37 protein-coding genes and 3 pseudogenes are annotated in these 43,216 nt (G+C 62.8%); 13 read left to right on the top strand and 27 right to left on the bottom strand.

The genetic code is table 11. The features are described from left to right. The coding region (locus AC1Q61_RS30490; RefSeq protein ID WP_492651381.1) for an HNH endonuclease signature motif containing protein at window positions 1-330 on the top strand (330 nt) is incomplete at its 5' end. 65 nt (window positions 331-395) lie between these two features. Here the strand turns inward: AC1Q61_RS30490 and AC1Q61_RS30485 are convergent. After that, a complete protein-coding gene (locus AC1Q61_RS30485) occupies window positions 396-1,103 on the bottom strand; it encodes a pyridoxamine 5'-phosphate oxidase family protein (protein WP_007735513.1) in 708 nt (235 codons plus the stop codon). Between the two features lie 97 nt (window positions 1,104-1,200). Here AC1Q61_RS30485 and pdxR point away from each other — a divergent pair, with 97 nt between their 5' ends. Both pdxR and AC1Q61_RS30475 read left to right on the top strand, forming a co-directional pair. Beyond that, complete coding sequence (pdxR, locus tag AC1Q61_RS30480) at window positions 1,201-2,586, top strand: MocR-like pyridoxine biosynthesis transcription factor PdxR (protein WP_125052430.1); 1,386 nt, start codon at window positions 1,201-1,203, stop codon at window positions 2,584-2,586. Between the two features lie 59 nt (window positions 2,587-2,645). Then, the gene (locus AC1Q61_RS30475; protein WP_042922017.1) at window positions 2,646-4,763 is read left to right on the top strand and encodes an oxidoreductase; all 2,118 of its coding nucleotides are present in this window, start codon (window positions 2,646-2,648) and stop codon (window positions 4,761-4,763) included. Window positions 4,764-4,770: 7 nt separating this feature from the next. Here AC1Q61_RS30475 and AC1Q61_RS30470 read toward each other — a convergent pair whose 3' ends face one another. From AC1Q61_RS30470 to AC1Q61_RS30445, 6 genes are all read right to left on the bottom strand, one after another. Then, window positions 4,771-5,829 (bottom strand): isopenicillin N synthase family dioxygenase, encoded by a 1,059-nt coding sequence (locus AC1Q61_RS30470; protein WP_019746062.1) that lies wholly within the window; start codon window positions 5,827-5,829, stop codon window positions 4,771-4,773. Between the two features lie 144 nt (window positions 5,830-5,973). After that, window positions 5,974-7,077, bottom strand: a complete 1,104-nt coding sequence (locus tag AC1Q61_RS30465; protein ID WP_003945979.1) for an inositol-3-phosphate synthase — start codon at window positions 7,075-7,077, stop codon at window positions 5,974-5,976. Continuing rightward, a complete protein-coding gene (locus AC1Q61_RS30460) occupies window positions 7,070-7,633 on the bottom strand; it encodes a PadR family transcriptional regulator (protein WP_003946014.1) in 564 nt (187 codons plus the stop codon). Before AC1Q61_RS30460 ends, AC1Q61_RS30465 begins: the two co-directional genes overlap by 8 nt. Before the next feature lie 116 nt (window positions 7,634-7,749). Then, on the bottom strand, window positions 7,750-8,520 hold the full coding sequence (locus AC1Q61_RS30455; RefSeq protein ID WP_042922020.1) for a DUF1707 SHOCT-like domain-containing protein: 771 nt from the start codon (window positions 8,518-8,520) through the stop codon (window positions 7,750-7,752). A gap of 9 nt (window positions 8,521-8,529) precedes the next feature. Continuing rightward, window positions 8,530-9,351 carry a DUF1707 SHOCT-like domain-containing protein gene (locus AC1Q61_RS30450; protein ID WP_042922022.1) on the bottom strand — a complete coding sequence of 274 codons (822 nt, stop codon included), beginning with the start codon at window positions 9,349-9,351 and terminating at the stop codon, window positions 8,530-8,532. Window positions 9,352-9,360: 9 nt separating this feature from the next. Next, the gene (locus AC1Q61_RS30445; protein ID WP_007735521.1) at window positions 9,361-10,200 is read right to left on the bottom strand and encodes a DUF1707 SHOCT-like domain-containing protein; all 840 of its coding nucleotides are present in this window, start codon (window positions 10,198-10,200) and stop codon (window positions 9,361-9,363) included. A 128-nt stretch (window positions 10,201-10,328) separates the two neighbouring features. Here AC1Q61_RS30445 and AC1Q61_RS30440 point away from each other — a divergent pair, with 128 nt between their 5' ends. The 3 genes from AC1Q61_RS30440 (at window position 10,329) to AC1Q61_RS30430 (ending at window position 15,075) form a co-directional block, all read left to right on the top strand. Further along, complete coding sequence (locus AC1Q61_RS30440) at window positions 10,329-10,748, top strand: DUF5318 family protein (RefSeq protein WP_042448217.1); 420 nt, start codon at window positions 10,329-10,331, stop codon at window positions 10,746-10,748. A 562-nt stretch (window positions 10,749-11,310) separates the two neighbouring features. After that, window positions 11,311-13,458: a transglycosylase domain-containing protein gene (locus AC1Q61_RS30435; protein WP_007735524.1), complete on the top strand. Its 2,148-nt coding sequence runs from the start codon at window positions 11,311-11,313 to the stop codon at window positions 13,456-13,458. A 39-nt stretch (window positions 13,459-13,497) separates the two neighbouring features. Further along, entirely contained in the window at window positions 13,498-15,075 is a 1,578-nt protein-coding gene (locus AC1Q61_RS30430) for a glycosyltransferase family 87 protein (protein WP_492651382.1), read from the top strand. Window positions 15,076-15,077: 2 nt separating this feature from the next. Here the strand turns inward: AC1Q61_RS30430 and AC1Q61_RS30425 are convergent, their stop codons facing one another. Then, window positions 15,078-15,377: a helix-turn-helix transcriptional regulator gene (locus AC1Q61_RS30425; RefSeq protein WP_003941253.1), complete on the bottom strand. Its 300-nt coding sequence runs from the start codon at window positions 15,375-15,377 to the stop codon at window positions 15,078-15,080. A 186-nt stretch (window positions 15,378-15,563) separates the two neighbouring features. Here AC1Q61_RS30425 and AC1Q61_RS30420 point away from each other — a divergent pair, with 186 nt between their 5' ends. Further along, window positions 15,564-19,406, top strand: a complete 3,843-nt coding sequence (locus AC1Q61_RS30420) for an nSTAND1 domain-containing NTPase (protein ID WP_492651383.1) — start codon at window positions 15,564-15,566, stop codon at window positions 19,404-19,406. 6 nt (window positions 19,407-19,412) lie between these two features. On the opposite strand, the gene AC1Q61_RS30415 is transcribed toward AC1Q61_RS30420, so the two are convergent. From AC1Q61_RS30415 to AC1Q61_RS30405, 3 genes are read right to left on the bottom strand one after another with little or no spacing between them, the layout of a single operon-like run. Beyond that, window positions 19,413-20,192: a DUF4190 domain-containing protein gene (locus tag AC1Q61_RS30415; RefSeq protein ID WP_003941240.1), complete on the bottom strand. Its 780-nt coding sequence runs from the start codon at window positions 20,190-20,192 to the stop codon at window positions 19,413-19,415. 45 nt (window positions 20,193-20,237) lie between these two features. After that, window positions 20,238-20,822: a GNAT family N-acetyltransferase gene (locus AC1Q61_RS30410; protein WP_054188362.1), complete on the bottom strand. Its 585-nt coding sequence runs from the start codon at window positions 20,820-20,822 to the stop codon at window positions 20,238-20,240. Next, window positions 20,822-22,177 carry a glycosyltransferase family 87 protein gene (locus AC1Q61_RS30405; RefSeq protein WP_007735530.1) on the bottom strand — a complete coding sequence of 452 codons (1,356 nt, stop codon included), beginning with the start codon at window positions 22,175-22,177 and terminating at the stop codon, window positions 20,822-20,824. Before AC1Q61_RS30405 ends, AC1Q61_RS30410 begins: the two co-directional genes overlap by 1 nt. Window positions 22,178-22,387: 210 nt before the next feature. Between AC1Q61_RS30405 and rpsF the strand changes: the two genes are divergently transcribed. From rpsF to dnaB, 5 genes are all read left to right on the top strand, one after another. Next, window positions 22,388-22,675 (top strand): 30S ribosomal protein S6, encoded by a 288-nt coding sequence (gene rpsF, locus AC1Q61_RS30400; RefSeq protein ID WP_003941237.1) that lies wholly within the window; start codon window positions 22,388-22,390, stop codon window positions 22,673-22,675. Window positions 22,676-22,739: 64 nt separating this feature from the next. Next, window positions 22,740-23,264 carry a single-stranded DNA-binding protein gene (locus AC1Q61_RS30395; protein WP_003941248.1) on the top strand — a complete coding sequence of 175 codons (525 nt, stop codon included), beginning with the start codon at window positions 22,740-22,742 and terminating at the stop codon, window positions 23,262-23,264. Between the two features lie 39 nt (window positions 23,265-23,303). Then, window positions 23,304-23,546: a 30S ribosomal protein S18 gene (gene rpsR / locus AC1Q61_RS30390; protein WP_003941245.1), complete on the top strand. Its 243-nt coding sequence runs from the start codon at window positions 23,304-23,306 to the stop codon at window positions 23,544-23,546. 18 nt (window positions 23,547-23,564) lie between these two features. Continuing rightward, window positions 23,565-24,020: a 50S ribosomal protein L9 gene (gene rplI, locus AC1Q61_RS30385; RefSeq protein WP_007735531.1), complete on the top strand. Its 456-nt coding sequence runs from the start codon at window positions 23,565-23,567 to the stop codon at window positions 24,018-24,020. Between the two features lie 508 nt (window positions 24,021-24,528). Further along, window positions 24,529-25,935 carry a replicative DNA helicase gene (gene dnaB, locus AC1Q61_RS30380; protein WP_019746049.1) on the top strand — a complete coding sequence of 469 codons (1,407 nt, stop codon included), beginning with the start codon at window positions 24,529-24,531 and terminating at the stop codon, window positions 25,933-25,935. Window positions 25,936-26,033: 98 nt separating this feature from the next. On the opposite strand, the gene AC1Q61_RS30375 is transcribed toward dnaB, so the two are convergent. The 14 genes and pseudogenes from AC1Q61_RS30375 to AC1Q61_RS30310 form a co-directional block, all read right to left on the bottom strand. Then, complete coding sequence (locus tag AC1Q61_RS30375) at window positions 26,034-26,495, bottom strand: hypothetical protein (protein WP_007735542.1); 462 nt, start codon at window positions 26,493-26,495, stop codon at window positions 26,034-26,036. 52 nt (window positions 26,496-26,547) lie between these two features. Then, complete coding sequence (locus tag AC1Q61_RS30370) at window positions 26,548-27,009, bottom strand: Hsp20/alpha crystallin family protein (protein WP_042448063.1); 462 nt, start codon at window positions 27,007-27,009, stop codon at window positions 26,548-26,550. 1,254 nt (window positions 27,010-28,263) lie between these two features. Next, window positions 28,264-28,704, bottom strand: a complete 441-nt coding sequence (locus AC1Q61_RS30365; protein WP_024487875.1) for a DUF1931 family protein — start codon at window positions 28,702-28,704, stop codon at window positions 28,264-28,266. A 13-nt stretch (window positions 28,705-28,717) separates the two neighbouring features. Beyond that, on the bottom strand, window positions 28,718-30,445 hold the full coding sequence (locus tag AC1Q61_RS30360; protein WP_492651384.1) for an FAD-dependent oxidoreductase: 1,728 nt from the start codon (window positions 30,443-30,445) through the stop codon (window positions 28,718-28,720). Continuing rightward, window positions 30,423-30,690 (bottom strand): annotated as a pseudogene (locus tag AC1Q61_RS30355) (UBP-type zinc finger domain-containing protein). Before AC1Q61_RS30355 ends, AC1Q61_RS30360 begins: the two are co-directional and overlap by 23 nt. Beyond that, complete coding sequence (trxA, locus tag AC1Q61_RS30350; RefSeq protein ID WP_007735549.1) at window positions 30,687-31,139, bottom strand: thioredoxin; 453 nt, start codon at window positions 31,137-31,139, stop codon at window positions 30,687-30,689. The pseudogene AC1Q61_RS30355 and the gene trxA overlap by 4 nt, the downstream one beginning before the upstream one ends. Window positions 31,140-31,155: 16 nt before the next feature. After that, on the bottom strand, window positions 31,156-33,789 hold the full coding sequence (gene clpB / locus AC1Q61_RS30345) for an ATP-dependent chaperone ClpB (protein WP_020971359.1): 2,634 nt from the start codon (window positions 33,787-33,789) through the stop codon (window positions 31,156-31,158). Continuing rightward, window positions 33,771-34,100, bottom strand: a complete 330-nt coding sequence (locus AC1Q61_RS30340; protein ID WP_020971358.1) for a chaperone modulator CbpM — start codon at window positions 34,098-34,100, stop codon at window positions 33,771-33,773. The genes clpB and AC1Q61_RS30340 overlap by 19 nt, the downstream gene beginning before the upstream one ends. Continuing rightward, window positions 34,097-35,002 carry a DnaJ C-terminal domain-containing protein gene (locus AC1Q61_RS30335; RefSeq protein ID WP_020971357.1) on the bottom strand — a complete coding sequence of 302 codons (906 nt, stop codon included), beginning with the start codon at window positions 35,000-35,002 and terminating at the stop codon, window positions 34,097-34,099. Before AC1Q61_RS30335 ends, AC1Q61_RS30340 begins: the two co-directional genes overlap by 4 nt. Before the next feature lie 6 nt (window positions 35,003-35,008). Further along, window positions 35,009-35,533 (bottom strand): nucleotide exchange factor GrpE, encoded by a 525-nt coding sequence (locus tag AC1Q61_RS30330; protein ID WP_095971681.1) that lies wholly within the window; start codon window positions 35,531-35,533, stop codon window positions 35,009-35,011. Between the two features lie 8 nt (window positions 35,534-35,541). Then, window positions 35,542-37,416 (bottom strand): molecular chaperone DnaK, encoded by a 1,875-nt coding sequence (gene dnaK, locus AC1Q61_RS30325; protein WP_492651385.1) that lies wholly within the window; start codon window positions 37,414-37,416, stop codon window positions 35,542-35,544. A gap of 1,072 nt (window positions 37,417-38,488) precedes the next feature. Beyond that, complete coding sequence (locus AC1Q61_RS30320; protein ID WP_054188355.1) at window positions 38,489-38,902, bottom strand: GlcG/HbpS family heme-binding protein; 414 nt, start codon at window positions 38,900-38,902, stop codon at window positions 38,489-38,491. Next, window positions 38,899-39,030: pseudogene (locus tag AC1Q61_RS30315) on the bottom strand (DJ-1/PfpI family protein); the annotation flags it as partial. The pseudogene AC1Q61_RS30315 and the gene AC1Q61_RS30320, both read right to left, overlap by 4 nt. Window positions 39,031-39,115: 85 nt before the next feature. After that, a complete protein-coding gene (locus tag AC1Q61_RS30310; protein WP_024487877.1) occupies window positions 39,116-40,255 on the bottom strand; it encodes a glutathione-independent formaldehyde dehydrogenase in 1,140 nt (379 codons plus the stop codon). 350 nt (window positions 40,256-40,605) lie between these two features. Between AC1Q61_RS30310 and AC1Q61_RS30305 the strand changes: the two genes are divergently transcribed. Next, a complete protein-coding gene (locus AC1Q61_RS30305; protein ID WP_020971354.1) occupies window positions 40,606-40,902 on the top strand; it encodes a putative quinol monooxygenase in 297 nt (98 codons plus the stop codon). A gap of 329 nt (window positions 40,903-41,231) precedes the next feature. On the opposite strand, the gene AC1Q61_RS30300 is transcribed toward AC1Q61_RS30305, so the two are convergent. Together AC1Q61_RS30300 and AC1Q61_RS30295 are read right to left on the bottom strand one after the other, a co-directional pair. Further along, on the bottom strand, window positions 41,232-41,648 hold the full coding sequence (locus AC1Q61_RS30300; protein ID WP_070385312.1) for a hypothetical protein: 417 nt from the start codon (window positions 41,646-41,648) through the stop codon (window positions 41,232-41,234). A gap of 1,194 nt (window positions 41,649-42,842) precedes the next feature. Further along, window positions 42,843-43,216, bottom strand: a pseudogene (locus tag AC1Q61_RS30295) (AAA family ATPase); the annotation flags it as partial.

Here is a 43,216-nt window from a genome sequence, read left to right as displayed (position 1 = left end):
GGTGTTCCGCTCGACTGCGGCAAGGAAGCGAGAACGGCGACTGTTCCGCAGCGGCGGGCGTTGGCGGTTCGGGATGGTGGGTGTGCGTTTCCGGGGTGCGGGACACCGTCGGGGTGGTGCGATGCCCATCATATTGTTCACTGGAACGATGGCGGCCCAACGGATCTCGACAATCTGATCTTGTTGTGCGGTCATCATCATCGGACACTGCACCACACCGAATGGCGGGTGGAGATCGAGCCGGATCGGAAGACAGTGTTCTATCCACCGATGTCGATCGACCCGTATCAACAGCCGATCGGCGGGAACAGCCCACCCACAGCAGCCTGAACGGGCGCAACTGAATACGTACACACCGGGGCTTAGCCATGCCCCGGTGTGTACGGCGTGTGCGGTCAGAGCATCGTCGAGATATGGTCCGGCAGCGCGACACCGGAGTCGAGATCCTCGGACGGGATCGGTTCACCGAAGTGCGTAGCTGCGGGAACTACTCCAGCCCAAACGGTTTCGATACCGATGTCGGCGGCATCGTCACCGGGGCCGCCGGTGCGAGCCTTGACGGAAGCCTCGTACAACGGCAGCGCAAGAACGATGGTTGCCACCATTTCCTTGCGCGTGTGATCCCGCAAGTGTTGGGAACGTCCGGGAACCACCTGGTCGACGATCAGATTCAAAGCCTTCACGCGTTCGTCGCCGTCGGTCACGACTCGAGGTGATCCGATGATGACGCCGCTGCGGTAGTTCATCGAGTGGTGGAAGCCCGACCGAGCCAACACGAGCCCGTCGAGGATCGTGATGGTGATGCAGATTTCGCTGTCGGGAGCCAAGCTCCGTGAAGCGACTGAACCGTGAACATAAATAGATCCGCCGCGGTCGGGGCCGTCGAGGTCGAACCCGTAGGCGGTGGGAAACACCATGGGAACTCCGCCGACGGTCACACCCATGTGGCACAGCTTCGCGGACTGCAAGACGTCGACGAGTGCCGCGCGTTCTGCGACGCCGTGGTGGCGGGCGCGCTTGTGCGTCGTACGTGCTGTTGGGGACAGCGGAACAGGTGCAGTGGGGGCAGGAGCAGGGGCAGCAAAGACAACGGAATCTGTCATGCAGACAATGCTGGTGGCAAAGTGGCTTCAAGTCATGGTCCAATCAGTGGAGACTTCGATAGGCCACTTCGATTTGCCACTTCCGGGAGGATTCCGAATGTTTCTGCCTTCGGCGGTAGCCGTCGTCCTCGACCGGACAGATCGGCGGGCGCTCCCGATCCAGATTGCCGACCACCTCAGAGCTGATATCCGCAGTGGTAAGGCGGCAGTGGGTCTGAGGTTACCCAGTTCCCGGAAGCTGGCGGCGGAACTTGAGGTGGCGCGGGGCGTCGTGGAACGGGCGTATGAGCAGTTGATCGCCGAGGGTTGGCTTGTCGCTGTGCACGGCTCAGGCACCTTCGTTGCCGAGGCGCCCTCCCCCATGGTCACTCCCACGACTACACCGAAGAATGCCGCCGACAAGATGTCGCCCAGGGTGCAGCTCCGGCCGGGCGTGCCGTGGACGCCGCCGCGTGCATCGGCAGCGTGGCGGCGGGCGTGGCGTGACGTCGGGTCCAAACCGCCACCTTTCGAGGATCCCGATCCTGCGGGTGACTACGAATTGCGTTCGGCACTATCGGAATTGCTGGCAAGAGCCCGCGGAATGTCGGTTGAACCCGAGAGAATCCTGATCACCTCAGGTGCCACGCATGGTCTCGGCCTCGCCCTGTCGGCTCTGCGTACCCGTGGTGCTGTTCTGGCGATGGAAGATCCCGGATACCGGTATGCGTCCTCGGCCGCTACAGCCTGTGGATGGTCGCTGCTCGACGTGCCCGTCGACGCTCATGGTCTCTGTGTCGACCAACTCGAAACTGCGTCGGAGAGCGTCCGTGGCGTGTATGTGACACCGTCCCATCAGTATCCGACGGGTGGGCTGCTTCCGGTAGGTCGGCGCAACCAGTTGATCGAGTTCGCCCGCGTCCGCGACGTCGTCCTGTTCGAGGACGACTACGACTCCGAATTCCGTTACGACGTAGCGCCTTTGCCTGCGCTTGCCCAGTTGGCTCCTGATCGGGTGGTGTATCTCGGAACAGTTGCAAAGACGCTCGGCGCCGGAATTCGATTGGGCTGGTTGGTAGCTCCCCTCGACCTGGTCGACCGCATAGCAGTACACCGCCAGCGAATCGGCGACTTCCCGTCGGTTCCGCTGCAGCAAGCACTCCTGTCCCTGCTCCGTGACGGCGAATGGGATCGAGCGGTGCGTACCGCCCGGCGCAGGTACCGGGAGCGTGATCGGGCGGTCGAGGAAGCGCTGTCATCGTTCGGTGAACTGCGGGGTCTCGGCGCCGGCATGCACACGACGCTCATGCTCGACGCGGATCTGGCAGCCACCGTCGCTCGCGAGGCACTTGAACACGGCGTCGAAGTGCCCACCCTGGTCGAGTCCACCCGAACGCACGGAGACCCCGGCGGATTGGTCATCGGCTACGGGCGAGTGGAATCCGCGGACCTCGAATATGCGCTCGAGGTGATAGCCGAGTGCCTCGCACGTCACTGCGCGTGAAGTCTCGTTGATCGGGAGTGCGGCAACGGATGGGCGTGGTCCAGTTCTAGCGTCTGCTCGTGACGATCCGAAGCCAGACCTTTCCGCACCTGCTCGCACCAGGCACCATCGGCCCGATGACCGTGCCCAATCGTGTGGTTCTCCCTGCGATGGACATGAACCTGTGTGAAGACGGGGAAATCGAAAAGGGCGACATCGACCACTTCGTGGCTCGTGCGGCTGGTGGAACGGGTCTGATCATCACCGGTTGCTGCGCTGTTGCGTATCCGCTGGGCTGCACCAGCCGCAAGGAACCGGGGCTTTCGGAAGACCGGTTCATCCCCGGTCTGAAGGCGTTGGCCGACGCAGTCCACGACGCGGGCAGCAAGCTCTGTGTGCAGATGACACACCACGGCAAGGTGGCGCGCATCGATACCCTCGACGGCCGACCGCAGTTGGTCCCGTCCACGCCGAAGCCGCCGGGTGACATGAGCGCGATGGCCGATTGCACGCCAGAAGAACTGGGCAAGATGGCTGCCATCAACGAGGGCAAGAGGGCTACGTACCACGAGGCAACCAAGGAAGATCTTGATTGGCTGGTTCGCATGTTCGCCGAGGCTGCCGGACGGGTGAAGGCGGCGGGCGGCGACGCCGTCGAGATTCACTGTGCCCACAACTACGTCCTCGGAGCGTTCCTGAGTCGGTACACGAATCAGCGCAGCGACGAGTACGGAGGTTCCATGGAGAACCGTGCTCGCCTCGCTTGTGAGGTCATTCGGGCGGTCAAGGAGGAGGTCGGTGGTGCGCTCGCCGTCATCGTGCGTCTGGCCGGTCAAGAGTACGGCGAAACCGACGGGCTGACGGTCGACGAGGCTGCTGCGGCCGCGAAGATGTTCGAAGAGGCCGGCGCTGACGCCATTCACGTCACCGGTACCGCGCTGAATGCTTTTGCCAACTTCACCGACGGCCCCCTGCCCGACAAGGTCGGCTACTACACCGACAATGCAACGCGAATCAAGCAGGCGATATCGATCCCCGTGATCACGGTCGGACGTATGCTCCCCGAGGTCGGCGAGAAGATGATCGCGGAAGGTCGCACGGACTTCGCCGCAATGGGCCGCCAGCTCCTGGCCGATCCACAGTTGGTGAACAAACTCAAAGACGGTGCACCCGAGCGGGTTCGGCCTTGCATCAATTGCTACGTCTGCGTGCAGGAGAACTTCTGGGACGAGACGCCGCTGTGCGCTGTCAATCCCGCGCTCGGCAACGAAGCGCTTCTCCCCTTCGTCCGGACCAGCACTCCGAAACGCATTGTTGTGGTCGGAGCGGGCCCCGGTGGTCTCGAGACGGCCCGCGTGGCCGCTGAACGTGGGCACCGAGTCACGGTGTTGGACAAGTCCGATCGCCTCGGTGGCACCCTGTGGTTCTCGAGCCTCACTACCCCGGACAACGGGCGTCTGCTCAGCTGGTTGAAAGTGGAAATCGAGCGTCTCGGTGTCGATGTTCGACTGAAGACCGAAGCCTCGGTTGCCTTGATCCGGGCACTGAACCCCGACGCCGTAGTCGTGGCCACCGGTGCGGTTCGTGAGCGGCCTAGCGTTCCGGGCGGCGACTTGCCGCACGTGCACACCGGTGATTCGTTGCGCGCGTTGATGACCGGAGCTGGAGACGTCTCACAGGTACCGCCGTTCCTGCGGACGATGGCCAAGTTGGGCAAGCTGTCCGGTATCACCAAGAGCCCCGCGGCGATCCGAGCTGTGACCCGCAAGTTCCTGCCCATGGGTAAGGACGTTGTCGTGATCGGTGGTTCGCTTGTCGGACTCGAGCTTGCAGAGTTCCTGGCCGAGCGAGGTCGCACTGTGACGCTGATCGAAGAAGGCCAGCAGTTGGGCATTCCGATGGCGATGCCGCGCCGCTGGACGGCTGTGCGCCACGCCAAGCATGTCGGTGTGGACATTCACCGCAATTCAACGGTGCAGCGCATCACCAAGGAGCACGTCGAATTCCGTTCCGGTGACAAGACACTGACCGCTCCGGCCGACATGGTTGTCGTCGCCTCGGGAGTGTCGGCGCAGGCGCCACTGGCCGATTCTCTGATCGGCGTCGTCTCCGACGTGCACGTGGTCGGTGACGCGGTGAACGTCGACTACATCGAGGGCGCGATGCACACGGCGTGGAAAGTCGCGATGGATCTGTAGTTCAGCGTCAGGTAGCGCTTTGTGCCGCAACGATGTCCGGCCACCAGCGGGCCGCGACATCGGGGTGCGCACGTAGTCGACTCTTGAGGGCGTTCGCCCCGTAGGAATCGTGGATCGGGTTGTTCGCGTCCACGGTGACGCCGGTGGCGCGCGCCGCGAGCTCGGGCGGTAGGTCGAACTCCGGGATCTGTGCTGCGTAGTTCGGGTTGAAGAAGAACGGCACCGAGATACGTTCACCGTCGCCCTCGGGTGAAACTACCCGGTGCACAGTCGCTTTCAAGTAGCCGCCGGTAGCGACCTCGAGCAGTTCGCCGATGTTGACCACCAGCGCCCCGTCGATCGGCGGCGCGTCGATCCAGTCGCCGTCGTGCTCGACCTGCAGACCGCCTTTGCCCGGTTCGACATAGAGCAGAGTCAGCACACCCGCGTCCTTGTGTCCGCCGACGCCCTGGGAGCCGGCACCTTTCGGGCGGCCCGGGTAACGCACCACCTTGATGAGGATCGACGGATCGTGAGCGAACGCGTCGTCGAAGATGTTCGCATCCTGGCCCAGGGCTACCGCCCATTCGCGTAAGAGGCTCAATGCGATCGAGGTGAGTGTGTCGTTCCACTCGGTGATGACGTCGCGAAGTTCGGGAAGGGCGTCTGGCCACTGGTTGGGGCCCTGCAGAATCTCCCAGGCCGGTGAGGTGTCGGTGCGCTCGGCCGCGGGCTGTTCGGCGCCGATGTCGATCTGCTCGCGCCAGTCCTGCTTGCCTTCGGTCAGTTCGCCGCCGAGCCGGGTGTACCCACGGAAGTGCGGGCTGCGGACGTTCTCGATCGCGAGCTTCTCGGCAGTCGGCAGCGCGAAGAACTCGCGGGCGACGGCGAGGAGGCGGCGCTGCAGTTCGTCGGGAATTCCGTGGCCGACCAGGTAGAAGAATCCGACCTCGTGGGTGGCCTCGCGGAGCTGAGTGCGGAACTGCTCGGCGGTGTCGGGGTTCTGCGCAAGCGACAGATCGAGCACTGGCAGCGACGTAATCGACATGGGGTCCTCGATCCGTGTGATGGTTCTGATGTCCATCATTCCACGCTGAGCGGCACCCGGACCCGCACGGCAATTCGGCAGCCGCAGGCGTGATTACCCGCGCGGATGCGGAAACACCCTGCGGATAACAGAATCGGGGCCTTGCGCCATTGGCGCAAGACCCCGAATCAGCGTGAACCTAAATCAGGCCTCGTCGGCTCCGATGATGAAGGCTTCGAGCTCGATGCGAGCCTTGTCGTCGGCCATCTGGACCGGCGGGGACTTCATCAGGTAAGCGGAAGCCGGGTAAACCGGTCCACCGATGCCGCGGTCCTTGGCGATCTTGGCTGCGCGGACGGCGTCGATGATGATGCCGGCAGAGTTGGGCGAATCCCAGACCTCGAGCTTGTACTCCAGGTTCAGGGGAGCGTCACCGAAGGCGCGGCCTTCGAGGCGGACGTATGCCCACTTGCGGTCGTCGAGCCACTCCACGTAGTCCGAGGGACCGATGTGGACGTTGCGGTCGTGAACCTTGCCGGCAAGTGCGCCGGTCAGGTTGGACGTCACGGCCTGGGTCTTGGAAACCTTCTTCGACTCCAGGCGATCACGCTCGAGCATGTTCTTGAAGTCCATGTTTCCGCCGACGTTGAGCTGGTAGGTGCGGTCCAGCACGACGCCGCGGTCTTCGAACAGCTTCGCCATCACGCGGTGGGTGATGGTGGCGCCGACCTGGCTCTTGATGTCGTCACCGACGATCGGGACGCCGGCGTCCTTGAACTTGGCAGCCCACTCCGGGTCGGAAGCGATGAAGACGGGCAGAGCGTTGACGAATGCCACGCCTGCGTCGATCGCGCACTGTGCGTAGAACTTGTCAGCGTCGTCGGAACCGACGGGCAGGTAGGAGACGAGGACGTCGACCTGAGCGTCCTTGAGTGCCTTGACGACGTCGACGGGCTCGGCGTCGGACAGCTCGATGGTCTCGGCGTAGTACTTGCCGATGCCGTCGAGGGTCGGGCCACGCTGAACGGGAACGTCCAGGGGCGGGACGTCGGCGATCTTGATGGTGTTGTTCTCGCTCGCGAGGATCGCCTCGGAGAGGTCGAAGCCGACCTTCTTGGCGTCGACGTCGAACGCAGCGACGAACTGCACGTCGCGGACGTGGTACTTACCGAACTTGACGTGCATGAGGCCGGGGACCGTCTGGGTCTCGTCGGCATCCTTGTAGTAGTGGACGCCCTGAACCAGGGACGAGGCGCAGTTACCCACGCCCACAATGGCTACGCGCACCGCGGTGCTGTTCTCACCCATGGTCGGGTTCTCCTTCTTTCCGGGATGTTCCTGTTGTCGATTGCTCGGCTGCGATCAATTCGTTGAGCCAACGCACTTCGCGTTCACTCGATTCGAGTCCGAGCTGATGGAGCTGACGGGTATAGCGGTCCAGCGATCCGCTGGCCCGACCGACGGCCTCGCGGAGCCCCTCACGGCGCTCCTCGACCTGGCGTCGCCTGCCTTCGAGGATCCGCATCCGCGCTTCTGCGGGGGTGCGGCTGAAGAAGGCGAGGTGAACGCCGAAACCGTCGTCGGTGTAGTTCTGCGGCCCGGTGTCGGCGACCAGTTCGGTGAACCGTTGCCGACCTTCCGGAGTGAGCTGGTAGACGCGACGCGCCCGACGCTTGAGCGTGCCGGTGGCAGTGTCGACGTCTTCTGAGATCAATCCGTCGGCTTGCATGCGCCGCAGTGCCGGGTACAGCGATCCGTACGAGAACGCGCGGAATGCGCCGAGCAGACCAGTGAGCCGCTTACGCAGCTCGTATCCGTGCATCGGTGACTCGAGGAGCAGCCCGAGGATTGCGAGTTCGAGCAACTGACAAACCTCCCGAGTCGTTGAACCTAACCGCTTGATGCGATAACCAACTATATCGCGCCGATATATAAAACCACACTGCGGCCCGATACGTGTACCAAGGTGTCACGGCTAGATCAGGGGGTGAACGGGTAGATCGACATGATTTCCCCGTCGAGGCCAGCGGTCAGGTACCCGCTCTCGTCGAGGTCGTTGCCGACGTGAATCTGGATGGTCGGAACATTTTCGGTGCTGTCGACAGAGACGTACCGAGTGGTCGGATTTTGCACCGACGTCGTTGTTCCGGCGCCGTCGAGCAGGGCGATCACGATGCGAGGATCGAGCTGTCTGACGTCGATCTGTGTCACGTCGGGTTCGCGTGATCCTCCTGAAGTCGTGTCCTCGAGGTCGCCTCGGTAGTAGCTGTCCAGGCTCTTGCGCGGCGCGGCAGGATCGGCGCGCGTTACGCGTGCATAAGTGGGATAGATGGTCATCTCGTCGACCAGTCCGCTGCCGTACTCCGTTTCGATGGCATGGAACATCGCCCCCAGGCCGTCGACGGTGTGTAACTGTGGCTCGGGGCTCGAGAAGATCGTGACGTCGGACGCGGCGTATTTGATTCCGAAACCGACAGCCGAGACCAGTGACAGCGCGATGATCACAAGGGCGATCCAACGCGTGTCGAGCGAAGGTTCTTTCCGAAGAATGGGTAGGGACGCCTCGGTCTGCAGATCGGACGTCAAATCTTCGAGATCGCCGAGAGTGACTGCCACCGCGGCGAGTTCGGTCAATTCGTCGTGCTCGGTCGCCGTGAGTTGTCCGTCGGCGAAGGCGGAGTCCAGCACTGCGCAGGTAGCCTCGCGATCGGCATTGCGAGCGCGGGTGGTCCTGGTCAGATCGTTCGGCATGTCCGGGGCCTATCGAGGAGTGAAGGGAGACAAGCGGATCGGGCGGCCATCCGGGGTCAAATCCATTGAGCCGCTCGCGCCGAGGTTGTTGCTGGCGTAGATGGAGATGCGTGGATCGTCGCTCGACGAACTCATGCTGATGTGTGTGATCTCGGCGTCGGGGACGTTGAGATTTGCGGACACTCCTGCCAGATATCCGGCGAGTTTGTCGATGTCGACGGCAGCGAGGTCGAAGGTGACGGTGCTGGCTGCTCGAGTCGACGTGCTGTCGCGTGGTGTGAAACCGCCTCGAAAGTCGATGTCTTCCTCCAGGTTCGGCGAGACAGCGGCGGCGCGAGTGACGCTTGCATAGCCGTCGTAGAAGTTGGCGGAATCGATTATCGTCGTGCCGTACTTGGCGCTGTATCTGGTGATGAATTCCCCGATCCCGCTTGCGGTGACCGTGTTCAACGTCGAACTCACAATGGGGGCAAGCGGTTCGACGTTTTCGGCTGCCGCCGGTGGAGGCGGTGGGGGTGAAGGGTCGGCGGACAAGGTGAGGTACCCGATCAGGCCGGCGAAGATAGTCGATGCGGCTGCGAGGTACCAGATCTTGTCGATACGGCGAACTTTGGCGACGGCGTTGCGCAGCGTTGCTTTCTGCAGATCGCGGACCAGCAGATCGAGCTGTCCGAGCGTGGTCGCGGTCATGGCCGCAGCCGTCCGGTTCGCGTGCTCGTCGACCGTGATCTGGCCGTCGGACAGAGCCGTATCGAGAACGGCGCAGGTATCGGAACGGTCGACGTCGCGCGCACGGGTGCGCGTAGAGGTAGTAGTCGGGGACCCACTCACCGGCTCACCCTAGCTCCCGTACGGGTAGGAACGAGAGATCTCGCCCCACGGCGTGACCTCGATGCGTCCTTGGTGGCCGAGTCCGTTCTCTGCATAGATCGCGATCTCCGGGACGCCGTAGTTCGCGTCCACGATCAAGTGGGTGATCGCGGCGTCCGAAACATTGACATAGTCGCCGATGTTCACCATGTACGGCGCGAGCTTGTCGATCTGGATGGAACCGAGGTCGAAGGTCGGCTGGCCCGTTCGCCGCGGAATGGACGTCACTTCCCTCTCGAAGCCGTCGCGAAAACTGATGGACTCGGTGAGAGCGGGAGCATCGGGGACCGCCCGGCTCACTGAGGAGTAGTCGCCGTGGAAGCTGGCGTCGTCTACGAACATGTCACCGAACTCTTCTCGATACCTCTCGATGAATGCGCCGATTCCTTCCGGCGTCAACGTGTCGATGTGTGCGATCAGGATCGGTTCGACGGTCGGCTCCGGCACCGGGGTGGTGGTCGGCAACGGCGGAGCGAGGGAAGTAGTGCTGGCATAACTGGCTGTGATGTCTTCCGAGGGCGTCAACGGTGACCGACTCCACGCCACTGCTGCGATCGCGCCGACGACGATCAGAGCAGCAGCACCGACGAACACGGCCTTTCGTGCCGTCGACGTCCGAGGCACCGTTTTGGTCTCGATCTTCGGCACCTGCAGATCGTTGACCAGGCGTGCGAGTGCGAGCAGGGTCTTCGCGGACTTCGCCTTCTCGGTCCGGTCGAAGTAGTCCTCCGCGCTCAACTGCCCTTCGGCGTACGCGGCGTCCAACACATTGCACGTTTCGACGCGATCAAGATCACGAGCGCGCGTCATCGGAGAACGAGAAGACTTCACAGGAAGTGATCGTAATGGCTGGTCGCCATGCCCCCAGCCCCCGAAATGTGTTCATCGTGACCCTCCCGAACCGTCCGTCGCGGCACGGACGCACGTACGCTGGTCAGGTGCGGATACAGCGGCAAGTTGTGGACTACGCGCTCGCGCGTCGGTCTGTGCTGGCCGAAGTGTCTGCGGGTCGGACCGACGTCAAGCAGGTGTGTGACGCCGATCCGTACCTACTCAGAGCCGCGAAGTTCCACGGCCGGGGCAGCGACGTCGTCTGCCCCATTTGCCGCAAGGAACAGTTGACGCTCGTGTCCTGGGTGTTCGGCGACAAGCTCGGTCAGGTTTCGGGATCGGCCCGAACCTCGGACGAGCTCGCTCGGCTTGCGGAAACAGCAGAGGAGTTCACGGTGCACGTTGTAGAGGTGTGCCGTACCTGCAGTTGGAACCACTTGGTGCAGTCCTATGTGCTCGGCGCAGTACCTGCGCCGCCGCGACCGCGGCGAGCACGCCCACCAAGCCGGCGCACCGCCAGCGAGTAACGCCACACCCGAAGAAGGGCCCGATCGAAGTCTGCACGTGATCGGTCCGTGACCACTGGAGATTTGATTCGTGAGTTCCCCCAGCAACAACAACCCGGGCGGCAACAACCCGGGTGGCCGTCCCGTCGGTCCCAACCGTCCCGCCGGACCTCCTCAGGGTCGTCCGCCGCAGGGACGTCCCATGGGCCCACCACCGCAGGGACGCCCTCCGATGGGTCCGCCCCCTCAGGGTCGTCCGCCGCAAGGTCGTCCGATGGGACCCCCGCCCCAGGGGCGTCCGCCGCAAGCCCGACCTGCCGGCCCGCCTCCTCAGGGCCGCCCCGCCGGTCCCCCTCCTCAGGGTCGTCCGCCGCAAGGCCGACCTGCCGGCCCGCCGCCTCGAGATCGCGCCGTAGGCGCTCAGGCGAACGAACCGACCCAGCGCGTCGCGGCAGCAGCAGCGACCACCCGTAGCAACGCGGGCACCCGCCCGCCGGTCGGACCTCCACCGACGAAGCCACCGACAGGTGGCTCCGGTGGCGGTGGCAACGACGGACAACCCCCGAAGGGAAGAAAGAGCACCGTGAAGAAGAAGTCCAAGTGGCGCACAGTTCGCCGCTCGGCCTACGTCTTGGTGGCGCTCGGTCTTGTTCTGCCCGTCCTTGCCTTCATGGCGGCGTACATCGTGCAGGACGTCCCCAAGCCCGGTGACCTCAAGACCAATCAGGTGGCGACGGTCTTTGCCGCCGACGGCACCACGGTGATCAGCACTGTCGTCCCGCCAGATGGCAACCGCGTCGAGGTCTCGCTCGATCAGGTACCGCCGCACGTTCGCAACGCTGTTCTGGCCGCAGAGGACCGCGATTTCTACTCGAACCCGGGCTTCTCGATCTCCGGTTTCGCACGCGCGGCCCGAGACAACGTCCTCGGTCGCGACAGCGCCGGTGGTGGCTCGACCATCACGCAGCAGTACGTCAAGAAGGCGCTTGTCGGCTCGGAGCGTTCGCTGACGCGAAAGATGAAGGAACTCGTCATCTCCTCGAAGATGGCCAACGAGTGGTCCAAGGACGACATCCTCGCCGCGTATCTGAACACCATTTACTTCGGTCGCGGCGCATACGGCATCGGCGCAGCATCCAAGGCTTACTTCGGTAAGCCCGTCGACCAGCTGTCCATCGAAGAAGGCGCCGTCCTGGCGTCGTCGATCCAGCTTCCGTCGCTCCTCGATCCCGAGACCAACCCGACAGGCGCGAAGTCCCGCTGGGATTACGTGCTCGACGGCATGGTGTCTGCAGGCACGCTGGATCAGGCCGCGCGCACGCCGATGCAGTACCCCGCTTACATCCCGCTCGCCCAGGTCGACAACAGCAGCCAGGGCTCGACCGGACCCGAAGGCCTGATCAAGCGTCAGGTGCTCAAGGAGATCGGCGACGCTGGAATCAGCGAGCAGTTGCTCAACACCGAGGGCTTGCAGATCACCACGACCATCGACCCGCAGGCTCAGGCCGCAGCGGTCGAGGCAGCCCGTTCCAACATGGAGGGTGAGCCGGAGAATCTGCGTACCGCAGTTGTCTCGGTCGATCCGAAGACCGGAGCCGTCAAGGCGTACTACGGCGGTGAGGACGGCGCGGGATACGACTTCGCGAATGCCGGACTTCAGACCGGTTCCTCGTTCAAGGTGTTCGGCCTCGCAGCCGCCCTGGATCAGGGAATCCCGCTCTCGCAGATGTATGACAGCTCACCGCTGACCGTCAACGGCATCTCCATCGGCAACGTCGAAGGTGAAAGCTGCGGCACCTGCACCATCGCAGAGGCGCTCAAGCGTTCGCTGAACACCAGCTTCTACCGTCAGATGCTCAGCCTCGACGGCAACGGCCCGCAGGAAATCGCGGACATCGCTCACAAGGCAGGCATCCCGAAGGACATCCCGGGTGTCGGCCCGTCGCTCACCGAGGCCGACGGTTCCGGCCCCAACAACGGCATCGTGCTCGGCCAGTACCAGGCCCGCGTGCTCGACATGGCGTCGTCGTACGCGACACTCGCCGCGTCCGGTACGTATCACGCACCGCACTTCGTGCAGAAGGTCGTCGCGGCCGACGGCACCGTGCTGCTGGACCGCGGCGCGCCCGCCGGTGAAGACCGCATCGACGCTGCCGTGGCGGACAACGTGACGGCTGCGATGCAGCCGATCGCGGCGTACTCGCGCGGTCACAACCTGGCCGGCGGACGTCTGTCGGCGTCGAAGACAGGTACCGCGCAGCTCGGTGACACCGGAGCCAACAAGGACGCGTGGATGGTCGGCTACACGCCGTCGCTTTCGACCGCGGTCTGGGTCGGAACTCCCGACGGTGAAGCGATCACCAATTCCGGTGGCGCGATGATCTACGGCTCAGGTCTGCCTTCGGACATCTGGAAGGACACGATGGACGGCGCCCTCGAGGGCACCGACAACGAGAAGTTCCCGACGCCGGGCAAGATCAACGGTCAAGCCGGTGGTGTTCCGGAGTACACGGCTCCCGCACCGCCCAAGACGTCGGCGCCGCCGACCACCGCACCGACGACGACGGAAACCACTCCGCCGCCCGTGGTGACGACGACGCAGGTCGAGGTTCTGCCGGGCATCACGATCCCGATTCCGGGCATCTCCCGGCCGACGACAACCACGCCACAGGTACCAGGGGCAGGCGAGACCACCGAGGAAGAACCGGCAGGTGTGAGCCCCGGCCAGTAGTTGGAGGGTGGTCGGTTCGAAAGACGGTAACCTCGCGGAGTGGCCGCGAATGCTGATGATGCCGAACCGACCTCCCCCGCTCCGCTGGCCGAAGATCTTCGTTCGGCGGATTGGCGGGACGTTCCCAGTCGCAACGACGCGATCGTGTCTGCGCTGTCGGGAACCGTCGGCGGTCCGGTAGGTCGTCACGCACTGATCGGGCGCACTCGCTTCTTCACACCGATGCGAGTGATCCTTCTGCTCGCCGTGGTGTTCTTGGCTTTCGGCTGGTTCACCAAGGCGGGCTGTATTCAGCAGGCGCCGGTCGGCGAGAGCGGGCAGGTCGGCCTCGACTGGAGTGGCAGCCGTCAGTACGTGGCGATGTGTTACTCCGATACCGTTCCGCTGTACGGAGCCGAGCGCCTCGATCAGGGAGCATTCCCGTACAAGACGTCGTGGGAAGAAGTACGCGGCGACGGTTCGATCCAGATGCGGTACATGGAGTATCCGGTCATCTCGGGGCTCTACCAGTACGGCGCAATGAAAGTCGCGAAGGCGTGGGATTCGATCACCTGGCTGCCGGGCGCTATTCAGGTGGCACTCTATTTCAACGTCGTGGCGTTCGGGTTGGCGTTGGCGTGGCTGGTCACCGTGTGGGCGAGCACCCTGCTGGCCGGACGACGAGTGTGGGACGGCGCTCTCATCGCGTGTTCCCCGTTGGTGATCGTGCACGTGTTCACGAACTTCGATCCTCTGGCGACGGCGTTCGCGGCGGGTGGGTTGTTGGCATGGGCACGCAAGCGGCCCGTGCTCGCGGGAATCCTGCTCGGCCTGGGCGGCGCCGCGAAGCTCTACCCGCAGCTCCTACTGGGACCGCTCTTGGTCCTGTGTCTGCGCGCGGGCAAGACGAGGGACTGGCTGGTGACCGCTCTCAGCGCGGTCGCGGCATGGCTTGCGGTGAACCTGCCCATTGCCGCGCTGTACCCCCATGGTTGGTACGAGTTCTTCCGGCTCAACTCCGAACGCGGGGCCGATCCGGATTCGCTCTACAACGTGATCGCGTCGTTCACGTCGTGGAAGGGCCTCGACGGTCCTCTCGCACAGGGTGAGTCGCCGTCGAATCTCAACGCCGTCTCTCTGCTTTTGTTCGTGGCCGTCTGCATCGGTGTCGGATACGTCGCCCTGACGGCGCAGCGTCGTCCGCGAGTTGCGCAGCTGTGCTTCCTGTTGGTGGCGGGCTTCCTGCTCACGAACAAGGTGTGGAGCCCGCAGTATTCTCTGTGGCTGGTGCCGCTGGCCGTGTTGGCCTTGCCGCACCGCAGACTCCTGCTCGCGTGGATGACCATCGACGCCCTGGTCTGGGTTCCACGAATGATGTATTACCTCGGTGTGTCCAACAAGGGGCTGCCCGAGCAGTGGTTCACCGGAACAGTCGTGATCCGGGACATCGCGGTACTCGTTCTGTGCGCGCTGGTGCTCCGGCAGATCTACCGGCCGTCGGAGGATCTCGTGCGGTACGGGTTCATCGACGATCCGGCGGGCGGTGTTCTCGATCAAGCACCGGACAAACGACCTGCCTGGCTACCCGGTTGGCTGAAGCCGTCCAAGGCGAAGGAACCGGAACCCGTCACGGTCTGAGGTCACCACTCGTCGAGGGTGGTGTACCCGTCCTGGACCGCGCGGGCAAACAATGCTGCCTTCGTGGGAGCCGGCCGCCCGACGTCGCTGTACTTCGTGCGGATCCGAGTGATGTGTGTGTTGACGGTGCAGACGCGTAGGCCGAGCGTCTCGGCGACCTCGGACTTGGAATCCGAACGTAGCCAGGCAAGAAGTACTTCGATCTCGCGGACGCTCAGCTTCGGCTTGTGCTTGCCGTGCTTGGGGTTGCCGACTCGGGACACGTTTGCCTCGATCTTCGGAGAAATGCCGATTGAAGACATGCGAGTAGCGCCTTTCGACGGAGGGGATGGGCGTCGACTGCCGTATTTGCAGAAGGGCTGCTGGCTCGGGGTGCGACTGAGACGAGTATTTCGATCGAGGTGTCTCAGTGGAACGGGTGCAACTCTCTCGATACAGAGTCCATACAACGGACAAATCCCCTACCTGCTCCGATAGAGTGCGTCGCTATGAACTCGAAGGCGGAAGCCGGTACGCACAATCAGGTCGATCCCGCCCGGATCGAGTCGCGTGGGCAGTTTGCTGAGACGCTCACTGCACTGCGGAACGCAGCCGGACTGACGGTCCGCGAAGCCGTCGAGCGTTCGGGTGGTTTGCACGGAACCGTCAGCGGATGGTTTGCCGGCCAACACCTGCCGACGCCGGCGAGTACCCCGATGTTTTTCGCGCTCCTCGAGGCCTGCGGCGTCGATTCCGAGGATGAGCGGGAGCGCTGGATCAGTGCGGTGCAACGAGTGAGACAGCTGACGGCCAGACGACGCGGCGACGCCACCGTTCCGTATCGAGGTCTCGAGTCGTTCCGGCAGGAGGACGCCGAGTGGTTCTTCGGTCGAGACGAACTCACTGCCAATTTGGCGGAACGGGTGGCGTCGGCGATACAGGGTGAACGTCGCCGTCAGTTCATGGTGATCGGTGCTTCCGGCTCGGGTAAGTCGTCGTTGCTGCGGGCCGGGCTCGCCCCCAAGATCGCTGGAGACGATCCACGGTTCGACGGCTGGCGGGTGGAAATCCGGCAGCCGGGTACGGGAGGAATCCCGTCGTCGATTTCCGACGAACCAACAGTCTTGATGCTCGATCAGTTCGAGGAACTGTGGACGCAGTGCGACGGTGATCGTCGCGAGGAAATACTGCAGACTCTCGCGGAACTCGGTGAGAACACCATTGTCGTCATCGGCATGCGTGCCGACTTCTACGGGCTCGCGGCGAAGGAACCGCTTTTGGTGCCACTGCTCGACGACTCGCCGATGGTGGTCGGGCCGCTGACCGAAGAGCAGTTGCGCGAAGTGATCGTCGAGCCGGCGGTCAAGGCCGGGATGACCGTGCAGAGCGAGTTGGTTCAGGTTCTGGTCTCCGAGCTGACACCACGCGGCTCGCGCACGGCCAGCGACCCCGGAGCTTTGCCATTGTTGTCGCACGCACTGCTGGGGACCTGGCAACGGTCGACGCGTAAGACGCTGACCGTCTCGGATTACTACGCCACCGACGGGATCGCCGGAGCCGTCCAGCAAAGCGCGGAGGAAGTGTACGGCGAGCTCACAGAGCGGCAGCAGCAGTTGGCGCGCAGGATCTTCCTCCGGTTGGTCAACGTCGACGAAGTGACGCAGACGCGTCGGCGGGCACCGCGCACCGAACTCTTCCTCGGTGACGACGTCGACGACGTGAATACCGTCATCGACCGGTTCGCCTTACGCCGCCTTCTCACCGTCGACGAGGAGACCGTCGAGGTTTCGCACGAGGTCTTGCTGTCCGCGTGGAGTCGGCTTCGCGATTGGATCGACTCGGACCGCGCCGGTCTGGCGGTGCATCGCAGGTTCACCTACGCGGCGCAGGTGTGGGAAGACAGTGGACGCGACCCCGGCGCGCTGCTCGGACCCGCACGTCTTCATCTGACGGAAGAATGGCTGCGTTCGGGCGAACTCGGGCTCCCACTGGAACCGAGTCGGACCCGTGCCGCCGACCTCAATGCCACCGAGCGGGAGTACCTCGCCGCGAGCATCGAGCATCGTGATCAGCAGGAATTTGCCGATCGCCGACGTACACGCGTGCTACGACGGCTCGTGACTGCGTTGGCAGCCGCGTCGGTGATCGCTCTGGTGTTGGCGGTGGTTGCGACCGTCGCCGGTATCGGAGCCAATCGTCAACGTGTCCAAGCAGATACCGCGCGAGACGAGGCGATGTCGCGTCAGGTGGCCACCGAGTCGATCAGGATGCGCGAGCGGGATCCGTCGCTGGCGTCGCAGCTTGCTCTGGCGGCATTTGCGGTCAACGAAACAACCGAAGCCCGCTCGGCATTGCTGGATGCGTCGGGCGTTCATTCGGCTACTCGCATCATCGGACCGCCCGGCGCGATGAAGGCCCGGATCAACCCAGCTGGAACTGTTGTGGCGGTGGGTGGTTCGGACGGGAAGGTCAGGCTTTATCCGATGGTGGACGGTGTTGCCTCAGCCGTTCCGCAGGCAGAGTTCCTCGGAGTCTCGGAGGGCACGGCCCTCTTTGCCGTCGCCTACAGCCCGGACGGACGGCTCCTTGCGACCGGTGGTGCCGGCGGCGCTGCACTCTGGGATGTGTCGGACCCGAAGAATCCGGTCCGTGGAACACTTCCCGTCGACGGTGAACGCGTAGTGCAGGACATGGAGTTCAGCCCAGACGGAACCAAGCTGGTCGCCGGTACCTCGACGCCCGACGTCCTGCGATGGAACATCGACACCTCCACGAATGCCGTTGCTTTGCCTGCTCTTCCGCATCCAGCTGACGGCATTGTCACCGCGACGTTCAGCCCCGACGGACGTTCCCTCGTGGCGGGCGGGCGTCAAGCGACTCTGCGCGTGTGGGACGTCGCGAAGTGGGGTGAGGAATCGGCGCCGATCTTCGCGACCGAGCCCAACGGCACCACCGTCCACTACCTCGGCGTTGCCTTCAGCCCGGACGGACGTGAGCTCGCGGCGGGAACCACTGGCAGGGAGGTGGTTCGGTGGGACATGAGCGATCCGGCGCGCCCCTCTCCCCTGCAGGCACTGACGGGATTTTCCAGCTACGTCAACGAACTGAACTACGGCAAAGACGGAACACGTCTTGCCGCAGGAAGTTCCGACAACTCCGTGCGCGTGTGGGACCCCCGAACCGGGGCATTGATCGAAACACTTCCGGACAGTGGGGCGGTGACCACCGTCGACTACAGCGATGACGGCCGCAATCTGGTCACCGGGGGACTCAACGGTGTGACTCGCGTGTGGGCTCTTCCGGGTCCGGTCTGGGCGGGAGCTCGGGACACGATCTTCACCAGTCCCTTTGCCGCGGACGGCTCGCGTCTGGTGGCCGGCGTCGGTGCCAGGGGTGGCGCGATGTTGGCGTGGAACACCGAGGATCTCGATCGCCCCGCGGTGATGCCGGAGTTGAAACCGCAAGGGGCCGAAACTTTCAGCGGTGCGTCGGCGGTGTCGGCAGACGGGAACCTGGCTGTGAGCGGCACCGGCGGCGGCGGTGCATATCTTTGGGACCTGAGTGATCCGGCGTCGCCACGTATCTACGGCGAGCCTGCGGTATATGTGAAGGGCATCGTGGCGGTTGTCGCACTGAATCCCGCCGGAGATCTGCTGGCGGTGTCCTCGCAGGACGACAACAGTATTGCGTTGGTCGACGTTTCCGACCCGTCGGCTCCGAAACTGTTGTCGTTGACCGATGTCGGCTCCTACCCGCAGATGATGGCCTTTCAGCCAGGTACCGACATCTTGGCGATCGCGAACGCCAAGAACGAAGTGGATCTGTGGGACGTGTCGAACGCAGCGTCGCCCCGGGTGGCGGCGACGGTGGGTGGATTCGAAAGCTACGCATTAGCAGTGTCTTTCAGCGCCGACGGAACGCTGTTGGCCGCTGGAAGTGCGGATCACGGTGTCGCCGTGTGGGACGTACGCACACCGTCGGCACCCGAGGAACTCGCTCGTCTCGTCGGCCCCGAGGGCGCAATCTATTCGATCTCGTTCAACCGCGCCGGTGATCGGCTCGCTGCCGGTGTCGGCGACGGAACCGTCTGGCTCTGGGACATCGAGACTCCCTCGCAGGCAACACGATTTGCGACGCTGTCCGCCTACCCGGGTCGCGTCAACGACGCTCAGTTCGCCGGCGAGAGTGACATGATCGCGGGTAGCGGGTCGGACAAGACCGTTCGCTTGTGGGGAATCGACCCCGACGGCGTCGTTGATCGATTGTGCCGCACCGCAGGATCTCCCATCACGGAAGCCGAATGGGAGCGGTACCTGCCCGGTGTTCCCTATCAGGATCCGTGTGCCGGCTGACGTGAGTCAGTTCATCCAGAACTCGAGCGCCGGTTCCCGACCCAGCTCGCCTCCGCTGCCGGTGATCACCAGTCCGGCGGAGGTGAGCTTGTACGTCACGTCCTTGTTGGTGACGGTGAATCCGTTGCCGGTGGGCGTCGGATCGTCGAGTTCGATGGTGGCGCCGTCGCTCAGCCGTTGACCCTTGTAGTAGTAACGCCCGACTCCGGTTTCGCAGATGACGATTCGTGATCCGGTCGTGACGGCGATAGCGACGGCAGGATTGGTGGAGTTGCAACTGGGGCCGCCGGAGATGAAGCCCTGACGGTTGGTGCCCGAGACGGTCGGCGCTGGTCCGATCGAGGTTGTGACGCGTGGGGGCGTCGTCGTTTTCGGCGCTGTGGTGGGTGCACTCGGCGCCCGAGTCGTGGTCGTGGAGTACGAGTACGGCGTCGTATAGGTGAGACTCCGCGAACTCGCTTCATTGGCGGCGTTGCCGAAAGCGGCGGCGAGCAGCCCGAAGAACGCGATCCACACGATCACGGCCAGGATGCCGAGTGCGGTGAAGATGTAGCCGATGATCAGTCCGGCAAGGGCGAGTCCGTCGCCTTCTTCGCCGGTCCGTTTGATCTGGCCGCGAGCGATGTGCCCGAAGACGATCCCCAACGGCGCGATGAGGAACGCGAAGACGAGGGCGAGTACCGCGAGTGTGTTCGTCGGGCGCCTGCCGTACGGATCGGGCTGCCCGTACGGAGACGGTTGCCAATTCTGATTGCCCTGGTACCCGTACCCACCCTGATCGCTCATGAGGTGAATCTTGGCATGGACTTGGCCGAAGAGTGCAGGTGATCGCTAGTTTCGGGTACGTGTCTCGAGCTGAGGTGCGATGGTCGGCCAATCGTCGTCGGTCATCGCGAACAGCGCTGTTGTACGCCAACTGCCATCGGCGCGGCGTCGGTGCTTGCGCAGCAGGCCCTCGAACTGAGCGCCGAGCTTTGCGATCGCTGCCCTGGACTGTTCGTTGAACTCGTCCGTGTGCCACTCGACGCGTACGGCTTCGAGCTGGTCGAAGGCGTGACGAAGCAGGAGCAGCTTCGATTCGGGATTGATCCCGGTTCCCTGAACCGATCGCGACAACCACGTGTACCCGATTGCAAGACTGCGGTTTACCGGGTCGATCTGGTACATGGACGTAGTGCCGACCACGGCGTTCGTCGCGATGTTCACCTGCGCGAAGGCGATCCGATTCGGGTCGTCGGTTGCTACAGCGATGTACTTCTGTGCCTGTTCCCGATCGGTGATGGGCGATGCGGTCCAACGAAAGATCGCCGGGTCGTCGGCAGCAGCGAGCAGAGCGTCGGTGTGCGCGACGCCCAGGGGTTCGAGTCGGACACGATCACCGGTCAGCGTCGGTGATTCGAACCATGATGCAGTCATCAGGCGTGCTCCCGTGAGTGAGTCGGAAGGTTGTTGTCGGAGTTGGCAATCTGATCGGTCCCACCGGCAAGCGGATACCGCAACGGGACTCGCAGGAACAAGAAGAAGAACACGGCGAGCAGGATGACGTGGCCCCACACGCTCGCCTGGACGACGGCCTCGTACTTGCTCGGATCGAGATTCATGTCCAGTTGGTAGAAGTACCGGAAGATGCCGATACCCAACGCTGCGTCGGCGATCAGATAGGCGACGATCCAGAACCACCGGATCTTGAACAGTACGAGGAAAGGCAGGATCCACAGTGTGTACTGCGGTGAATTGACCTTGTGCAGCAACACGAATCCGCACAGCATCGCGGCACTGACTGCAATCCACGGAAAGTAGCCGTCGCGGACGTAGCGGCGCCAACCCAGATACATCGCGAGCGCGAACGACAACAGGATCATCACCGGAGACAGGATGCTCACCAGTGCGTCGTAGTCGGCGTTGAGTTCGCGAACTCCGAAACCGTAGAAGGGGCGCAACCCCCAGAACCACACCGAGTTGGTGGTGATGTCCGCGCTTCGCTTCTCCTGGAAGCTGAACGACGCGCGCCAGCCTTCGTAGGAAATGAGGGCGAACGGCAGGTTGACGAGGACGACGGTGACGATCGCCGCGCCCGCCGTCATCAGCGCCCCACGAACGTCGTAGCGCTTGCCTTCGGTGCCGCGTAGAAGCACGTAGGCCATGAGCGGCAGCACGAACATTCCCGGGTACAGCTTCAAACAGAAACCGATCGCCAGGATGACGGCCGCCAGAACCGCGCGAGTTCGCAGCGGGATCCGCTCGAACGTCATCAGGAAGATCGCGCCGACGCTGGTGGCCACCACCGGGAGCTCCCAGTTGTGGAATGCGTACAGAACCAGGGGCGGAGTCGCCGACCACACGAGCGCGTACGCGCCGCTCATCTTGCCGAGCATCCACGCCGTGAGCAGTCCGAAAGGAGCCAGGATCAGGGCCGAGTGCAGAAGGAAATCGGTGTCGGTGTGTGAGCCGATACCGCCCAGCCACATCAGAATTCCGCTGAGCACCGGGTATTCGACGGTTCCGCCGGTCAGGAATCCTTCGGGCGTTATCCCTCCGGTGACGAAGGGGAACAGATGCTGATCGATACCTCGTCCGAGCCAGAGCAACTGAATGTCGGAGTAGCAGACGTCGATGTTCTTGTTGACGTCGAAGTTCAGGCTTCGTCCGTCGGGCGCGAACGGTGCACCGCCGCATCTGGCCTTGTTGAAATAGCCCAGCGCCATCGTCAGCCCGCACAATCCGACGACCAACGCCAGGATCGACGCCGGGGTCTTGCGGTCTGTTCGCATGATTCTCACCCTAGGGGGCGCAGTGGCTCGCGGGGTGATGCGTCTGCACCACGCGTCGCGCATCGACCTGGCGGTCTCCCCGGAGGGCTGGGACGATTTCCCTGGTCAAGGCCCCTCGTGTAACCTACGAGGGTTGCTGACGCAACGACCCTCCTGCCACGGATAGTCCGTGGCCGTTTTCACTTAGTCCACAGGAGGTGATGAGGTCTTATGCGTCATTACGAATTGATGGTCATCCTTGACCCCAGCCTGGACGAGCGCACTGTCGCTCCTTCACTGGATACGTTCCTCAATGTTGTGCGCCAGCACGGCGGCACGATCGACAAGGTCGATGTCTGGGGTAAGCGTCGTCTCGCCTACGAGATCCTGAAGCATGCTGAAGGTATCTACGCGGTGATCGACATCAACGCCACTCCCGCCACCGTCGCTGAGCTCGACCGTCAGCTCGGTCTGAACGAGTCGGTTCTGCGCACGAAGGTTCTGCGCCACAACAAGTAATTACTGTCGGTAGCGAGCTCTACTCTCGCGCCCAACGGTCTTACATCAATGCAGGAGGAACCACATGGCTGGCGACACCATCATCACCGTCATCGGAAACCTGACGGCTGATCCTGAACTTCGTTTCACCCCGGCGGGTGCCGCGGTTGCAAACTTCACGGTTGCTTCCACGCCCCGCACCTTCGACCGTAATTCCAATGAATGGAAAGACGGCGATGCGCTGTTCATGCGTTGCAACATCTGGCGCGAAGCAGCCGAGAACGTCGCGGAGAGCTTGACCCGTGGTTCACGAGTAATCGTGAGCGGCCGGCTCAAGCAGCGTTCGTACGAAACTCGCGAGGGCGAAAAGCGAACTGTCGTCGAGCTCGAAGTCGATGAAATCGGTCCTTCACTGAAGTACGCCACGGCAAAGGTCAACAAGGCCAACCGTGGTGGCGGCGGTGGAGGCGGCAACTTCGGCGGTTCCTCCGGCGGATCGGGTGGCGGACGTCCGAGCGCTGCACCTTCGGGTGGAGACGATCCTTGGGGCAGTGCGCCTCAGGCTTCGGGCTCCTTCGGTGGTGCGGGCAGCGACGAACCGCCCTTCTGATCCGTACCTGATCAGGAACATCCAGAAAAGAGCAAAGACATGCCGAAGCCGCCCTTGCGCGACAAGGTTATGAAGAAGAAGGTCTGCACCTTCTGCAAAGAGAAGAACACGCAGATCAACTACAAGGACACGACGTTGCTTCGTAAGTACGTCAGCGATCGCGGAAAGATCCGTGCTCGCCGTGTCACCGGCAATTGCGTCCAGCACCAGCGCGACGTTGCCATTGCCGTCAAGAACTCACGTGAGGTAGCACTGCTGCCTTACGCCACCGTGGCTCGCTAAGGAAAGGGAGGAAAGAACATGAAGCTCATCCTCACCGCTGACGTGGACAACCTCGGTGCGCCTGGCGACACCGTGGAGGTCAAGGACGGCTACGGCCGTAACTACCTGCTCCCCCGCGGACTGGCAATCGTCGCCACTCGTGGCGCCGAGAAGCAGGTCGAGGGCATCCGTCGTGCACAGGAAGCGCGCGCTGTGCGCGGCCTGGATCACGCCAAGGAGCTCAAGGCAGCTATCGAGGGCCTCGAGTCCGTAACGCTGACGGTCAAGACCGCCGGTGGCTCGGGCAAGCTCTTCGGTTCGGTTACCGTCGCTGACGTCGCTGCTGCGATCAAGGCTGCCGGTGGACCGGTTGTCGACAAGCGCTCCATCGTGTTGCCGAAGGCTCACATCAAGAACACGGGCAAGCACGCCGTGGTCGTGAACCTGCACCCCGATGTGGTTGCCAAGTTCAACCTGAACGTCGTCGGCGCATAGTCGACTGTTCGTCTCGTCGGGCCCCGCACACTTCGGTGTGTGGGGCCCGACGTTTTGTTTCGGGGTGCGGTGTGCCGCCTGGCAGCGTCCCGAATCGGACCTGGGGATAACTCTCACACTGTGATGTTCGACTTGGTGATCAGTGACGAATCGGGCGAGGCAACACGCCCGACACGCCGACGCGCCGACTGTGGAAAAACTATTTTCATCAACAGGCCTGTGAAATTGTGGATAGCCATCTACCTGGTCTTTTGTAGTTACTAAGCAAAGTAGTCCCCAAATGCTCCACAGGCGGTGCACACCGTGGGGCGGGAGTTTCCACAAAGCATCCACAGGTTTATCCACAGTCCGGTTTGTATGCGGACCTACTAGTCCCTAACGTCATCTCGGCGTCTATCTACAGCTCGGCCGAATGCGGCTAGGGGATGTCGGTGGGGGCAGGTACAAATGATGAGGGCGCTGCGGTTTCTGGCAGTGTCGTCGAGTGTTTTACGGGAAGGTCTCGCTTGTGGCTGTTGTAGATGATCGAGGACCTTCCGACTTCTCAGGGCCGGACTACCCGGGCCCTCCCGAGGCCGAGCCCGACCAGGAGTTCGGACGCCAGCCACCTCAGGACATGACTGCCGAGCAGTCGGTGCTCGGCGGCATGCTGCTGAGCAAGGACGCCATCGCTGACGTCCTCGAGGTACTGCGTCCGGGTGACTTCTACCGGCCCGCCCACCAGTCCGTCTACGACGTGATCCTGGACCTCTACAGCCGTGGCGAGCCCGCCGACCCGGTGACGGTCTCCGCCGAGCTCGACCGTCGAGGTGAGCTCCGCCGTATCGGTGGTGCTGCCTACCTGGTGACGCTGACCCAGACAGTGCCCACAGCCGCCAACGCCGCCTTCTATGCCGAGATCGTGGCCGAGAAGTCCGTGCTGCGTCGTCTGGTCGACGCCGGTACTCGCATCGTCCAGTACGGCTACGCCGGCACCGAGGGTCAGGACGTGGCCGAGGTTGTCGACCGCGCGCAGGCCGAGATCTTCGAGGTCACCGAGCGTCGAACCACCGAGGACTTCGTACCCCTCACCGAGCTCCTCCAGCCCACGATGGACGAGATCGACTCCATCGCCAGCCGCGGCGGAATTTCCCTCGGTGTGCCCACCGGATTCAAGGATCTCGACGAGATCACCAACGGTCTTCACGCTGGTCAGATGATTATCGTCGCGGCTAGACCTGGTGTGGGCAAATCGACGCTTGGAATGGATTTTTTGCGTTCCTGCTCCATCACGCACGGCATGGCCAGCGTCATGTTCTCGTTGGAAATGAGCAAAACCGAGATCGTCATGCGTCTGCTGTCCGCAGAGGCAAAGATCAAGCTCGGCGACATGCGCTCCGGAAAGATGACCGACGACGACTGGACCAAGCTCGCGCGTCGCATGAGTGAGATCAGTGAGGCGCCGCTATTCATCGACGACTCCCCCAACCTCACCATGATGGAAATTCGCGCAAAAGCGCGGCGGCTCAAGCAGAAACACGACATTCGCCTGATCGTGATCGACTACCTCCAGCTGATGAGCTCGGGTAAAAAGGTCGAGTCCCGTCAGCAGGAAGTCTCCGAATTCTCCCGTAGCCTAAAGCTTTTGGCGAAGGAGCTCGAAGTTCCGGTTGTCGCGATCTGTCAGCTCAACCGTGGTCCCGAGCAGCGAACCGACAAGCGTCCCCAGGTCGCCGACCTTCGTGAGTCCGGTTCACTCGAGCAGGACGCCGACATGGTGATTCTGCTGTACCGCCCCGACGCGACCGAGCGAGACGATCCCCGTGGCGGTGAAGCCGACCTGATTCTGGGTAAGCACCGTAACGGCCCGACCGCGACAATCACTGTGGCGCACCAGCTTCACCTGTCCAAGTTTGTGGACATGGCCCGGGGATAGTGGCTGCCGCCATCGCCTGAAGGTGGGACGGATTTCAGATCTTGTGAGATCTTGCTACAAGCACCAATTCGATTCCACTAGTGCAAAATTCGGTTTTTCTACAGGTGGGGTAGTGCTGCAGTGAGGAAGACGGCGCCGAAGGCGATTCCGGCGATGCCGGTGAGGATCCCGACCACGCCGGCGGTGTTGTCGCCCAGATCGCGTCCGGGGGTGTCGGGTCGGCGCGCTGCCAGGGCGGTTCCGATGGCGGCGGCACCGAGGAGGATGCCGAGGCCGAACATCCAGAACGTCAGTATCGAGAGTGCACCGAGCATCAACGCCATGTCGCTGTATTCATCGCTGGTGATAGGACGATGGTGATCCCACCAATCGGGTGGAGTGTGCGCGCGGGATTCGGTGTTGTCGGTGTTGTCGGATTGCTCGTGCGGGGGGATGGTGGATGCAGTCATGGCAGCTAAAGGGTTCTCGCGCTGATTCTTTCGTGTGGTGGATGTACCGGTGTGCGCCACGGGTGTGCAGTGGGAGATCGAAGCGATGGTGGGTGAGGCCCGAGAACCCATCGCGTGTCCTCGGGAGTCACCCCACCATCAAGCGGTGTTCGGGCCAGGCGGATCAGGCTTCGATCTGCACCTGTGTTGTCGATCCGGCGTTATCGGTTCGGGAGGGTGGTCCGGAGGAGACCTCGATCCTCCGCGGTTTCGCCTTCTCTGCGATCGGCAACGTCACCGTCAACACGCCGTTGTCGTACGAGGCCTCGATCTGTTCGGCGTCGATGTCGTCGCTGATGGACAGCTGCCGTTTGTATGTTCCAGCGAAACGCTCACTCGCCAGCCAGCTCACACCCTCTTCGGAGAGGGCGGTGCGGTGCGCGGTCAACGTCAGGGTCGAGCCGTCGATGCGGACGTCCACTGATCCTGGGTCGACGCCGGGAAGATCGGCGTGCAGGACGTACTGGTCCTCGACCTTGTAGAGGTCCATCGGCATGAACCGTGGACTGCGTCCGTTGCCGGTTCCCGCGGCGAGTACGGACTTGGTGATCGCGTCGATGTCGGTGAAAGGATCGAAACGAAGCACAGCAACACACCTCCCATGTCGTGAAAAGAAAGGTCACCGCCACTGTGGCGGTTGACCGAACTTACTGTGCGAGAACATGATAACCACACGAATTAGCACTCTGCAACCGAGAGTGCCAGAAGCTTTGGGGAAGTGTTCCGGTCCCTGAAGATCGCTGCTTTGCCTGGTCCCGACAAAAGCGGTGGCCGCCTTCGGCCTCGATTCGAAGCGGGCGGCGCGGTACGGCACTTCGTCAGTAGCGGCGGTGCGGCAACGGATCCGCCGGAGCCCCGACTCTGCGTGTGCGAGTCGGGGCGTATGACCGACGTCGGCATTGAGCACACAACACCGATGACCCACTATCCGTGCGAAGTCGACGTTCATGTCGTCCGCACATCTTCAACCATAAACAGTGCGATCGGTATAAATCATGTTCAGTCGCCTTCGATGCCAAGAAGTGACATGGCCGTTTGCATGGCAAGGTGAACATCTGGGTCGTCACGCTAGCGGCGCAGTAGCCGCGGTGCCTGGAAAGGTGGCCCGTGCCTGGTATTTGGTTTGCAGACGTCTGTTCCGAATGCTTTTGCAAAATAGGTCTTTTCCCGATGTTTGCGGGTGGATCGGGCATCGAACATCGCGGGTGCTCGTTCGTCGGAGTCGCTGCGAACGATGTCGGTGTTCGTGCACACACCGAACCGGCTGTAAGGGAGAACACTTCGGCTACCGTCAAAGCTTGCTCATCACAATGGAACTGGGACTTTCGACCCTGTCGTCTACAAGCAGTGCGCAATAACCTTCGTCGGGTCGGGGGCACCCGTTCCGTTCGAGGGGGCAAACAATCGGGCGGGTGTTCGTCAAGGCAAGGCCATATCACCCTCACTGGTCTCCTTGCCGGGCCTTGAGCTGTGCGCGCCCAGAAGTGCTCAGGGCCCGCCCGATGCGGGGATCGAGAAAGTGAAGACGAAAGGTTCTCAGATGAGCCGAAGGAGTGATCGGCGATCGACAAGTTCTGCTCGCCGCCTGGCCACGCGGACTACCGGTGTCAGAGGTTCGGCGTGTAAGCCGAACTCGCTCACGGCAGAAGATCTGAGGGCTGTAATCGAGTCCCTCACTGGAGTTCTCGCTGCTCGAGAATCGAGCGCGGAAACCGCACCTCTCGCCGGAAATCCTCCGTCGTCGACGCCAACTGACAGGCAGTTCTGAATCGCACCGGTATTTTCGCAGCCGGACAGCATATTCGAACTCGGACGCGCTGTCAGCCGGGACGGGTGGTAATCACAGAAGTAGGTGGAAGATGTCGAAGGCGACTGTCCATTGGGCTGTGCCGGGGTTCTTGCGGTCCGGTTCGACCGTGGCGAAGGTTTGCGCCAGCGCTACGCTCAACCCTCCTGCGATCAGCGGCAGTCGTTGCTCTGTCTCCTCTGAGAGGGCCACGTCCAAGGGCGGGCGGGCCGTGAGCTGATCGAGCAGCGGTTGAAGTTCGATCTCCTCGTCGAGTTTTTCGAACCGGTGGATGCTCTCCTGTAATCCCTTGGTGATCGGCAGGTCCCACGGTTCGATCACGTCGCGCAAGTTTGCTTTCGCGGAGGCTTTCCCGATCAGGATCACGTCGTAGATCTTGTCGTCGATGAAATCGGTATAGCGCTTGAGATCGTTCCGGTCGACCTGCAGTCCGGCCGCTGCCCTGAAGAACCGCTGGAATTTCACGGTGCCCATTACTGGCATGTCGTCAGCTCCTTTCGAAGTATTCATGGATTTGGCGTACGGCCATCGCTCCTTCACCGACGGCGGATGCGACTCGTTTCACCGAACCGCGGCGGATGTCGCCCGCCGCGAACAGGCCGGGCAGGCTGGTTTCGAGCGTCCTGGACAGGCCGCCGTTGATTGGCAGGCTGCCGTCCGCTCGTGCGTGGATCGCGTCCACACCGGTGAGGACGAAGCCGTGGTCGTCGAGTGCGATCGCGTCGGCAAGCCACCCGGTGTGCGGTACCGCCCCGATGAAGACGAACAGGGCGCGCACCCGAACCGTGTCCTGGTCGCCGGTGCGATTGTCCTCGACTGCAATTGCTTCGAGGTATTTCTCGCCGTGGACCGCACGAATCTCGGTGTGCCGGTGCACGGTGACCCGCGGATGGTGTTCGATCTGGTCGACCAGGTATCGGGACATGCTCTTCCCGAGGTCATCGCCGCGGATGAGCAGGTGCACCTGTGAGACGTGCTCGGCGAGGAAGACGGCGGCCTGGCCGGCGGAGTTGCCGCCACCGACGATGGCTATCGGGTCGGTGCCGCATATCCGTGCTTCCTGATGCGTTGCGGCGTAGTACACGCTTGTTCCTTCCAGCGCCTCGATCCCCTGAACGGCCAACTTGCGGTACCGCGCCCCGGCGGCGAGCACAACGGCCCGGGCGTGCACCGACCCGCCGTCCGCCAGTCGGAGCACATGGTTCCCGGCCTCGGATCCCAAACCGGTCACTTCTGCCGACACCAGGATGCGGGCGCCGAACTTCCCGGCCTGGAGCACGGCTCGCTCGGCCAATTCGGAGCCGGAGACCCCGGCGGGGAATCCCAGATAATTCTCGATCCGGGATGAGGTACTGGCTTGGCCGCCCGCAGCGATCCGCTCCAACGTCACCGTGTTCAACCCGTCCGAGGCGCCGTACACCGATGCGGCCAGGCCGGCCGGTCCGGCACCCACGACGACGAGGTTGTAGACGTCCTTGGCTGCGTCCGCGACGGGTGCCGGGACAGGAAGCCCGACGACGCGTGCGAGTTCCGCATTCGTCGGATTGCGCAGCACCTTCTCGCCGTGCCAGATCACGACGGGTGTGTCCTCGGGTGCGACGTTCAGGCTGCGTAGCAGCTGCTCCACTCGTTCGTCCTGTTCCAAGTCGAACCACTTGTGGGGCAGACGGTTTCGCATCGCGAACTCACGAAGTCGCAACGTATCCGGGGAGAAGCAGGAGCCGATTATCCGGAATCCGGAGCCGAGCCCGATCAGCAAGTGCCGACGCACAAGGTAGGCGCGCAGGATCAAATCGCTGAGCACGGGATCGTGGGCAATCAGCTCGCGTACCTGCTCGGCCGGGACGACGAGTATCTCGCCGTCCTCGATCGCTTCGGCGGTGAAGAACGCCACCTGACCTTCCAGGAGTCCGAGCTCGCCCAGGAAACGCCCAGGACCGTGCACGCGCAGTATCCGGCGCTCGCCGTCCGCGTCGCCTTCGTCGACGACTGCGATCTTTCCGGAAAGGACGACGACGAAATCGTTGTCAGGCGCGCCTTCTCGGATCAGCACCTCGCCGGCGTGAACTGGTCGACGCGAGCCACCGACCTCGAGCTTTGCGACCTGGTCGTCCGTCAGCCGCGGGAAGGCGCCCTCCTCGTCCGGGGTCTCGTCGTCGACCGGCGGGCTGTACCCGATGGGTGAGGCGCCCTCAGACGAAGTTCTGGTCGACATAACACCACCGCCAATCCTCGCCGGGCTCCATCGACTGGACGGATCGGATGCCCGATGGCGTGAGCGTGAGCACTCGCGTGCCTGCCCGGCGAAGAGTCGCAGCAACCGACGTGTCCGCACGTCAGGCACAGCCTCAGATGCACCCACGGGGTGCCGAGGCGAAGACATTCCTCGCAGCCCTGCGGGGTACGGGGCACCACGGCCCGGATCGCGGTTACATGTGGGTCCGCATGGACAGGACTCATGACTTCGCCTCCTCGCCGGCATTTTCCGAGAGCGCCTGATCGAGCCACGTGCGCAGCTGGGGGACCGGAGCTGCGCCCGACTGGCGAGCGAGAACCTCACCCCGGTCCATCACCAGCAGAGTCGGCACGGCGCGGACGGTGAATCGTTCAGCCGTCCGGGGTGCAGCATCGACGTCGACCTTGACCAGCTTGATCTGGCCGGCGTGTTCTCTGGCGAGCTGCTCGAGCGCGGGGCTGACCATGCGACACGGGCCGCACCACGTCGCCCACAGATCCACGAGCACAGGCACCGAGGATTTTTCGACGATCTCCGCGAAGTCACCGTCTCCCGCCGCGGCGATCCAGGGCAGCGGCTCGTGGCAGTTGCCGCAGCGAGGTTTTCCTTCCCCTGCTGCCGGGATGTTGTTGGTCTTGCCGCAGTTCGGGCACTTCACCTTTTCGGATCCCATGACCAGTTACCTCTTCTCAGGCCGCCGCGAAGGCGGGTTCGGCATACGCGACGGCAAGCTCGCCGCCGTCCACCGTGACGCTGATGGTGCCGTCCGGTTTGATCTCGCCGCGCAACAGTGCACGGCCGATCTTGGTTTCGACCTCGTGTGCGATGTATCGGCGCAGCGGCCGCGCACCGTAGACAGGGTCGAACCCGTGTTCGGCGATCAGTCGGCGTGCCTCCGGCGTGATTTCCAGGTGTATCTGTCTCTCCGACAACCTGTTTCGAAGGTCGGTGAGTTGCAGTTCCACTATGTACTCGATCTGGGGCAGGGTGAGTGGGGAGAACAGCACGATGTCGTCGACCCGGTTGAGGAATTCGGGGCGGAAATGCCCGCGCAGTTCTGCCATCACCCGTTCCCTGGCGTCCGGCTTGATTTCGCCGTCGGCTGTGACCCCGTCGAGGAGATGCTGGGATCCGATGTTGGAGGTCATGATGATCACCGTGTTCCGGAAATCGACTTGCCTCCCTTGAGAATCGGTGATCCGGCCGTCGTCGAGCACCTGCAGCAGGGTATTGAAGACGTCGGCGTGGGCCTTCTCGATCTCGTCGAAGAGCACCACGGAGTACGGCTTACGCCGCACCGCCTCGGTGAGCTGGCCACCTTCGTCGTACCCGACGTATCCGGGAGGTGCACCGATGAGCCGACTCACCGTGTGCCGTTCCTGGTACTCGCTCATATCGAGGCGCACCATGTTGTCTTCACTGTCGAATAGGGCGCTGGCCAATGTCTTTGCAAGCTCGGTCTTTCCGACGCCCGTCGGGCCCAGGAAAATGAACGAACCGATCGGTCGACGAGGATCACGGATACCGGACCTCGCCCGGATCACAGCGTCCGCGACCAGTTGCACCGCCTCGTCCTGACCGACGACCCGCTCGTGCAGGATCTCGTCGAGCTTCAACAACTTCTCCCGCTCACCTTCTTGCAGCCGGGCGACCGGGATACCCGTCCATGCGGCCACGATCTCTGCGATCTCGTCTTCGGTGACCACTTCACGCAGCAACGGATTTCGGCCTTGTCTGGTGGCCAGTTGCTCCTCCGCCGCCTCGAGCCGGCGTTCGAGCTCGGTGATCTCGCCGTATCGCAACTCGGCTGCCCGATTGAGGTCGTAGTTGCGTTCGGCGGCCTCGGCCTCGACGCGCAACCGTTCCAAATCTCCTCGCAGTTCTTGCACCCGCCGGATCGCCTGCCGCTCCGCCTCCCATTGAGCGTGCCGGGCGTCTGCCTCGGCCCGCAGGTCGGCCAGCTCCTTGCGCAATTCTTCGAGGCGCGCTTTGCTGGCCGCGTCCGTTTCCTTGGACAGTGCGGCCTCTTCGATCTCCAGACGGGTCACCTTCCGGGTGAGCTCGTCGAGTTCGGCAGGCATCGAATCGATTTCGGTGCGGAGCCGAGCGCATGCCTCGTCTACGAGATCGATCGCCTTGTCCGGAAGGAAGCGGTCGGTGATGTACCGGTGCGAGAGGGTCACGGCGGCCACCAATGCACCGTCTTGAATTTTCACGCCATGGAACACCTCGAGGCGTTCTCGAAGTCCGCGCAGAATCGAGATCGCATCCTCGGCACTGGGCTCGTCGACGAGAACGGTCTGGAATCGACGCTCCAGTGCCGCATCGGATTCGATGTGCTTGCGATACTCGTCGAGAGTGGTGGCACCGATCATGTGCAGTTCGCCGCGTGCGAGCATCGGTTTGAGCATGTTGCCGGCGTCGAGAGACCCCTCGCCGCCGACCGAGCCCGCTCCGACCACGGTATGCAACTCGTCGACGAACAACAGGATGCGCCCCTCGGCAGCCTTCACCTCGGACAGCACGGCCTGCAGTCGCTCCTCGAACTCGCCGCGGTACTTCGCACCGGCCACCAGAGAACCCATGTCGAGCGAGAAGATCGTCTTGTCGCGTAGGCCCTCGGGCACGTCGCCGCGGACGATCCGCTGGGCGAGACCCTCGACAATCGCAGTCTTACCAACACCGGGGTCGCCGATCAGCACCGGGTTGTTCTTCGTTTTCCGGCTCAAGATCTGAGTTACCCTGCGTATCTCGGCATCCCGGCCGATGACCGGATCGAGTTTGCCTGCCCGCCCCTCGGAGACGAGGTCGCGCCCGTACTTCTCCAATGCCTCGTACGCCCCCTCCGGGGTTGCCGACGTGACACGCTGATTGCCGCGCACCTTCGTCAGCGCTGTGAGGAAGGCGTCCCGTGTGACCCCGTGACTGGCGAGGACCCGCCCGGCCGCGCTGGCCGATCCTTCCTCGGAAAGGGCCATCACAAGATGCTCCACCGACACGTAGGAATCCTTGAGTCTCTTCGCCTCCCGCTCTGCGGCATCGAGCAGCTTGGCCAGACGCTGGGTGATCATCACCTGACCGGGGGTCACGCCGGGGCCGCTGACCTTCGGCCTACGCGACAGTTCACGATCCAGATCGGATCGAAGTGCTTCGACATTCGCGCCGGCCTGTTCGAGCAGTCGGGGCACCAGCCCATCCTGCTGATCGACCAATGCGAGCAGCAGGTGCTCTCCGTCGACTTCGGTGTGGCCCATTCTGGTCGCAACATTCTGGGCTTCCTGCAAGGCTTCTCGTGACTTTTCGGTCAAGCTGCCGGTGTCCATGACGATGTCCTCCTTCTGCGGGCCGCTGTTTCGAGCCTTTCGATTCGATCCAGCAGATCGAGCACGAGCCCGATTGCCGAGTAGTTGAGACCCAGACCCGTCCGCAGTCGTTGGATGCGTGCGGCGTGGGTCACTTCGGATGGGTCGAACGACATCTCTCCGCCGGCGTAGCGGTGGGCGTCGAGCAGTCCGAGAGCCACGAGTTTTCGTGCCAGATCCGGGTGCAGGCCAGTACGTTCGGCGAAAGCGTCCGGCGACAATCCGGTACGGCGAACCAATACGTACTGAGTGATCGGCGTTGAGGTGCTCATGTCTCTTTCCTCGGATTGAAGTTCGATTCGGCGCCCAACTGCTCGAACAGTTCGCGTTCACGTGCTGTCGGTTTCGACGGAACCATCACCTTGATTTCGGCGTAGAGGTTGCCGTTGGCACCGCGCGGATTCGGCATTCCCTCTCCGCGCAGGCGCAGCTTCCTACCAGTCGAAGAGCCAGGCACCACTTTGACTTTCGCCTCTCCGCCCGGTGTGGGAACGACGACTGTCGACCCGAGAACCGCCTCCCATGGCGATACGGGCAGATCGACGTAGATGTCCCGACCCTGCACGCGGAACCGTGAATGCGGTTTGATCCGCACCACGAGGTACAGATCCCCAGGCGGCGCGTCACCGTTGGCCCGGCCTCCTTGCCCGGCCAACCGGATTCGCTGGCCGTCCAGGACGCCGGCTGGAATGTCGACGTCATACTGCCGTCCGTCCAGTCTGAGAGTGCGTTTTCCGCCCTGATAGGCCTCTTCCAGAGCCAGTTCCAGTTCGGCCTCCTGATCGGCGCCGGGAATCGGTCCGAACCCACCGCCTCCGCCGAACATCTGCCCGAAGAGGTCTTCGAAGTCGACGGCACCCTCACCACCGACACCGTGGCCGAAGTGCACCCTTCTCCCGCCACCGCCGTACCCGGCGGCGTTTGCCCGCACCCGTTCGTCGTAATCCTCGGGTACATGCCGGAAGTCGTCACCGAATCGGTCATAGCGTTTCCGGGTGTCCGGGTCGGACAACACCTGATAGGCCTCGTTGACCTCCTTGAACCTGTCCTCCGCAGTGGGATCCTTGTTCACATCGGGGTGGTACTTGCGGGCCAGCTTGCGGTACGCCTGCTGAATTTCGTCGGTGCCGGCGCCCTTCGGTACGCCGAGTACTTCGTAGTAGTCACGGGCCATCGGTGCTCACCCCTCTGGGCGGCTGACGACCACCGCGGCGGGCCGCAACTGTCGCCCGTCCTCTCCATAGCCCGGGCGCAAGACCTCGACCACGGTCCCGGACGGAAGGTCGGGTCGGGTTACCACACTGACCACTTCGTGGAGTTCCGGGGAGAACGGCACACCGACCTCGTCGTGGCGCTCGAAGCCGAGTCGTGAGAGCACCTGTACCGCCTGGTCCCGGATCGCCTTCACACCTTCGACGACGGCCTGCGGATCGCTGCCTGCGTGTGCAAGCGCAAGCTCCAAGTTGTCCAGTATCGGCAGCCACGCCGCCGAAACCTTCGCTACTTCCGCGGCGCGTTCACGGTCCAGATCTTTGGCGTATCGCTTGCGCAGGTTGTCCAGATCTGCGACGGCCCTGCGCCAACGGTCCTCGAGTTGAGACAGCTCGTCTGCCGTCTCGGCGCGATCGGACTCGGTCTTGCTTTGATCCGTGTCGGCGCTGTTGGTAGTCGGCTCAGTCGTCGAATGATCTGCAGACATTTCCATCGTGCGCCTCAGCTTCGATCGAATTCGGCGTCGATCACGTCGCCGTCATCCGACGACGCAGCATCAGCGCCGCCTGCTTGGCCGTCGTCCGACTGGTCCGGCACAAGTCCGTAGAGCAGCTGTTGCAGCTCCGAGGTGAGTGGCTGAACCTCCGCGGGTGAAGCGGCGTCCTGCACGGCCTTTCGGGCGTCGGCAACCAGCATCTCGGCCCGCGCCTTCTCATGCGGCGGGGCACTGTCACCGAGTTCGGCGAGTCGCCGCTCCACTTGATACGCAACCGAATCGAGCCCGTTGCGCGCGTCGACCGCCTTGCGCAGCGCCTCGTCCTCACCCCGGTTCCGTTCGGCCTCCGCCAACATGCGCTCGACCTCACCCTGATCCAGGTTGCCCTGTTCACTGATCGTGATGCTCTGTTCCTTGCCGGTATCCTTGTCGCGAGCGGTGACGTTCAGGATGCCGTTGGCGTCGATGTCGAAAATGACTTCCACCTGGGCCTCGCCACGTGGCGCGGGGCGGATGTCTTCCAGCCGGAACCGGCCCAGCACCCGGTTGTCGGCCGCACGTTCGCGTTCGCCCTGCAACACCACGACGTCTACGGCGGACTGATTGTCTTCCGCCGTGGAGAACACTTCGCTGCGCCGTGCCGGGATCGTCGTGTTCCGCTCGATGATCTTCGTCATCACCCCGCCCTGCGTCTCGACGCCGAGGGACAGTGGGGTGACATCGAGTAACAACACATCGGAAACCTCGCCTTTGAGCACGCCTGCCTGGACTGCGGCTCCGAGGGCAACGACCTCGTCCGGGTTGACGCCCATGTGGGGGTCCTTGCCGCCGGTCAGCCGGCGAACCAGCGCCTGTACAGCCGGAATACGTGTCGAACCGCCGACCAGTATCACTTCGTCGATGTCGTTGGCGGCGACCTTGGCGTCACTCATGGCCTGCTTCACCGGGCCGAGGCACCGTTCCACCAGATCGGCAGTCAAATCATCGAACTTCGATCGCATGATCGTAGTGGTGAGATGTTTGGGACCATTCGCGTCAGCGGTGACGAAAGGCAGGTTTACCTGGGCCTGGGTCACCGAGGACAGCTCAACCTTTGCCTTCTCCGCGGCTTCGAACAGTCGTTGCAACGCCTGCGCATCATTACGCAGATCGATGTTCTCCGCGCGCTGGAATTCGTCGGCGAGGTAGTCCACCACGCGTCGATCGAAGTCGTCGCCGCCCAAGTGGGAGTCGCCGGCCGTGGAACGAACCTCGACTACCCCCTCTCCGACGTCCAGCAGGCTCACATCGAAGGTTCCGCCGCCGAGGTCGAAGACCAGTACGGTTTCGTGGGTCTGTTTGTCCATGCCGTACGCGAGTGCCGCAGCGGTCGGTTCGTTGATAATCCGCAAAACCTCGAGGCCTGCGATACGGCCGGCGTCCTTGGTGGCGTTTCGTTGCGCGTCGTTGAAGTAGGCAGGAACGGTGATGACCGCTTCCTTCACCTTCTCACCGAGGAACTTGCTCGCGTCGTCGACGAGCTTGCGCAGCACGAGAGCGCTGATCTCCTCTGGTGCGTATTTCTTGCCGCGCACGTCGAAGCGGGCCTCACCGTTGTCACCCGCTACGACGTCGAAGCTGACCGCTTTGGCTTCCTCGGAGATCTCGTCGTAGTGACGTCCGATGAAGCGTTTCGCCGAGTAGATCGTGCCCTTCGGATTCAAGATCGCCTGCCGTCGGGCAAGCTGGCCCACCAGACGCTCACCGTTCTCGGTGAACGCCACCACCGAAGGCGTCGTCCGTGCTCCCTCCACATTGGAGATCACCACCGGCTCGCCGCCTTGCCAGCTTGCGATGACCGAGTTGGTTGTGCCCAAGTCGATGCCTACAGCAGTTGTCATGACTCAATTCCTTTCGATCGGCCCGGCCGTTGAGCAAGTGCGATTCCGCCCGCAACTTCGCTCGATGTCGGCAAGGACTTCGTAGTTCCCTGGTTTTGGCGAGTGGATTGGGTGAAGTCACGGAGACCGAGCAGGGCGCCGATAACGGCGCCCGACACCAATCCGTGGATGGCGGGCGTGAGGCTCGAGAGCGGCCGAGGGTAAGGGTTTCCGCCACTGTGCTTTGACATCACGCCCCTCAGCGTTGATGTTGTGGGGTTCGCCGGGCCTGTGTGTACTGACAGGGCCCGACCGCCGGTCAACCGGTTGAGCTCACGAACCACCCAGCCATGATGAGTCTTTTCGTCCACCTAAAGGGCGTCAACAACATTCGCCTGATGGGCGGGGCGCAACGGGGCAGTGGCGACCACACCTGCCCTTGATCGAAGATGCCCGCCGGAACCCGATCGAAGCGGCCATCGCATGAAACTCCGAGTATCGGCTTCGACACGAAAACTCGAGTGTCGGCCGCTACTGCGGTACGTCCACACTACCGCGGCGCATGCAAAAGGAGAACTCCCTGTGCGAAAGATCGTCACAGTCAGTGAACAGCAGCTCCGTTGAACCCGGACGAGATTCATTGTAGTTCTATCGAATCGCCTTGTGACAGAAAGGTAATGAGCCACTACTGGCCGGTTCCAATTGGTTGCGAGTAGGTGGCGCACACCCGCGTGCTGCACGGTTCAGCGTCCCGTTCTGTGGCTGGTCAACAGACCGCTCAGGCGGGAGCTATTGCAATTCAACATGTTTCGGCCACCGTCACTACGGGACTTACGCGGTTCTCGTCTATTCCTGTGCTACATCCTTTGGCAGGATTTCGATCGAGGGGTCGATTTGCTCTCGCCCCCGTGGTGGCGCAGGTGTGCCAGGTCTGGCCGTGGTTGTGTTCGTCTCGGCTCGGAGCCGCCTCAGGGATGCAGTACGACTTTGGTCCAACCGTCGTCGTGAGCGTCGAAATGCTGGTAGCCGGATTCGGTTTCGCCGAGCGGGCTTGGCCGGCGTCAATTCACCTGACGCGCGGATGAAACAGAGCTCACAGCGCCGCCACGGCCGCCTCGGCGACGGTCTTGTCCTGCTCCCCGGTGCCGCCGCTGACGCCGACAGCGCCCACGACCTGGCCGTTGTGCCGCAGAGGCACACCGCCGGTGAAGATCATGATGTGCCCGCCGTTGGAGGCGTGTATCCCGTAGAACTGCTCGCCCGGGCCCGCGTTGGCCGCGAGGTCCTCGGTCGAGACGTCCAATGCCCGCGCGGTGAACGCCTTGTTGATCGAGATGTCGATGCTGGCGATCCAGGCACCGTCCATCCGCACGTGAGCCACGAGGTTGCCGCCGGCATCGACCACCGCAATGTTTGACGGCGACTCGATCTCGGTGGCTTTGGCCTGTCCTGCGGCGATGATCCGCTGCGCATCGTCGAGGGACACCGAGGTCTGGTTCACGGTCATGACGCACCTGCCCCGAGCTTCGCGAACTGCTCGACGATGGCCTGACGGAACGCAGGAAGGTCGTCGGGCGAGCGGCTCGAGATCAGGTTCCCGTCGATCGCGACCTGTTCGTCTACGACTTCTACTCCTCCGGCCCCGTCGGCAGTCGATATCGCTATCTGCTTGCCCTGCAGTGGCATTGGCATCGTTGTGCTCCTCTAGGTTCTGGCCGTGTCAGGGATGCAGGACGACTTTGGTCCAGCCGTCGTCGCGAGCGTCGAAGTGCTGGTAGCCGGATTCGGCTTCGGCGAGCGGGAGTTCGTGGGAGATGATCCAGGAGGGCTTTGCCCGGTCTTCGTGGATGAGGTCGCGCAGTTGCCGGTTGTAGTGTTTGACGTTCGCTTGTCCGGTGCCGATCTTCTGGCCCTTGAACCAGAATTTGCCCATGTCGAAGGCGATCTTGCCGTTGCGCTCGAGTTCGTCGGGGCCGTTCTGGTCCTGGGGAAGGAAGATGCCGACCACCCCGATGTGGCCGGTGAAGCGCACCGAATCCACGAGCCGGTTCATCGTCATGGCGGCGTCCTCGTGGCCTTGCGGGTCGTGTGCCTGATAGCCGACGCACTCGCACCCCTTGTCTGCGCCTTTCCCGTTGGTTTGCTCGAGGACCTGCTCGACGGGGTCGCCCTTCGAGTCGTCGATGGGGACGACGCCGATCTCTTCGGCCAGGCGTAGCCGGTCGGGGTGGCGGTCGACGATCATCACCTTGCTCGCTCCCTGGATCATCGCCGAATACGCGGCCATCAAACCGACTGGGCCAGCGCCGTAGACCACCATCGAATCGCCGGGTTGCATGTCGGCCAGGCGGGTGCAATGCCATCCGGTGGGAAAGATGTCCGACAGCATCACGTAGTCGGTTTCCTTGTCCTGGGCATCCTCGGGCAGTCGCAGACAGTTGAAGTCGCCGAACGGCACTCGCAGATATTCCGCCTGTCCGCCCCAGAACGGGCCCATCCCCGCGAAACCGAATGCAGCGCCGGCCATCTTCGGATCGGGGTGCACCGTCAGGCAGAATGCGGTCAACCCTTCCTCGCAGTTTCGGCAGAAGCCGCAGCCGATGTTGAACGGCAAGCACACTCGATCCCCTGGCGATACTTTGACCACTGCATTGCCGACTTCGGCGACGATGCCCAAGTTTTCGTGACCGAGGACCATTCCGGGCTCCAGATCGGTGCGGCCTTCGTACATGTGTAGATCCGACCCGCAGATGTTGGTGCTCGTGATCTTCACCAGCACATCTGTCGGATTCTCGATCCGCGCATCGGGCACGTCCTTGACGTGGACCTCTCGAGGCCCGTCGTATACAAGCGCTTTCATCGCGGCACTCCCTTGTCTTGTAGCTGCGGCTTTCCGGTTGATCTCGTCGGCCGCAGGCGTCCACGCGTGAGCGACCGACCGAATGAATCGTGCTGTTCGGGGAAGGTCCACGGCGCGCAGAAGTGAAGACCGCACCAAAATGTCGGCGCACCAACATTTTTCCTGCCATCGACGCAACTGCGGCTGCATCCAGGTATCGCATTCCCTCACCATGGAGTCTCCTCCTTCGGCTCCACGATCGCTAGGGGGTTGGGATCGGTTTCCTCGAACGGTGGGTTTGGGTACCTTCCATTAACCGATGGATGGTGTGATGCTTGACAGTGTTCACCACCTCGAAGAGGAGATCCGATATGGCCACCAAGGCGCTGCTGGTCCGACTTGAAGCGAAGCCCGGCAAGGAAGAAGCGGTCGAGGAATTCCTCCGATCTGCACTGCCGCTCGTCGAGCAGGAGCCCGGCACGAAACCCTGGTTCGCGGTGCGGTTCGGGCCCTCGTCGTTCGGCATCATCGACGCATTCCCGGACCAAGCTGCCCGCGAGACACATCTCAATGGTCCGGTCGGCAAGGCCCTCGGCGAACGCGCCGACGAACTCTTCGCTGCGCCGCCCGAAATCAGCTACCTCGACGTTCTCGCTGAAAAAGTCTGAACAACCGACTGGAAAATGTCTTGTCGATGGCGGTCACATTCGGTTGTGAATACAGTTGTGCCACAGCCATACCCGAATCACGGTAGCTTTGCCGGCGTGTGCGGCTGTGGCGTACTGTCCGGCGCTCATTTCCACCCAGGTATCGGTAGATCACGAGCAGGGCACTCAGTCGAGCCAACTCGCTACCCGTGTAGGAAGAGCATTTAAAACTCGTTTCATTGCAAAGTGTTTCGAGTTTGAAGTGACCTGCCTGGAGTGAAGTAGGACTCCTTGTTCTTGGAGGAGGGCTTAGTGGAGCACCACGGATCATCGAGCAAGGACGATCGGTGCTAGTCCTGTTGGAAAAGATCGTCATAGACGATGGCAGAGGTGAGGTCGGATGGATTCACCACAGTGCGCCGGTCACCGACCTGGGGTAGCACGTTACCTTTGGGCGCCTCGCAGTCAGCGTCGAACGTGTCCAAATCCGGGCCGCTGATACGGACGGTCAGTTCGGCGGTGTCTTGGCCCTCGTTGAGGTCCCGGATGCGGTTGACGGCGAAAATTTCTGCAGTCGCTGCGATACCGACGGCCCGGAATCGCTTTCCTCCCAGCGCCATCCATAGGTACTGACTGCAAGCCCGATTTCGATCGGGAAGGTGAAGACTCCCCACTACACGGCCGGTCGCCAGTGAACTGTCGATCCACCCGGCGGCGAAACCGATGAGTTCGACCTGCCGCGGTTTGTCCGTGTTCTTGTTGGACAAACCGACACCCTGAGTGAAGGGGTGGTTTTCGGGTGGCTGTTTCAGAATTGAAAAGCGGTGATGCCGCGTCCCCGTGTGGTTGGCGTCGGAGCGGTGTGAGCCCGGATTGCCGTGGACTGAATATTGTTGCAGTCGTTAGCTGTTCGCCGTTTGATGCGATCTCGTTGTTTGCGGTTTTGTTGGTTGCCGACCATATCATGTTGCCGTTGTTGCAAAGCGCCAGTAGGTGTTTGTTGGCATCAACGACGGCTGAGGTTGGAAACGACATGGACGATCTCCGCTGGCAAAGTATGTATGTAAGGGGTGGTTGGTGCCCCTTGGAGCGCTCGGAATGCTCGTGGGAAGTCGCGGCCACACCTGTTGCCGCAGAACCATGGCGATAGGTCACCTGTCGGGTCGGTGCCTGGTGCTGGAAAGGTTCGAACCTAGTCAACAGTTTCCATCGGCAGTCACTCCCGGTCGTCGACACACTGGTGAATCCTGCCGCCCCGTGCCTCGTTCGTAGCTCCGTTGCTAACGGTTTCATCCCGTCGAGTCCAGGGAGAGGGGCGGTGTTGACCGACTGTTGGTGGATTGTTCTCAGCTGTCGAAAAGGCCATCTTTGCCCGGAATTTCGGCGCCAACTGTCGCGTAATTTTTCGAAAGTCGCAGGTTGATCTGACAAATAGATCCGGAATCTACAGCCGCCATCGTCTGAAGGTGGGACAAGAATCGGTCATGGTGGGATTCGGGGCGAGCACCAGCGATTATGTCGATGTTGGGCGGCTGCCGAGCGGTTACGGTGTTTGTCGAATCAGTCTTGGAGCCCGACGAACATCCGGCCACGACAAGTGCGACCGTAGCGAGAATCGCAACAGAAAGGATGGGTACGCGGCGACTGTCACGCTGGACTCCGTTTCCTCGGTTTCGCGAAAATTGCCAGGACAACCGGCTCTCAGAATTCACTCTGAGCCACGAGATGCCTGTTTTCGATACCTTCCGCCAGAGAGTGAGCCCGGGAACGCGCGTTGGTGAGCAGCGCTCTGCGGGGCGGCAAACTGAAGGGGCGTCAGCACCAGCTCACCCGAGAAGACGTACATCCCTTGCGATTTTAGAGACCGGCCAGCCATAAACCGAAGTTTCATCAGGTCGATCATCACGAGTAACGATCAGTACCAGCATCTTTCGAACGCACCCAGCTCAACGATTCCGGTGTCACTGCAAAGCCGAGAGAACCGTGTCGACCCGCCCACGGAGTGGGCCGTCAAGCTCGACAACTACCAGGGAGTCACACACCTGCATCGGATCGGCGTACACCAAATCCAGCAACGCGTCGTTCACCGCGCGCTGCAGCTCCGGCATCCCCACCGCAGGCAACTTCTGCACTGTTTCGACGGTAATCGGCACCACAACCAGCACGTCGAGAGTACACAGCGCGGACCTCACAATCGCCGCCTCGACTTCTGCCTCCGGATCGACACCACACGCCGACAAGTACGCCAGGAAGTCGAGCGGTGTCGACGACGGGTGAAAACTGAACGGATGTCGTCGGACGAAAATTAACCACCTTGCGTGAGTGTTGTGGGGTG

It is taken from the genome of Rhodococcus sp. MPR-R1B (assembly GCF_058793255.1).
This window is presented reverse-complemented; position numbering and strand designations above follow the sequence as displayed.

Bases quoted from the DNA above. Each gene is read 5' to 3' on its own strand.
- AC1Q61_RS30485 (WP_007735513.1), bottom strand. From the start codon at position 1,103: ATGACAGATTCCGTTGTCTTTGCTGCCCCTGCTCCTGCCCCCACTGCA.
- pdxR (WP_125052430.1), top strand. From the start codon at position 1,201: ATGTTTCTGCCTTCGGCGGTAGCCGTCGTCCTCGACCGGACAGATCGG.
- AC1Q61_RS30470 (WP_019746062.1), bottom strand. From the start codon at position 5,829: ATGATGGACATCAGAACCATCACACGGATCGAGGACCCCATGTCGATT.
- AC1Q61_RS30465 (WP_003945979.1), bottom strand. From the start codon at position 7,077: ATGGGTGAGAACAGCACCGCGGTGCGCGTAGCCATTGTGGGCGTGGGT.
- AC1Q61_RS30455 (WP_042922020.1), bottom strand. From the start codon at position 8,520: ATGCCGAACGATCTGACCAGGACCACCCGCGCTCGCAATGCCGATCGC.
- AC1Q61_RS30445 (WP_007735521.1), bottom strand. From the start codon at position 10,200: ATGACGCGCGCTCGTGATCTTGATCGCGTCGAAACGTGCAATGTGTTG.
- AC1Q61_RS30425 (WP_003941253.1), bottom strand. From the start codon at position 15,377: ATGTCTTCAATCGGCATTTCTCCGAAGATCGAGGCAAACGTGTCCCGA.
- AC1Q61_RS30420 (WP_492651383.1), top strand. From the start codon at position 15,564: ATGAACTCGAAGGCGGAAGCCGGTACGCACAATCAGGTCGATCCCGCC.
- AC1Q61_RS30415 (WP_003941240.1), bottom strand. From the start codon at position 20,192: ATGAGCGATCAGGGTGGGTACGGGTACCAGGGCAATCAGAATTGGCAA.
- AC1Q61_RS30410 (WP_054188362.1), bottom strand. From the start codon at position 20,822: ATGACTGCATCATGGTTCGAATCACCGACGCTGACCGGTGATCGTGTC.
- AC1Q61_RS30405 (WP_007735530.1), bottom strand. From the start codon at position 22,177: ATGCGAACAGACCGCAAGACCCCGGCGTCGATCCTGGCGTTGGTCGTC.
- rpsF (WP_003941237.1), top strand. From the start codon at position 22,388: ATGCGTCATTACGAATTGATGGTCATCCTTGACCCCAGCCTGGACGAG.
- AC1Q61_RS30395 (WP_003941248.1), top strand. From the start codon at position 22,740: ATGGCTGGCGACACCATCATCACCGTCATCGGAAACCTGACGGCTGAT.
- rpsR (WP_003941245.1), top strand. From the start codon at position 23,304: ATGCCGAAGCCGCCCTTGCGCGACAAGGTTATGAAGAAGAAGGTCTGC.
- rplI (WP_007735531.1), top strand. From the start codon at position 23,565: ATGAAGCTCATCCTCACCGCTGACGTGGACAACCTCGGTGCGCCTGGC.
- AC1Q61_RS30375 (WP_007735542.1), bottom strand. From the start codon at position 26,495: ATGGGTTCTCGGGCCTCACCCACCATCGCTTCGATCTCCCACTGCACA.
- AC1Q61_RS30365 (WP_024487875.1), bottom strand. From the start codon at position 28,704: ATGGGCACCGTGAAATTCCAGCGGTTCTTCAGGGCAGCGGCCGGACTG.
- AC1Q61_RS30360 (WP_492651384.1), bottom strand. From the start codon at position 30,445: ATGTCGACCAGAACTTCGTCTGAGGGCGCCTCACCCATCGGGTACAGC.
- trxA (WP_007735549.1), bottom strand. From the start codon at position 31,139: ATGGGATCCGAAAAGGTGAAGTGCCCGAACTGCGGCAAGACCAACAAC.
- clpB (WP_020971359.1), bottom strand. From the start codon at position 33,789: ATGGACACCGGCAGCTTGACCGAAAAGTCACGAGAAGCCTTGCAGGAA.
- AC1Q61_RS30340 (WP_020971358.1), bottom strand. From the start codon at position 34,100: ATGAGCACCTCAACGCCGATCACTCAGTACGTATTGGTTCGCCGTACC.
- AC1Q61_RS30335 (WP_020971357.1), bottom strand. From the start codon at position 35,002: ATGGCCCGTGACTACTACGAAGTACTCGGCGTACCGAAGGGCGCCGGC.
- AC1Q61_RS30330 (WP_095971681.1), bottom strand. From the start codon at position 35,533: ATGGAAATGTCTGCAGATCATTCGACGACTGAGCCGACTACCAACAGC.
- dnaK (WP_492651385.1), bottom strand. From the start codon at position 37,416: ATGACAACTGCTGTAGGCATCGACTTGGGCACAACCAACTCGGTCATC.
- AC1Q61_RS30320 (WP_054188355.1), bottom strand. From the start codon at position 38,902: ATGACCGTGAACCAGACCTCGGTGTCCCTCGACGATGCGCAGCGGATC.
- AC1Q61_RS30310 (WP_024487877.1), bottom strand. From the start codon at position 40,255: ATGAAAGCGCTTGTATACGACGGGCCTCGAGAGGTCCACGTCAAGGAC.
- AC1Q61_RS30305 (WP_020971354.1), top strand. From the start codon at position 40,606: ATGGCCACCAAGGCGCTGCTGGTCCGACTTGAAGCGAAGCCCGGCAAG.